This is a genomic window from Neorhizobium sp. LjRoot104 (assembly GCF_964253725.1).
In the GTDB taxonomy this organism is placed as follows: domain Bacteria; phylum Pseudomonadota; class Alphaproteobacteria; order Rhizobiales; family Rhizobiaceae; genus Neorhizobium.
Genome location: NZ_CAXURS020000001.1, coordinates 2,069,022 through 2,124,731, shown reverse-complemented (window position 1 = coordinate 2,124,731; position 55,710 = coordinate 2,069,022). Strand labels below are relative to the sequence as shown.

General features: G+C 62.7%; 54 protein-coding genes and 1 pseudogene (2 of these 55 running past the window's edge). 24 read left to right on the top strand and 31 right to left on the bottom strand.

Annotated features, from left to right (window positions below):
* The 3 genes from ACSQ8R_RS10640 to ACSQ8R_RS10630 form a co-directional block, all read right to left on the bottom strand.
* Positions 1–209, bottom strand: the beginning of a protein-coding gene (locus ACSQ8R_RS10640) for a mandelate racemase/muconate lactonizing enzyme family protein (RefSeq protein ID WP_436253311.1). 928 nt of this gene lie to the left of the window's left edge; only the first 209 of its 1,137 coding nucleotides appear in the window; the start codon lies at positions 207–209; its stop codon lies off the left edge, out of view.
* A 5-nt stretch (positions 210–214) separates the two neighbouring features.
* Positions 215–1,120 carry a 5-dehydro-4-deoxyglucarate dehydratase gene (kdgD, locus tag ACSQ8R_RS10635; protein WP_436255441.1) on the bottom strand — a complete coding sequence of 302 codons (906 nt, stop codon included), beginning with the start codon at positions 1,118–1,120 and terminating at the stop codon, positions 215–217.
* 75 nt (positions 1,121–1,195) lie between these two features.
* Complete coding sequence (locus tag ACSQ8R_RS10630; protein ID WP_436253310.1) at positions 1,196–1,948, bottom strand: FadR/GntR family transcriptional regulator; 753 nt, start codon at positions 1,946–1,948, stop codon at positions 1,196–1,198.
* A 221-nt stretch (positions 1,949–2,169) separates the two neighbouring features.
* Here ACSQ8R_RS10630 and ACSQ8R_RS10625 point away from each other — a divergent pair, with 221 nt between their 5' ends.
* Both ACSQ8R_RS10625 and ACSQ8R_RS10620 read left to right on the top strand, forming a co-directional pair.
* On the top strand, positions 2,170–2,964 hold the full coding sequence (locus ACSQ8R_RS10625; RefSeq protein WP_436253309.1) for an NAD-dependent epimerase/dehydratase family protein: 795 nt from the start codon (positions 2,170–2,172) through the stop codon (positions 2,962–2,964).
* 114 nt (positions 2,965–3,078) lie between these two features.
* Positions 3,079–4,050, top strand: coding sequence for a S1C family serine protease (locus tag ACSQ8R_RS10620; RefSeq protein WP_436253308.1), 972 nt, complete (start codon positions 3,079–3,081; stop codon positions 4,048–4,050).
* An 11-nt stretch (positions 4,051–4,061) separates the two neighbouring features.
* Here ACSQ8R_RS10620 and ACSQ8R_RS10615 read toward each other — a convergent pair whose 3' ends face one another.
* The 7 genes from ACSQ8R_RS10615 to ACSQ8R_RS10585 all read right to left on the bottom strand — a co-directional run bounded on the left by ACSQ8R_RS10615 (position 4,062) and on the right by ACSQ8R_RS10585 (position 9,964).
* Positions 4,062–4,802, bottom strand: coding sequence for a tyrosine-protein phosphatase (locus tag ACSQ8R_RS10615; protein WP_436253307.1), 741 nt, complete (start codon positions 4,800–4,802; stop codon positions 4,062–4,064).
* A 1-nt stretch (position 4,803) separates the two neighbouring features.
* Positions 4,804–5,667, bottom strand: a complete 864-nt coding sequence (locus ACSQ8R_RS10610) for a carbohydrate ABC transporter permease (protein ID WP_436253306.1) — start codon at positions 5,665–5,667, stop codon at positions 4,804–4,806.
* The gene (locus ACSQ8R_RS10605) at positions 5,657–6,607 is read right to left on the bottom strand and encodes a carbohydrate ABC transporter permease (RefSeq protein ID WP_436253305.1); all 951 of its coding nucleotides are present in this window, start codon (positions 6,605–6,607) and stop codon (positions 5,657–5,659) included. The genes ACSQ8R_RS10610 and ACSQ8R_RS10605 overlap by 11 nt, the downstream gene beginning before the upstream one ends.
* 79 nt (positions 6,608–6,686) lie before the next feature.
* Entirely contained in the window at positions 6,687–7,982 is a 1,296-nt protein-coding gene (locus tag ACSQ8R_RS10600; RefSeq protein WP_436253304.1) for an ABC transporter substrate-binding protein, read from the bottom strand.
* A gap of 22 nt (positions 7,983–8,004) precedes the next feature.
* Positions 8,005–8,847 carry a metallophosphoesterase family protein gene (locus ACSQ8R_RS10595; protein ID WP_436253303.1) on the bottom strand — a complete coding sequence of 281 codons (843 nt, stop codon included), beginning with the start codon at positions 8,845–8,847 and terminating at the stop codon, positions 8,005–8,007.
* 96 nt (positions 8,848–8,943) lie between these two features.
* Positions 8,944–9,579: a TetR family transcriptional regulator gene (locus tag ACSQ8R_RS10590; protein ID WP_436253302.1), complete on the bottom strand. Its 636-nt coding sequence runs from the start codon at positions 9,577–9,579 to the stop codon at positions 8,944–8,946.
* Positions 9,580–9,646: 67 nt separating this feature from the next.
* Complete coding sequence (locus ACSQ8R_RS10585) at positions 9,647–9,964, bottom strand: hypothetical protein (RefSeq protein ID WP_436253301.1); 318 nt, start codon at positions 9,962–9,964, stop codon at positions 9,647–9,649.
* Between the two features lie 179 nt (positions 9,965–10,143).
* Here ACSQ8R_RS10585 and ACSQ8R_RS10580 point away from each other — a divergent pair, with 179 nt between their 5' ends.
* Positions 10,144–10,758: a DUF922 domain-containing Zn-dependent protease gene (locus tag ACSQ8R_RS10580; RefSeq protein WP_436253300.1), complete on the top strand. Its 615-nt coding sequence runs from the start codon at positions 10,144–10,146 to the stop codon at positions 10,756–10,758.
* A gap of 68 nt (positions 10,759–10,826) precedes the next feature.
* Here ACSQ8R_RS10580 and ACSQ8R_RS10575 read toward each other — a convergent pair whose 3' ends face one another.
* Positions 10,827–11,732, bottom strand: a complete 906-nt coding sequence (locus ACSQ8R_RS10575; RefSeq protein ID WP_436253299.1) for a DMT family transporter — start codon at positions 11,730–11,732, stop codon at positions 10,827–10,829.
* A gap of 87 nt (positions 11,733–11,819) precedes the next feature.
* On the opposite strand from ACSQ8R_RS10575, the gene ACSQ8R_RS10570 reads away from it, so the two are divergent.
* Complete coding sequence (locus ACSQ8R_RS10570; RefSeq protein ID WP_436255440.1) at positions 11,820–12,749, top strand: LysR family transcriptional regulator; 930 nt, start codon at positions 11,820–11,822, stop codon at positions 12,747–12,749.
* Positions 12,750–12,817: 68 nt separating this feature from the next.
* The gene (locus ACSQ8R_RS10565) at positions 12,818–13,135 is read left to right on the top strand and encodes a hypothetical protein (RefSeq protein ID WP_436253298.1); all 318 of its coding nucleotides are present in this window, start codon (positions 12,818–12,820) and stop codon (positions 13,133–13,135) included.
* A gap of 60 nt (positions 13,136–13,195) precedes the next feature.
* Here the strand turns inward: ACSQ8R_RS10565 and ACSQ8R_RS10560 are convergent, their stop codons facing one another.
* The 5 genes from ACSQ8R_RS10560 to ACSQ8R_RS10540 all read right to left on the bottom strand — a co-directional run bounded on the left by ACSQ8R_RS10560 (position 13,196) and on the right by ACSQ8R_RS10540 (position 18,435).
* On the bottom strand, positions 13,196–14,080 hold the full coding sequence (locus ACSQ8R_RS10560) for a polysaccharide deacetylase family protein (RefSeq protein WP_436253297.1): 885 nt from the start codon (positions 14,078–14,080) through the stop codon (positions 13,196–13,198).
* Positions 14,081–14,098: 18 nt separating this feature from the next.
* Positions 14,099–15,814: a dipeptide ABC transporter ATP-binding protein gene (locus tag ACSQ8R_RS10555; protein WP_436253296.1), complete on the bottom strand. Its 1,716-nt coding sequence runs from the start codon at positions 15,812–15,814 to the stop codon at positions 14,099–14,101.
* Positions 15,811–16,686: an ABC transporter permease gene (locus tag ACSQ8R_RS10550; protein WP_037083410.1), complete on the bottom strand. Its 876-nt coding sequence runs from the start codon at positions 16,684–16,686 to the stop codon at positions 15,811–15,813. The genes ACSQ8R_RS10555 and ACSQ8R_RS10550 overlap by 4 nt, the downstream gene beginning before the upstream one ends.
* Positions 16,686–17,657: an ABC transporter permease gene (locus tag ACSQ8R_RS10545; RefSeq protein WP_436253295.1), complete on the bottom strand. Its 972-nt coding sequence runs from the start codon at positions 17,655–17,657 to the stop codon at positions 16,686–16,688. The genes ACSQ8R_RS10550 and ACSQ8R_RS10545 overlap by 1 nt, the downstream gene beginning before the upstream one ends.
* A gap of 76 nt (positions 17,658–17,733) precedes the next feature.
* Positions 17,734–18,435, bottom strand: a complete 702-nt coding sequence (locus tag ACSQ8R_RS10540) for a creatininase family protein (protein ID WP_436253294.1) — start codon at positions 18,433–18,435, stop codon at positions 17,734–17,736.
* Between the two features lie 209 nt (positions 18,436–18,644).
* On the opposite strand from ACSQ8R_RS10540, the gene ACSQ8R_RS10535 reads away from it, so the two are divergent.
* From ACSQ8R_RS10535 to ACSQ8R_RS10525, 3 genes are all read left to right on the top strand, one after another.
* Positions 18,645–19,199 (top strand): MarR family winged helix-turn-helix transcriptional regulator, encoded by a 555-nt coding sequence (locus tag ACSQ8R_RS10535; protein WP_436253293.1) that lies wholly within the window; start codon positions 18,645–18,647, stop codon positions 19,197–19,199.
* Complete coding sequence (locus tag ACSQ8R_RS10530; protein ID WP_436253292.1) at positions 19,196–20,788, top strand: ABC transporter substrate-binding protein; 1,593 nt, start codon at positions 19,196–19,198, stop codon at positions 20,786–20,788. Before ACSQ8R_RS10535 ends, ACSQ8R_RS10530 begins: the two co-directional genes overlap by 4 nt.
* 85 nt (positions 20,789–20,873) lie before the next feature.
* A complete protein-coding gene (locus ACSQ8R_RS10525; protein ID WP_436253291.1) occupies positions 20,874–21,824 on the top strand; it encodes an isoaspartyl peptidase/L-asparaginase family protein in 951 nt (316 codons plus the stop codon).
* 209 nt (positions 21,825–22,033) lie between these two features.
* On the opposite strand, the gene hppD is transcribed toward ACSQ8R_RS10525, so the two are convergent.
* Positions 22,034–23,149 carry a 4-hydroxyphenylpyruvate dioxygenase gene (gene hppD / locus ACSQ8R_RS10520; protein ID WP_436253290.1) on the bottom strand — a complete coding sequence of 372 codons (1,116 nt, stop codon included), beginning with the start codon at positions 23,147–23,149 and terminating at the stop codon, positions 22,034–22,036.
* Positions 23,150–23,274: 125 nt separating this feature from the next.
* Between hppD and ACSQ8R_RS10515 the strand changes: the two genes are divergently transcribed.
* Positions 23,275–23,754, top strand: a complete 480-nt coding sequence (locus ACSQ8R_RS10515; RefSeq protein WP_436255439.1) for an Lrp/AsnC family transcriptional regulator — start codon at positions 23,275–23,277, stop codon at positions 23,752–23,754.
* On the opposite strand, the gene ACSQ8R_RS10510 is transcribed toward ACSQ8R_RS10515, so the two are convergent.
* A complete protein-coding gene (locus ACSQ8R_RS10510; protein WP_436253289.1) occupies positions 23,733–24,227 on the bottom strand; it encodes a MarR family winged helix-turn-helix transcriptional regulator in 495 nt (164 codons plus the stop codon). The genes ACSQ8R_RS10515 and ACSQ8R_RS10510 overlap by 22 nt on opposite strands.
* A gap of 79 nt (positions 24,228–24,306) precedes the next feature.
* Between ACSQ8R_RS10510 and hmgA the strand changes: the two genes are divergently transcribed.
* The 3 genes from hmgA to maiA all read left to right on the top strand — a co-directional run bounded on the left by hmgA (position 24,307) and on the right by maiA (position 27,424).
* A complete protein-coding gene (hmgA, locus tag ACSQ8R_RS10505; protein ID WP_436253288.1) occupies positions 24,307–25,671 on the top strand; it encodes a homogentisate 1,2-dioxygenase in 1,365 nt (454 codons plus the stop codon).
* A gap of 86 nt (positions 25,672–25,757) precedes the next feature.
* Positions 25,758–26,777 carry a fumarylacetoacetate hydrolase family protein gene (locus tag ACSQ8R_RS10500; RefSeq protein ID WP_436253287.1) on the top strand — a complete coding sequence of 340 codons (1,020 nt, stop codon included), beginning with the start codon at positions 25,758–25,760 and terminating at the stop codon, positions 26,775–26,777.
* Entirely contained in the window at positions 26,774–27,424 is a 651-nt protein-coding gene (gene maiA, locus ACSQ8R_RS10495; protein WP_436253286.1) for a maleylacetoacetate isomerase, read from the top strand. The genes ACSQ8R_RS10500 and maiA overlap by 4 nt, the downstream gene beginning before the upstream one ends.
* On the opposite strand, the gene ACSQ8R_RS10490 is transcribed toward maiA, so the two are convergent.
* Positions 27,421–28,059, bottom strand: a complete 639-nt coding sequence (locus ACSQ8R_RS10490; RefSeq protein ID WP_436253285.1) for a TetR/AcrR family transcriptional regulator — start codon at positions 28,057–28,059, stop codon at positions 27,421–27,423. The genes maiA and ACSQ8R_RS10490 overlap by 4 nt on opposite strands.
* Before the next feature lie 296 nt (positions 28,060–28,355).
* Between ACSQ8R_RS10490 and ACSQ8R_RS10485 the strand changes: the two genes are divergently transcribed.
* The 4 genes from ACSQ8R_RS10485 (at position 28,356) to ACSQ8R_RS10470 (ending at position 32,221) form a co-directional block, all read left to right on the top strand.
* Positions 28,356–28,919, top strand: coding sequence for a TRAP transporter small permease (locus tag ACSQ8R_RS10485; RefSeq protein WP_436253284.1), 564 nt, complete (start codon positions 28,356–28,358; stop codon positions 28,917–28,919).
* A 10-nt stretch (positions 28,920–28,929) separates the two neighbouring features.
* Complete coding sequence (locus tag ACSQ8R_RS10480; RefSeq protein WP_436253283.1) at positions 28,930–30,210, top strand: TRAP transporter large permease; 1,281 nt, start codon at positions 28,930–28,932, stop codon at positions 30,208–30,210.
* 73 nt (positions 30,211–30,283) lie between these two features.
* Entirely contained in the window at positions 30,284–31,297 is a 1,014-nt protein-coding gene (locus ACSQ8R_RS10475) for a TRAP transporter substrate-binding protein (RefSeq protein ID WP_436253282.1), read from the top strand.
* A gap of 63 nt (positions 31,298–31,360) precedes the next feature.
* Positions 31,361–32,221, top strand: coding sequence for a shikimate dehydrogenase (locus tag ACSQ8R_RS10470; protein ID WP_436253281.1), 861 nt, complete (start codon positions 31,361–31,363; stop codon positions 32,219–32,221).
* A 10-nt stretch (positions 32,222–32,231) separates the two neighbouring features.
* Here the strand turns inward: ACSQ8R_RS10470 and ACSQ8R_RS10465 are convergent, their stop codons facing one another.
* A complete protein-coding gene (locus ACSQ8R_RS10465) occupies positions 32,232–32,435 on the bottom strand; it encodes a hypothetical protein (protein WP_436253280.1) in 204 nt (67 codons plus the stop codon).
* 37 nt (positions 32,436–32,472) lie between these two features.
* On the opposite strand from ACSQ8R_RS10465, the gene ACSQ8R_RS10460 reads away from it, so the two are divergent.
* Positions 32,473–33,621, top strand: a complete 1,149-nt coding sequence (locus ACSQ8R_RS10460) for a M20 family metallopeptidase (RefSeq protein WP_436253279.1) — start codon at positions 32,473–32,475, stop codon at positions 33,619–33,621.
* A 6-nt stretch (positions 33,622–33,627) separates the two neighbouring features.
* Here the strand turns inward: ACSQ8R_RS10460 and ACSQ8R_RS10455 are convergent, their stop codons facing one another.
* The 5 genes from ACSQ8R_RS10455 to ytfQ form a co-directional block, all read right to left on the bottom strand.
* The gene (locus tag ACSQ8R_RS10455; RefSeq protein ID WP_436253278.1) at positions 33,628–34,371 is read right to left on the bottom strand and encodes a FadR/GntR family transcriptional regulator; all 744 of its coding nucleotides are present in this window, start codon (positions 34,369–34,371) and stop codon (positions 33,628–33,630) included.
* Positions 34,372–35,358 (bottom strand): galactofuranose ABC transporter, permease protein YjfF, encoded by a 987-nt coding sequence (gene yjfF, locus ACSQ8R_RS10450; RefSeq protein ID WP_436253277.1) that lies wholly within the window; start codon positions 35,356–35,358, stop codon positions 34,372–34,374.
* Entirely contained in the window at positions 35,355–36,401 is a 1,047-nt protein-coding gene (locus ACSQ8R_RS10445) for an ABC transporter permease (protein WP_436253276.1), read from the bottom strand. The genes yjfF and ACSQ8R_RS10445 overlap by 4 nt, the downstream gene beginning before the upstream one ends.
* Positions 36,401–37,921: a sugar ABC transporter ATP-binding protein gene (locus tag ACSQ8R_RS10440; protein ID WP_436253275.1), complete on the bottom strand. Its 1,521-nt coding sequence runs from the start codon at positions 37,919–37,921 to the stop codon at positions 36,401–36,403. Before ACSQ8R_RS10440 ends, ACSQ8R_RS10445 begins: the two co-directional genes overlap by 1 nt.
* 108 nt (positions 37,922–38,029) lie before the next feature.
* Complete coding sequence (gene ytfQ / locus ACSQ8R_RS10435; RefSeq protein ID WP_436253274.1) at positions 38,030–38,989, bottom strand: galactofuranose ABC transporter, galactofuranose-binding protein YtfQ; 960 nt, start codon at positions 38,987–38,989, stop codon at positions 38,030–38,032.
* A 328-nt stretch (positions 38,990–39,317) separates the two neighbouring features.
* On the opposite strand from ytfQ, the gene araD1 reads away from it, so the two are divergent.
* The 6 genes and pseudogenes from araD1 to mmsB all read left to right on the top strand — a co-directional run bounded on the left by araD1 (position 39,318) and on the right by mmsB (position 47,045).
* Complete coding sequence (araD1, locus tag ACSQ8R_RS10430) at positions 39,318–40,310, top strand: AraD1 family protein (protein ID WP_436253273.1); 993 nt, start codon at positions 39,318–39,320, stop codon at positions 40,308–40,310.
* Positions 40,311–40,317: 7 nt separating this feature from the next.
* Entirely contained in the window at positions 40,318–41,244 is a 927-nt protein-coding gene (locus tag ACSQ8R_RS10425) for a Gfo/Idh/MocA family protein (protein ID WP_436253272.1), read from the top strand.
* Positions 41,245–41,302: 58 nt separating this feature from the next.
* A pseudogene (locus ACSQ8R_RS10420) lies at positions 41,303–43,091 on the top strand (IlvD/Edd family dehydratase); the annotation flags it as partial.
* A 117-nt stretch (positions 43,092–43,208) separates the two neighbouring features.
* On the top strand, positions 43,209–44,240 hold the full coding sequence (gene chvE / locus ACSQ8R_RS10415; RefSeq protein ID WP_436255438.1) for a multiple monosaccharide ABC transporter substrate-binding protein: 1,032 nt from the start codon (positions 43,209–43,211) through the stop codon (positions 44,238–44,240).
* 55 nt (positions 44,241–44,295) lie between these two features.
* The gene (mmsA, locus tag ACSQ8R_RS10410; RefSeq protein ID WP_436253271.1) at positions 44,296–45,855 is read left to right on the top strand and encodes a multiple monosaccharide ABC transporter ATP-binding protein; all 1,560 of its coding nucleotides are present in this window, start codon (positions 44,296–44,298) and stop codon (positions 45,853–45,855) included.
* Positions 45,855–47,045, top strand: a complete 1,191-nt coding sequence (gene mmsB, locus ACSQ8R_RS10405) for a multiple monosaccharide ABC transporter permease (protein WP_436255437.1) — start codon at positions 45,855–45,857, stop codon at positions 47,043–47,045. The genes mmsA and mmsB overlap by 1 nt, the downstream gene beginning before the upstream one ends.
* Positions 47,046–47,202: 157 nt before the next feature.
* On the opposite strand, the gene ACSQ8R_RS10400 is transcribed toward mmsB, so the two are convergent.
* Together ACSQ8R_RS10400 and ACSQ8R_RS10395 are read right to left on the bottom strand one after the other, a co-directional pair.
* The gene (locus ACSQ8R_RS10400; RefSeq protein ID WP_436253270.1) at positions 47,203–49,101 is read right to left on the bottom strand and encodes an ABC transporter ATP-binding protein; all 1,899 of its coding nucleotides are present in this window, start codon (positions 49,099–49,101) and stop codon (positions 47,203–47,205) included.
* Between the two features lie 10 nt (positions 49,102–49,111).
* Positions 49,112–50,965, bottom strand: a complete 1,854-nt coding sequence (locus ACSQ8R_RS10395; RefSeq protein ID WP_436253269.1) for an ABC transporter ATP-binding protein — start codon at positions 50,963–50,965, stop codon at positions 49,112–49,114.
* 364 nt (positions 50,966–51,329) lie between these two features.
* Between ACSQ8R_RS10395 and ACSQ8R_RS10390 the strand changes: the two genes are divergently transcribed.
* On the top strand, positions 51,330–52,886 hold the full coding sequence (locus tag ACSQ8R_RS10390; protein ID WP_436253268.1) for a VOC family protein: 1,557 nt from the start codon (positions 51,330–51,332) through the stop codon (positions 52,884–52,886).
* On the opposite strand, the gene ACSQ8R_RS10385 is transcribed toward ACSQ8R_RS10390, so the two are convergent.
* The 4 genes in view from ACSQ8R_RS10385 to ACSQ8R_RS10370 are tightly spaced (each overlapping or abutting the next) and all read right to left on the bottom strand, a layout consistent with a single transcriptional unit that may run on beyond the window.
* Positions 52,887–53,978, bottom strand: a complete 1,092-nt coding sequence (locus tag ACSQ8R_RS10385; RefSeq protein WP_436253267.1) for a pyridoxal-phosphate-dependent aminotransferase family protein — start codon at positions 53,976–53,978, stop codon at positions 52,887–52,889. It abuts the gene before it with no gap.
* On the bottom strand, positions 53,968–54,765 hold the full coding sequence (locus ACSQ8R_RS10380; protein ID WP_436253266.1) for an ABC transporter ATP-binding protein: 798 nt from the start codon (positions 54,763–54,765) through the stop codon (positions 53,968–53,970). Before ACSQ8R_RS10380 ends, ACSQ8R_RS10385 begins: the two co-directional genes overlap by 11 nt.
* Complete coding sequence (locus ACSQ8R_RS10375; RefSeq protein ID WP_436253265.1) at positions 54,762–55,544, bottom strand: ABC transporter ATP-binding protein; 783 nt, start codon at positions 55,542–55,544, stop codon at positions 54,762–54,764. The genes ACSQ8R_RS10380 and ACSQ8R_RS10375 overlap by 4 nt, the downstream gene beginning before the upstream one ends.
* Positions 55,541–55,710 carry the final stretch of an ABC transporter permease gene (locus tag ACSQ8R_RS10370; RefSeq protein ID WP_436253264.1) on the bottom strand. It continues 661 nt past the right edge of the window, so the window shows 170 of its 831 coding nt (coding positions 662–831); the start codon falls outside the window, past its right edge — the gene reads right to left on this strand; its stop codon occupies positions 55,541–55,543. The genes ACSQ8R_RS10375 and ACSQ8R_RS10370 overlap by 4 nt, the downstream gene beginning before the upstream one ends.

The following is a 55,710-nucleotide window of genomic DNA, read 5'->3' as shown; positions in this document are numbered from 1 at the left end:
TTTTCGCCGATCAGCCAGTTCGCGTAAGTCGCGACCACGGCCGCATTCGGGCGTGCCGGGCCGAGGCATTCGCCCCAGCCGATCGTGCCGTCATCACACTCGATCTCGACGAGCACATGGGCGCGGCGATCGAAGCGCATCGAGGCGCTTTCGAAGGCGACGTCAAGCCTGTGTTCGAGAAGATGGGTGCGAACGGAAGCGATCTTCATCGGGCTTACCGCTTCCAGGGCGCAATGAGCTTTGCAAGCATGTCTTCTTCGTCCGCCGTCAGATCATCGAGCGGCGGGCGCACCTTGCCGGCATCGAAACCCTGCAGGCGCACGCCGGCCTTGATGGCGGAGACGGCATAACCCTTGCGGCGGTTGCGGATCGCCATGAAGGGATAGAAGAAGTCCCGGAGGATCTCCTCGCAGCGGCTGCGGTTGCCGGCACGCAGCGCCTTGTAGAATTCGACAGCCAGACCCGGCACGAAGTTGAAGACCGCCGAGGAATAGGTGGTGAAACCGGCGCCGAGATAGGCTTCGGCGAACAATTCGGCGGTCGGCATGCCGCCGAGATACATCAGCCGGTCGCCCATCGTGGCGGTGATCTGCCGGACAAGCCCGATATCGCCGCTGCCGTCCTTGAAGCCAATCAGGTTCGGGCATTCGTCGCAGAGACGCTTCAGCGTATCGACGGAGAGGATAGAGTTGTCACGGTTATAGACCATGACGCCTATGCCAACCGACTGGCAGATGCGCTTCACATGCTGGTAAAGACCTTCCTGCGGCGCATCGATCATGTAATGCGGCAGCAAAAGGATGCCGTCGGCGCCGGCCTTTTCGACCGCGCGGGCCATTTCGACGCCGACATGGGTGCCGAAACCGCAGCCGGAGACGATCGCGGTCTTGCCGGCCGCTTCCTTGGCGGCGGAGACGATGCCGGGAACTTCATTGGGAGACAGCGAGAAGAATTCGCCCGTGCCGCCTGCGGCAAACAGGACCGGTGCGTCGAAGCCCGACAGCCATTCCACATGGCGGCGATAGCTTTCCGGCTGAAACTGGCCTTCCTTGTCGAAATGGGTGACGGGAAAGGACAGCAGGCCGGCACCAAGTGCGACCTTGATTTCTTCAGGCGTCATCATGTGGATTTCCTTTGTAAGCGTCTCCTCCAGACAAAAATTGTCGTACAGGTTGCGCTGACTTGTGTCAACAAGTCATCTTACAGATTCGCGGAGCTCCCGGAGAAGGGTGCGATAGCGCAGCTGCGCGCCCCGCAGATGCCGGCGCATGGCGTCTCGCGCACCTTCCTCGTCACCGTCGGAAATCGCCACGACGATGGCGTTGTGCTCCTGATCAAGCAGCTTGATATAGGTCGCCTGATCGGCCTCCGAATCATCCGGGCGCAGGGCTGCGCGCGGGATCAGGCTGCGGCCGATCATGGTCAGGAATTCGCGGAAGCGGGGATTGTTGGTGGCTTCGGCGATGGCAAGATGCAGCGCGAAATCCGCCTCGCTGGTTGGTTTTGCGGCCTCGAGACAGGCCCGGACCGCATAATGGCGATCGAGAATGACTTCTTCCTGTGCGGGGGAACGGCGAAGTGCGGCCAGCCCCGCAGCCTCGACTTCGACGGCGGTTCTAAGCTCCAGCAGCTCGATCATCGAGGATACGCGGGCGAGATCGATATTCGGGAGGGAAAGCATGATCGGCTGCGCGTTGCGCTGAGGCTCCAGCACGAAGACGCCGGCGCCCTGACGTGCTTCCACCAATCGGTCGGCGCGTAGCGATGCGATCGCCTCGCGCACCACGGTGCGGCTGACGCCGTGCGCCTCGGTCAGCTGAGCTTCGCTCGGCAGGCGTGAGCCTGGCGGAAACTGGCCTGCCGCAATCGCCTGGCGTAGCGTTTCTCCGAGGCGGGAAACAAGCGTCCTCGATCCCCTGCCGGTATCGAGTTTGGTTTCAACGCTCATTTCATTCCTCCCTGCTCGGCAGCACATCACACTATGGCGTCAACCCGTATGTCAAGTTGGGCGGGCGCGCCGAACCGACCCCGGCTTGTTGACCGAGCTTTCCCAACATGTATGATAAGTGTCGACGCTTGTCACGAACAAGTTGGCCGGCACGCCTGTCAGTGAACTGGCCAATGAACTGGATTGCCGCGGTCGACGGGCCGCTTTCGGAGGATGATTTCTTGAAAAGACTTTTGATCACCGGCGCCGGCGGCGGCCTCGGACGCGCCATGCGCTCGCGCCTTGCCGGTTTTGCCGAAACGCTTCGCCTCTCCGATATCGTCGATCTCGGCGCCGCCGGGCCGAATGAGGAAATGGTCGTCTGCGACCTCGGGGATGCCGATGCCGTCATGAAGCTGGTCGAGGGCTGCGACGGTATCCTGCATCTCGGCGGGGTCTCGGTCGAGGACAAGTTTTCAAAAATCCTCAACGCCAACCTGCTCGGCCTCTACAATCTCTACGAAGCCGCCCGGGCGCACGGCCATCCGCGGATCCTGTTCGCCAGCTCCAACCACGTCGTCGGTTTCTACCGGCAGGACGAACATATCGACGTCAAGGCTCCGATGAAACCGGACGGTCTCTACGGGGTTTCGAAATGTTTTGGCGAGGCTTTGGCGCGCATGTATTTCGAGAAGTTCGGGCAGGAGACGGCGCTCGTGCGGATCGGCAGCTGTTTCGAAAAGCCGATCAACCACCGCATGCTGTCGGGCTGGATGTCCTATGACGATTTCGCGTCGCTGATCGACTGCGTCTTCCGCGCGCCGATGCTCGGCTGCCCGATCATCTGGGGCATCTCCGACAATGACAGCAAGTGGTGGGACAATTCGCACGCGTCCTATCTCGGCTGGAAGCCGAAGGACAATGCCGAACGTTTCCGGGCCGAGCTCGATGCCAAGGGGCGCCCGGAGCCGACGTCCCCGGCCGCCGTCTACCAGGGCGGCATGTTCACCCAGGATCCGATCTTTTCGGAGAGCTGAGCCGGCCACTGCTGGGGTCTTGGCCGGGTTCTTGTTTCCGGCTTTCCAACCCACCACATCAGCTCCTTCAAGGACCTTCTCTTTTTTCAGAAGGTGTTTTCCGGAGTTCTTGTCATGGGATTTATCGATATCAATCCTCCCGTCCCCGAGGATAGCGTCCTGCTCGACGCCTATTCGGAGACGGTTGCCGGCGCGGTGGACCGCGTCGGTCCCGCCGTCAGCCGCATCGAGCGGCTCGGCGGCGTTGCCGGCCAGGGGGGCCACGGATCGGGTTTTGCGATTTCGCCCGACGGCCTGATCATCACCAACCATCATGTCGTGGCCGATGCCAAGACGGTGCGCATCCGCAGCGCCAACGGAGCGGTTGGGCAGGGTGCCGTTCTCGGCCGTGACGCCGATACCGATATCGCGCTGGTGCGTGCCGACATGGACGTGCAGGCCTGGGCACGGCTCGGCGATTCCCAGAAATTGCGGCGCGGCCATATCGCGATTGCGATCGGCAATCCGCTCGGCTTCGACTGGTCGGTGACATCAGGTGTCGTGTCGGCACTCGGCCGCTCGATGCGGTCTTCCACCGGGCGGCTGATCGACGATGTCGTGCAGACCGATGCGGCGCTCAATCCGGGCAATTCCGGTGGGCCGCTGGTATCCGCCTCCGGTGAAGTGGTCGGCGTCAATACCGCGGTCATCCGCGGCGCGCAGGGCATCGCCTTTGCGGTCGCCTCCAACACCGCCAATTTCGTCGTCTCGGAAATCCTGCGTTTCGGCCATGTGCGGCGCGCCTTCATCGGCATCGTCGTCGATACGACCGCGCTGCCGCGCCGCATCGCGGTGAAGGCAGGCATGACACAGGAAACGACCGTGCGCATCCGCCGTATCGATCCTGGCAGCCCGGCGGATCGCGCGGGCTTGAAGGAAGGCGATTTCATCCTGGCGATCGATGGCCAGCCAGTCGGCGGCGCGGATGACCTGATCCGCTTGCTCGACGGAACGCGGATCGGCAAGGACACGCCGATTTCCGTCTACGACCTCGACTCGCGGATCGTCGACCGCGTGCTTGTTCCTGCGGCACGCCCGCAGGGTTGATCGACCGGATATTACGAAAGGCGAGTTCTCAGCCGCTCAACGCCTGCACCGTCGAGCCCGAGCTTTGCCAGATAGTCCCGTACGCTGCCGTAGTTCTTGCTGATATGGTCGAGCGCCTGGCGCATGCTGCGCGGCTCGGAGGCGAGGACGATATCGACGAGATCAGCCGGCGTGCCGCGGCCAAGCGCGCGTTCCCGCAGCCTTGCAATCAGCGGGCCGGAGATCGTCGCGGTCAGTGCGTAGTCCTCGACAATGGTCGTCTCATCGACGCCGGCGTTCGCCAGCAGCAGGGCCGAGATCACGCCGGTCCGGTCCTTGCCGGCGCTGCAATGGAAGAGCACGGCCCCTTCAGGTGCGTCGGCGATGGTTTTCAGGACTTCGGCGATGGCTGGCTGGCAGTCGTCGATCGCCTGGCAATAACGGTCGCCCATGTCGAAGCTTACCCCGGCATTCGCCATCATCTCGACCGGTGCCAGCGCCGAAAACAGCGGCGTGTTGTGGTAGCGCACTTGTGCATGGTGAACGAAGGGATTGGCTTCGACGGCGATCTCGTGAGCGTTGCGGAGGTCGATAACGGTGGCCAGTCCGTTATCCAGCAGGGTGTCGATATCTGCCTCGCTCAGCCGGTGCAGCGCGTCGCCGCGCAGGATCGAACGCCAGCGGGTCAGGCCGCCGTTTGCGGTTCTGTAACCGCCGAGGTCGCGGACATTGTGGGCGCCTTCCAGCGCGATCAGGCGTTCATAGCTCAGCATATCAGCGGATTCCGGATTTCATGAAGGATTCGATAACGTGGCGCTGCAGGACCAGGTAGATGACCAGGATCGGCAGGCTGGCGAGTGCAGCGGCCGCCATCAGCGGCCCCCAGAGATTGCCCTCCTGGGTCATGAACATCTGCAGGCCGATCTGGACGACCGAGTTTTCCGGCTTGCGCGACAGGAGCAGCGGCCAGAAATATTCGTTCCAGGCGGAGATGAAGGCGATGATCGACAGCGAGGCGATCGGCGCGCCCATGTTCGGCACGACGATCTGCCAGAGGATCTTCCAGCTTCTGGCCCCGTCGATGCGCGCCGCTTCGAGGATCTCGGTCGGGAAGGAGCGCATCGCGTTGTAGAGCAGCAGGATCGCAAAGGCATGCGCCGCGTTGGGCACGATGAGACCGGTCAACGTGTCGAGGAGGCCGAGCCGCGAGGCGAGCACGTAGTTGGGGATCATGGTGACCTGGAACGGCACCAGCCAGGAGAGCGCGATGAGCCCGTGGATGACGCCGGACAGGCGCATGCGCCAGCGCACCAGCGCATAGGCCGCGAACAGGCCGGTCACCACCTGGAGAAGGGCCGTAGCGGCGGAGACGATCGTGGTGTTGATCAGCATTCCGATCATCGGAATGCGGGTCAGCACGAAGACATAGTTTTCCAGCGACGGGTTCGACGGCCAGAGCGAGGTGGAGAAGATCTCGTTCTCCGGCCGAAGCGACGTGACGATCATCCAGTAGATCGGAAAGATCGACAGGAAGGACAGGAGGATCATCACCGCATGCACCGCGAACCGTCGGGTCCTGCCGGACTTCGTTTCCGCTGAGGCGAGCGCGACCGAGGCATGGGAAGCGTCAATTGTCATAGACCGCGAACCTTTTCGTGAGCCACATGCAGCCCGCCGCGATGACCGCAAAACCGGCAAAGGCGATCATGCCGGCGGCCGAACTCCAGCCGGCCGACATGGTCTGGAAACCGTATTCCCAGAGCAGGTAGAAAATGTTGGTGGTCGATTTCAGCGGCCCGCCATTGGTGAGCACGTTGATATAGGCGAAGCTCCACTGGGCCCCGAACAGGATCGTCATCATCGACAGAAGCAGGATGGTCGGCGACAGCAGCGGCAGTCTTATATCGCGGATGATCCCCCAGCGGCTGGCGCCGTCGATGCGCGCGGCTTCGATGTAGGAGGGATTGATGCCGGCATTGGCGGCGGAAAACAAAAGGGTGGAAAAGCCGATCAGCTTCCAGCCGGTGATCCAGGTGAGCGTCGCGAGCGCATATTTCGGATCGGTCAGGAAGCCGATGCGGCCGAGACCGATCGTCTCCAGGCCGAGCGTGATCAGCCCCTGGTCCTCGTTGAGCAGCCAGCGCCACAGGATGGCGGCGACCACGGGCGCGACGATCATCGGCACGAAGATCAGCGCGCGGTAGATGGTCCGGGCGCGGCCTTCGAGATCCTGGGTCCAGATCGCCACGAAGAGCGGAATGATCACCGACATCGGGAAGAGGCCGAGAATGTAGAAAAGCGTGTTCCAGAGCGCGGCGCGCATCTCGGGCAAGGCGAACAGGCGCTGGTAGTTGGTCAGGCCCACGTAACGCTGCGGCGCGGTCGGCAGCATGTTCCACTGGTAGAAGGAAAGCTGGAACGCCTCGACCAGCGGCACATAGGTCCACATCATCAGAAGACACAGCGCCGGTGCGAGATAGAGCCAGGGCTGCACGGTGAAGGCGCCGCGCTGACGGGCAGCCGCGGGAACCCGGACAACGGAGAGCGGCCTTGCAAGATCGGCCTGGATATCGGTCATGAAATTTCCCCGAATGACCCCAAGGGGACAACGACGCCGGACGGGAAAGCGAGACCCGCCCGGCATCTCCTCGTGATGGTTACGGCATCAGCTCCTGGCCCTGGTCCTGGGCGGCTTTGAGCGTCGCGATCGGATCGCCCTTGCCGAAGACGGCCTCGCGCACCGAGTCCATCATCATCTTCTCGACCTGGCGGTAGTTCGGGCCGGGGAAGGCGACGTTGGCGGTCAGCCGGTTCAGCTGTTCCAGGTTGGCGCGGAACATCGGGTTTTCCTTGACCCAGGGGCCGAGGTAGTTCGGATCATCGACGATATCGAGGCGCAGCGGCAGGTAGCCGATCTTGCTGGTGATGATCGTGTAGGCTTCCTTGCTCGTCAGGTATTTCAGGAGTTCGTAGGCGGCGCGCTGCCTGGCCGGCTCCTTGCTGAAGACGAACAGGGCGCTGCCGGAATTGGTGGGGGCAGTCGCCTTTTCGCCGAAGGACGGCATTGGCGCGATGCGCAGGTCGAACTTGCCGGCCGAAGCCTTCTTGTAGGCGCCGAGAGTTGCGGTCGTGTAGACGAACATACCGAGATTGCCGGCGGCAAAGGTATCCGAGCCGCTGGCCGGGTCGATCTTGGCATGGGCGCCGCTATCGACCATATCGCGCAGCATCCTCACGGCTTCCGCCGCGTTGGAGTCGGCGTAGGTCAGCTTGTTGCCGTCGCGCACCTTGCCGCCGTTCGACATGACGATCGCCTGATAGACGAAGGTGCCGTCGCTCGGGCCGTAGGCGCCGGGGAAGAAGCCGTTCTTGCCGGTCTTTTCCTTGATCGCCTTGCCGGCGATGTTGACGTCGGCCCAGGTCTTCGGCGGATTGTTCGGGTCGAGGCCGGCCTGCTTGAAGAGGTCGCCGTTGTAATAAAGGACGGGCGTCGAGAAGGTGTAGGCGAGGCCATAGGTCTTGCCATCGACCTTGCCAAGTTCGAGCCCCTTGGGGATCATGCCCGCAAGATGCTCTTTCAGTTCCGCCGGGCTCACCATGTCCTCGAGCGCGTTGCCGCCGAGGTCGCTGGCGATGAAGATCAGGTCGCGGAAAGTCAGCTGGGCGACGTCCGGCTGCTTGCCGGCGACGATATCGGCCTGAACGCGGTTGATGATCTCGTTCGAGGGCACGGCGATCGTCTCGACCTTCACGTTCGGGAACTTCTTCTCGAAGCCGGCGATCAGTTCCTTGGTGGCCTCGGAGCCGATGCCGGCGGACGCGAGGTTGTAGTTGTAGAAGCTGATCGTCACCGGCTTGTCGATGGTCGCCGGCATTTCGGCAAGCGCCCCGAGCGGCGACAGGGAGGCGGCGGTGAGCGTCGCCATCAGCTTGAGCGTGGTTCTGCGCAGCATTTTGCGTGTCTCCGGATGAGGGTTATTCGGCGGCGACGGGCATTGCCCGGGCCATCAGAAGTTCGAGCGGATAGGTGTTGAGCTCGGCGCGGTCGGACGGCAACGGCACGAAGGCCATGGTGAGGCCGGACGGGCGGATAGTGCCGATGCCGAAGGAGGCGCCGCGCACCATGCGCAGGATGTCGGTGCGCAGGATGTCGGTCGCGGCATGCTGGCCGGTGCCGACGACGACCGGGATGCCGTGCCAGACGGAGACGCGGTCGTGATGGATGTGCCCGCTCAGAATGCCGATGATGTTGCGGCCCTTCAGCAGTTCGCGAAAACGTTCCGACTGCGGAAAATGGATCGTCCGCCAGTGAGCAGCATCGGCTTCCTCGCCGAGTGCCGGCGGGTGGTGGACGACGATCAGCTTCGGCAGGTCGGAATGACTGTCGAGCGTCGAGGCGAGCCAGTCGAACTGTTCGGGATCGATCGTGCCGCCGATCAGGCCGGGCGTCGTCGAGTCGATGGTGATGATGTGGATGCCATCGATGATGGTGTCGTGGTCGTAGGGTGCATCCGGATCATGGGCCTCGACGCCCATGCCTTCATAGAAACCGGGGCGAGTGTCGTGATTGCCGAGTGCATAGATGACCGGTACGTCGATCCTGGCGTCGATGATCTCCTTCAGCCGGCGAAAACTTTCGGCATCGCCCCGGTTGGTCAGGTCGCCGCTGGCGATCACGAATTGCGGCTTCGGCGTCACGGTGGCGACAAGGTCAAGCACCTGGTGCAGCGTCTCGGTGGTGTCGCTGTGCAGGTGGCTGTCGTCGGCGGTGCCGATATGCAGGTCGGTCAGATGGATGAATGTGGTTTCGCGTCGCACCGGATGCCTCCATGGATGACGGTTTCGTCAGAAGGACCGTTAGAAGGGGTTTATTTCCTGCGCGTGACGGATTTCGAATGCCGTTCGAAACCGGCTCTAGCGACGGAACATCGGCGCGATGACCTCGACCATGCGGGCGATGACGGTGTCGGGATCGTCAAGGTCGATGCTGTAATTGGTCAGTACTTCCGTGCGCGATCGTGAGCGGGTGACCTGGGAGCGGATGCCGAGCGCGCAATTGAGCCGCCAGCCGATATCGACCTCGTCGAGCCAGGGCGCGATCCGCTTCAGATGCGGGATGAAAGCCCGATGGTGTTCGACGTCGTCGATGATGCGGCGGTAGTGAGGCGCGCGTTCCCGATGGGTCTTCGCCATCGAGGTGAAATGCGACAGGACCGGATAACTGGAGGTCGGGTCGAGGCTCCAGCGGATCGACGGGCCGACAAGGGCCGCGATGACTTCATCGAGATCGGGCGGATCGGGCGCCCGGCGGTCGGCGGCCCTGCGCAGCAGGCTCAGCCGCTCGGCATTGAGCCGTCGATAGACCCGCTCTGCGACCGCTGCGACCAGTTCTTCCTGGGAGCCGAAATGGTAGCTGATGGCGGAGGGCGTCGCATGCGCCTCGATGGCGATCCGTCGTGCGGTCAGATCCTCCAGAGCCTCGGCTTCGCAAAGCAGATGCTCGCAGGCATCCATCAGCCTCATGGCTGTGAGATTGGTACGGCCGTGCATGAACTGACCCTCGATGAGGGCAGCCTAGACAGTTTCTGTGTAGGGTGGATGACAGCGCGGGAAACGCCTAGGGCAAATCCGGGCGGGCCGTTTCCTTGTCCAGCGGGCGGGCGAAAGGTGCCGGCCACGCCTCTCTTTCGTCGTTGCCATCCTCGCCATCCCGAAACTCGTCCATCCGGTGCTTGATCGCCAGCGCATAGATCGTGTCGAGAATGTTGCGGTCACGCAGGTGAGGATCGGTAAGGCCCAGCAAGGCAGCCCGGACGATCTTCTTGCTCGATGTTTTCGGGCAGCGCTTGTTGACGAATTTGAACAAGGCTTCGTCGGTGAGGCCATCCATGGCGCCATCGACCAATGCCTCGTAGACCTTACGCTTTTCCCCCATTCAACTCCCCACCAGGTCACAATGCTTTGTCACATAACTGTCATCATCCATTTTGAAGGAAATATGGCAAGGCCTGGAACAAAAGTCCTGATGGATAGCGTTCACGGAAACACATCTGGCCGATTGAAACTGCGACGCCGTCTTCGTAGTTTCCCGGCAATTGAAGCGGGAGGATTTGGGTGAGGATAGGTGCAGCAATTCTCCGGGTGGCGGTGTGTCTCTCGCTGATGCCGATCAATGCGTCGGCGCAGAGCCAGTGGCAGCCCGTCGAGCAGGTCCAGACCTATCCCGTCACGGGCGATTCCGGGGTCGATCTCTACGCTTCCATCGGCGAGCGCGGCCCGAAGATAGGCAAGGAAGTCCGCGCCATCGCCCATACCAATTTCAAGCTGACCTGGACCCGGGATTACCGGCCGCAGCTGGACGGCGCCTGCACGCTGGTTTCGGCGCGGCCGAAGCTGATCATCACCTACACGCTGCCAAAACCGGCATCGGCGCTTTCCCCTGAACTCAAGAGGAAATGGGATGTCTTCATCGAAGGCGTCCGCAAGCATGAACTGCTCCACGGGGTCATCATCACCGACATGGTCAAGGAGATCGAGCGGGTGAGCGTGGGTTTGAGCGTCGCCAACGATCCGAAATGCACAAAGATCCGGACTGAGCTGACGGCCAAGCTCGGCGAAATTTCGAAGGCGCAGCAGAAGCGCAGCAACGACTACGACCGGATGGAGATGAGCGAGGGCGGCAATGTCCACCAGCTCATCCTGCAGCTGGTGAACGGTACCGGAAAATAGGTCGCCGCAGACATTGATTCATCATTTGGCTGGAAGCCATTGCTTTTTTTGATGATTCTACGGATGCGCTATCGCCTGCGCATGACGTTGACGACGAGCACGCCGATGATCGCCATGATGCCGCCGATCGCGCCGATCAGGGTTGGCACCTCGCCGAGCCAGAGGAAGCCGATCAGGGTTGCGGTCGGAGGTACGCCGTAGAGGAAATTGGCAGCGCGGGCGGCGGACAGGCGCTTCAAGGCAATCGCCCAGGTGACGTAGCCGATCGCGGTCGGGAAGAGCACCAGATAGGCGATACCCCAGTTCACATCCGCCGGAGCGGCAACCAGCGCCTGTAGGGTGGCAGGGACGGCCGGCAGAAGCGGAATGGAGCCGATCAGCATCAGCCAGGCCGTGACGGCTAAGGCCGGCATGCGGCCGAGGATCGGCTTTTGCAGGACGCTGGCGACCGCGGAGCAGAGCGCAGCGCCGAGGATGAGGATGGCGTTCGGATCGAGATCGAAACCTTCATCGCCGGAGGCGGCGATCAGCGCCACACCTGCAAAGGAGATGGCCGTTCCGACCCATCCCCAGCGGCCGAACCGCTCGCCGAGCGCAAATGTGGCGATGAGGGCGGTGAAGACCGGCATGGTGTTGATGATGAAGCTCGCCGGTCCTGCCGCCACCGTTCGCTCGCCCATGTTGAGGAGAACGGCATAGGCTGCGATGAAGAGCACGGCTGCCACGACGAGGCGAAGCCCATCGCCCTTGGCCGGAAGCGCGGGCCGGGCGGCGGCGAGATAGATGGCCGCGATCAGGGCGGCCGGGACGTAACGCGCCGTGGCAAGTTCGATCGGCGTCAGCGGCCCAAGGCAGATGCGGATGACGACGAAGGACGAGGCCCAGAAAGCGATGGTCACCAGGATCGCCAGGAAGGCGATCACATCAAATCCCTGTCTCTCTTCCGTTCGAGTACTCATGGCGACCGTGCTCATCTCTTTTCTCCATCGAAGCATGGAAGATGGATTTAGACCTTCTCACCCGTGCTTGAAAAGCACCGCGATCGATGATCATATGTGCGTATGGTTCACAGCTCGCCCACTTTGCCACCGTTGGACACGCTCGAGACTTTCGCCCGTGCTGCCCGTCTCGGATCGTTTTCCGCAGCGGCAGAGGAGGGCGGCGTCACCCACGGCGCCGTCTCCCGGCAGATATCCCGGCTGGAGCGCTGGATGGGCGTTCGGCTTTTCGCGCGCGAGGCCCGCGGTGTGACGCTGACGCCGGAAGGCATGCGGTTTTTCTCCCGCGCAGAAGAGGCCTTGGCGCTGCTCGGCGACACCGACGAGCGGTGGCTGCCTCGCCGCAACAAGACGGTCGTCCGGCTTTCGGTGACGCCGTCGGTTGCCTCGCTCTGGCTGTTTTCGCGGCTTTCTAAGCTCGAAGCGGCCGACATCCATCTGGAACTGATCCTGGAACATCGGCTGGCGGATTTCAGCGAAGGCATCGATCTGGCGATCCGCTGCGGCAAGGGACCCTGGGCTGGCGTGCGCAGCCTGCCGCTCTGGCAGGAGAAGCTGATGCCGATCGCGGCGCCTGCCATCGCCGAGCGCCTGGCTGGGCGGTCGGATGCGAAATCCCTGCTGGAGCTTCCGATCCTGCACGATTCGAATGTCGAGGCCTGGCGACGCTGGCTGGCGGTCGAAAATATCGATTACGTGCCGCGCGGGCAGGACCGGCGGTTCGAGGATTATAACCTGGTGATCGATGCCTGCGCGCAGGGTCTCGGCATCGCGCTCGCCAGGCCCCCCCTCGCGGATGCGGCGCTTGCCTCTGGCCGAGTCATCGCCGTGTCGGAGAGGGCCATCGACCACCACGTCGCCTTCCACCTGATCCGCCCGAACGATGCGATGAAGGCGTCCGGTGCCGAGTTCGCACGGCGTTTCCTGCAGGAGGCAGGGCTCGACGAGGCGACCATCGCCGCCTTCATCGCGCCGGGGCGGGGGAAGGGTTAGCGCCTTCCCATTGGCAATCGCTCTTCCGGCTCTAGTTGCTCCGGCAAACCGGATGTGAGGAGCATTCCATGAGCACAAAGGCGACGATTGCGAGGATCTGGCGGGGACGGACACCGACCGCAATGGCCGACGAATACGAGGCTTACTTGCTGGAGACGGGCATTCCGCCGCTCGTCAAGACCGCGTTAGCGGTCCAGCTTTTCCGGGAAGAGCTCGGCGATGAAACGGAGTTCGTGACGACCTCCTACTGGCCGGATTTCCAATCCATGGCGGCTTTCATCGGCGGCGATCCGAACAAGGTGCATCACCTCGACCGCGATCCGCACTATCTGGTTGAGTTGCCCGAAAGGGTGGCGATCATGAAAATCCTGGTCGACCGGATCTGAGTGCCTACCGCACCCCGGATCCGATGACAGCCGGTGATCAGTGCGACCCTGCGGGACGTCTTACACTCCGCCATTGTCCCTGGCGAAGCGGGCGATATCCGCGTGGGTGCCGAACCAGACGCCCTCGTGGCCCTGGATATGCCGGATCAGCTCTTCGAGCACGAAGATGCGTGATCGGTAGCCCGACACATGCGGGTGCATGGTGAGCAGGAACAGTCCGCCTTCGATATAGGCGCGGTCGAACTCGCGCTTGAAGATGTCTAGCACGGAGGTCGGCGGCGTGTAGGGGCGAAGCGCGGTGAAACGGTTCATGTTGAAATAGACCGCATCGTCGCGGATCCATTCGACCGGCAGTTCGACCATGCCGGTCGGTTCGCCGTCCTCGAGCAGTTCGTAAGGGTCGTCGTCGGCCATCAGCGAGGAATCGTAGATGAGCCCGAGTTCGCGCTCGATCTTCAGCGTCTCCTGCGAAAAATCCCAGGAAGGCGTGCGCATGCCGACCGGGCGGATGCCGGTGATATTTTCGAGCGTATCGGCGGCGCGGAAATGCAGTTCGCGTTCCTTGTCCGGGGGTACTTTCGTGTTCACTTCGTGGATCCAGCCGTGCAGGCCGATTTCGTGACCCTCGGCGATGACGCGCCGCTGTTCGTCGGGATAGAGGAGGGCGGCGACCGCCGGCACGAAGAAGGTCGCCGGCACATCGGCATTCTTCAGCGTCTGAAGGATGCGCGGCACGCCCATGCGGTTGCCGTATTGCCCCTGGGACATGCGGCCGATCGATTCGCCGCCGTCGCGAAGCTCGTTGGTCTCATGGTCGCTGTCGAAGGAGAGTGCGACCGCGCAGCGCGCTCCATCCTTCCACTCCGTCGGCTTCAGCGAGCGGCCGGCGCGCACCTTGTTGACCTTGCCGCGCCAGGTGGCCTCGTCCCATTCCCATGGTTCCATGTCCCGTTCTCCCTTTTGTTATTCAGCCGCCTCAGGCAGGACCGGGACGGCTGCGAGCAGCCGCCTGGTGTAGTCATGCTGCGGGTCGGCGTAGATCGTCGATGCGTCGCCTTCTTCGACGATCCTGCCGCGATACATGATCGCGACGCGGTCGCAGAGATGCCGGACGACGGACAGGTCGTGGCTGATGAAGATCAGCGACAGGTCGAGTTCGGCGCGCAGGCGGATCAACAGGTTGATGATCTGCGCCTGGATCGACACGTCAAGCGAGGCGACCGGTTCGTCGCAGACAATCACATCCGGCTGCATGGCAAGCGCCCGGGCGATGGCGATGCGCTGGCGCTGACCACCGGAGAACTGATGCGGGAAACGGTTGGCGAATCCCGGATCGAGCCCGACCGCCGCCAGCCATTCCTTGACATAGGCGGGCGCTTCCGCGCGGGTGACAAGCTTATGGGCGAGCGGGCCTTCGGCGATGATGTCGCCGATCCGCATTCGGCCGTTCAGCGACGCGAACGGATCCTGGAAGATCGTCTGGATGCGGGTGGTGATTTTTCGCGCATTGCGGCCGCCGCTCATCACCGGCTTGCCGTTGAGACGGATCGTGCCTGCGGTGGGAACCGCGATGCCGGCCGCCATGCGGCCGAGCGTCGATTTTCCGGAGCCGGATTCGCCGACCAGGCCAAGCACTTCGCCGCGATTCAGCGTGATCGAGACACCGTCGACTGCCTGCACCACCGGCAGCGGCTGGGAAATTCCCGACTTGATCGCCAGGTTCCGGAACAGGCCCGCCGGCTTTTCGAAGCGCTTCATCGCATTGTCGATAACAAGGTAGGGGCTGCCGAGCGGCGGCAGATTGGCGGTTGCCGACTTGCGTGGCGGCGGAGCCGCGTCGGCGATGCCAATGCCGCGCAGCAGCAACTGGCCGGGCTTGGCGCGCGAGGGCAGCGCGTCGAGCAGCGCCTTGGTATAGTCGTGCTGCGGGCGGGTGAGCACGCCGAGCGCCGGGCCGATCTCGACGATATTGCCGGACCGCATCACCGCGACGCGGTCGGCGAGGGACGATACGACTGCGAGGTCATGACTGATCCAGATCAGCGCGGTGCCGAGTTCGGCTACCAGTTCCTTCATCTCGGCAAGGATTTCCGCCTGTATCGACACGTCGAGCGCCGTCGTCGGTTCGTCGCAGATGATCAGTTTCGGCCGGTGCAGCAGGGCGATGGCAATTGCCACGCGCTGGCGCATGCCGCCGGAAAACTGGTGCGGAAAGAAATCCACCTTGCGTTCCGGCTCGGTGATCCTGACCTGCGCCAGCGCCTTGATCGCTCTTTCGCGCGCGTCCGAGGCACTGATGTTTTCATGCGCTTCGAGGGCGAGCCTGATCTGGGTGCCGATGCTGAGAACCGGGTTCAGCGTCATCATCGGGTCCTGGAAGACCATCGAAATGGTCTTGCCACGGATGGCGCGCAGCTCATGGGCAGGGAGGCCGATCAGTTCGCAGCCTTCGAGCCTGATCGATCCCTCGACGATGCGGCCGGGCTCGTCGATCAGGCCGATGATCGAGAAGCCCGTGATCGACTTGCCGGAACCGGATTCGCCGACCAGGCCGAGCACTTCGCCCGGCGCCAGCGAAAAGGAGACGCCATCGACCGCCTTGATCTCGCCGCGGCCGCTCGGGAACCAGGTCTTGAGATTGGTGACTTCGAGAAGCGGGCCAATATACGACGGGGTCATCGGCGGAGCCTCGGGTTGAGCTGGTCGCGGATCTGGTCGCCGACGAGATTGAGCGAGACAATGAACAGGATCAGCGCGACGCCCGGATAGATCGAGATCCAGTAACGGCCGGAGAGCAGGTATTGAAAACCGTTGGCGATCAGCATGCCGAGCGACGGTTCGGTCGGCGGCAGGCCGACGCCCAGGAAGGAGAGAGTGGCTTCGAGCGAGATGGCGCTCGCCACCTGCACGGTCGCGACGACGATCAGCGGCGGCAGCGAGTTCGGCAGGATATGTTTCAACACGACGCGCCAGGGCGATAGCGGTATGGAAAGCGCCGCCTCGACATAATCCTTTTGCCGTTCGGCGGACGCCGCGCCATGGGCGGTGCGGGCGAAATAGGCGTATTGCGCGAAGATCAGCGCCATGATCAGCTGGTAACGCCCTTGTCCGAGAAGGGCGGCGATGACGAAGGCGAGCAGGATGGCCGGGAAGGACAGCTGCAGGTCGACGATGCGCATCGCGAGGCTTTCGAAGCGGCCGCCGATATAGGCCGCCGAGCAGCCGACCACCGCGCCGATGACGAAGGCGATGCCGCCGGCAATCACGCCCATTTGCAGCGAGATGCGCAGGCCGTAGATGATCGCCGACAGCAGGTCGCGGCCTTGCGAGTCCGTGCCGAGCCAATGGGTGTAGCCGCCGGTGCCGACATAACCCGGCGCCCGCCGCGCATCGCGCAAGACCAGGCTGGTGAGGTCATAGGGGTCCTGCGGCGTGACCAGCGGCGCGATGATCGCGGTCAGCACGATCAGGAAAACGACGATCGCGGCACCGGTTGCGACCTTGTTGCGGAAGAATTCCTCGAGGAAGCGGCCAAGCAGAGTGTCGCGCATCAGGCACGTCCCTTTCGCAGGCGCGGATCGAGCAGCGCGTAGGTCAGATCGACGATCAGGTTGATGACGATGAACAGGAAGGCGACGAGCATCAGGTAGGCGACCATGACCGGCCGGTCGAGTGAGGTGATGCTGTCGATGATCAGCTTGCCGAGGCCCGGCCAGGAAAAGATGGTTTCGGTGACGACCGCAAAAGCGAGCGTCGAGCCGAGTTCCAGGCCAAAGACGGTAACCAGCGGGATGGAAATCAGCCGCAGAACGTGCCGGCTCAGCACCGTGAATTCCGAGAGGCCAGCGGCGCGGGCGAATTTCACCGTGTCGCTCAGCATCAGTTCACGGGTGCCGGCGCGCGCCAAGCGGATCATCAGCGAGAACTTGAAGAGTGCGAGGTTCAGCGCCGGCAGGACGAGGTGGGAAATCCCGTCGCCGGTCAGGAAACTGAAATCGACGCCGAACAGGCTGACCGTCTCGCCGCGTCCGCCGGCCGGCATGCAGCCGCATTGGACGGCAAAAACCATGATCAGCATCAGGCCGAACCAGAAGGTCGGCACCGAGAAGCCGAGGATCGAGATCGCCATGGTGGCACGCGAAACCAGGCTGTGCGGCCGGTAACCGGCATACATGCCGATCGGGATGCCGACGAGGCTGGCGAAGAGGACGGCGGCGAGCGTCAATTCCAGCGTTGCCGGCAGGCGGGTGAGGATCAGCTCGCTGACCGGCATGCTATAGACGAGCGAGCGGCCGAAATCGCCTTCGACCAGCCTGCCGAGAAAGGCGAAATATTGCCGCCAGAGCGGCTGATCGAGCCCGTATTGGGCGATCACCGCGGCACGGATGTCCTGCGTCGCATCCGGGGAGATCAGCACGTCGATGGGATTGCCGACGGCATAGACGCCGCAGAAGACAAGCGCCGACATGGCGATGACCACGATCGCCGCCTGCCACAGGCGTTGCAAGATGAAACCTAACATATGTTCCCCTGTTCTTGTCCCCAGGCCCGTCTTCTGCGGGTTTCTTAGGGTGAGGTGCCCGAAGGCTGCCTCGCCGTCAGTGCCAGTCGTTTTCGAGAAGTTCTCGCGTTTCCGCGACGGCCACGTCCCAGATCGCCAGCATGTCCTCGTCGGGGCGCTGGTAGAGGCCGTGATAGTTTCCGTCGCCCAGCAGTTCGCGTTTGCGGGCTGCATCGACGCGAGCAAGGCCGGCGAAATCCACCTTCGGCTTGGCGCTTGTCGGCTGGCGCTGATCGGTGGTGCGCGTCCAGGGGAAGTTTTCCATCCAGGAGGCGTGCGATGCCGCCGGATCGGTGTCCTGCACCTTTGCCCAGGTCTTTGGCGCGCGCCACCAGTCGTGGAATTTCACCGACGCGTCCGGATGAGCATTCAGCCATTCGGAGATGACCGCTGTCGCCGGCGTATTGCCGCCGTGGCCGTTGACGATCAGGATGCGGCGGAAGCCGGAACGGTGGATGCTGTCCATCAGGTCGCGGATCACCCCGATATAGGTGGACAACGTCAGCGTCAGCGTGCCGGGAAAAGTCGCGAACGATGAGGCGAGGCCGTAGGGCACGACCGGGAAAACCGGAATGCCGAGCGGCTCTGCTGCGTCAAGCGAGACCTTCTCGGCAAGGATCATGTCGGTCGCGAGGCTCAGATAGGCGTGCTGTTCGACGCTGCCGATCGGGAGCACGCAGCGGTCGTCCTCCGCCGCCCGTTCCTCCACCTGCATCCAGTTCATATCCGCGATCTTCATGAAATCTCCAAGCGATGCCCGTTCCGCGCAAAAACTAATCAGAACTTCGCGAAAAGCACAAAAAATGTGCCTTGACAGGCGCTGCGCCAATCAAGTGCAAGGTTCCATACGGAACTAAAAAAAGAGATTGACAGCCAAATAACCTACCGTCAAGTTCCATACGGAACAAAATCCGGACGGGATTTCTGCGGGAGATGACGGCGTTGCAATTGGAAATCTCATCCCTCGACGCGCTCCTGAGGCAAGGCGGCAAGGCCGCGGCCGGCAGTCACGGCGTCGATGATCTGGTCTCCGTGAAGCTTTGGCAGAACCCGTGCTGGCTTTCCTTTCGCATCAATTTCCTGGCGCTGCAGTTCAACGAACCGATCTATCGCTGGATCGAAAAAGAGTATGGGCTGGCCCGGCCGGAATTCGTAGTGCTCTATTCGCTCGGCCTTTCCGACGGGCTGACGGCCAGTGCGATCAGCAGCTCCTCGGGCTTCCCGAAGAATACGATGAGCCGGGCGATCCAGAAGCTGATCGACAAGAACATCATCCGGCGCGAGGTCGATGCGGCGGATCTTCGAAGCTTCGTCCTCTACATCACGGACGAGGGAAAGCGCATCGTCGACCAGGCCATGCATCCGATGGTGGAGCGCGAAAAGGTCATGCTGTCGGGGCTGACCCCTGCCGAAAAGCTGATGCTCTCCGAACTGCTGGCCAAAGTCGTCGTGGACTCACCCAACTGGCCCCCAATGATAAATATAGAGGAGAACGAAGAATGACGATTTCGAAGACATTCCGCACCGCGGCTCTCGCCGCCGTATTGCTCGGCAGCGTTTCGGGTGCTGCACTTGCCGCCGACCTGACGATCGGCGTGCGCGCCGGCCCGCTGTCTGTAGACCCGCATTTCACCGCGGCCGGCACCCATGCCGAAGCGGTCAAGCATATCTATGACTCGCTGGTGAAATCCGGCAACAATCTCGAACTCGAGCCAGGCCTTGCGACGAGCTGGAAGGCCATCGACAACACGACCTGGGAGTTCAAGCTCCGCCCGGGTGTGAAGTTCCATGACGGCTCCGACTTCACTGCCGAGGACGTGAAGTTCTCGATCGAACGCATCCCCGCGGTGACCGGCCCGAACCCGACCACCATCTATGTCCGCCGCGTGCGGGGCATCGAGATCGTCGATCCGCTGACGATCCGCATCAAGACCGATGGTCCGGCACCGAACCTGCCGAACGATTTCATCCGTCTCTTCGTCGTGTCGCACACGGCCGCCAAGGATTTTTCCGCGAATGCCGACAAGGCGTCGGAAGGTTTCAATTCCGGCAAGGCGGCGATCGGCACCGGCCCCTACAAGTTCGTCTCCTGGACGCCGAAGGAACAGCTCGTGCTGCAGAAGTTCGACGGCTACTGGGGCGAGAAGGAACCCTGGGACAAGGTCACCCGCAAGGAGATCCCGAACGATGCGGCCCGCGTCGCACAGCTGAAAGCCGGCCAGGTCGACCTGATCTCGCGCATTCCGGCCTCCGACGTCCCGACGCTCGAGAAGGATGCCAAGCTCACCGTCGTGCGCCAGGATAGCGTCTATCTCTTCAACGTCGCCTTCGATTTCCGTGATAAGCCGCCGCAGGTGAGCGCCAAGGATGGTTCGCCGTTGCCGAAGAACCCATTCCAGGATCCCAAGGTGCGCGAAGCCTTCGATCTGGCGATCGACCGCGAGACGATCACCGAGATCGCCATGGAAGGCATGGGCAGCGTCCAGTCGCAGCTCGTGACACCGAATATCTTCGGCTGGAACCCGGCCGTCAAATCCACGAAGGCCGATCCGGCAAAGGCCAAGAAGCTGCTTGCCGAAGCGGGTTATCCGAACGGCTTCAAGGTGACCTTCTCCTTCACCAACGACCGCCTGCCGGGCGACAAGGATGTCGGCACGACGATCGCCCAGATGCTGACGGCCGTCGGCATCCAGGCGGAGGCGAACGCTCAGCCGGGCGCCGTCTTCTTCCCGGCCAACACCCGCGGCGACTACTCGATGACCATGTCGGGATGGGGCACGCTGACGGGCGAGTCGAATTACACCCTGTCATCGCTCGCCCACAGCAATGACCCGGCGAGCAAGCTCGGTGCGTTCAACCTGCGCGGCTATGCCAACAAGACGATGGACAAGCTGATCGAGGACGCCGCCGTCGAGATGGACGCCAAGAAGCGCGAAAAGTTCCTGATGGACGCCAATGCGCTGGTTTCGACCGATCGACCCTATCTCGCGATCGCCTCGACGGTCTCGGCCTGGGGCATGAAGAAGAGCATTACCATCGTTCCCCGTTCCGACGAGGACACGCTGGCGATGAACATCCGCCCGGCGAAATAAGGCTTGCCAACGGGGGAGCGACCGGCCGGGCGTCTTGCCCGGCCTTTTTTCTGAAAAGACCTTAAATTCAGAGGGGGAAGGACCGATGGGAAAGATTGCGCTGGCGATCCATGGCGGCTGCGGCGTCATGGCGAAGCTCGACCTGACGGATGAGGAATGGGCGGCTGCCCGCGTCGATCTCGGCCGGGCGCTGAAAGCCGGCTGGGAAGTTCTGACGGCAGGCGGTGCGGCGCTCGACGCGGTGCAGGCAGCCGTGGTCGTCATGGAAGATTCGCCGCATTTCAACGCCGGTTACGGTGCGGCCCTCAACACCAACGGCAAGCATGAGCTCGACGCCTCGATCATGGATGGCCGCACGCTCGAAGCCGGCGCCGTGACGCTGGTGCGGCGCATCCGTAATCCGATCAAGGCGGCCCGCAAGATCATGGAAAAGGGCGATGCGATCCTGCTCGGCGGGGACGCCGCCGACGAGTTCGCCCGCGAGGCCGGGCTCGACATGGTCGAGCCGGATTATTTCACCACCGAGCGCCGCATCAAGGCGCTGGCGGCGATGAAGGCCCATGCGGCGGCCGGCACGGCTGCGAAAGCGAGCGAGTCGGAAAAACATGGCACGGTCGGCGCGGTGGCGCTTGATGCTGCCGGACATCTGGCCGCCGCGACCTCGACCGGCGGCTACAACAACAAGCCGGAAGGCCGGATCGGCGACACGCCGATCATCGGCGCCGGCACCTATGCGCGCGACGGCGCCTGCGCCGTCTCGGGCACCGGCAAGGGCGAATATTTCATGCGCTATGCGGTCGGCCACGAAGTGGGCGCCCGCGTCTCCTATCTCGGCGAGAGCCTCGAGAAGGCGGCCGCCAAGGTCATCCATGAGGACCTGAAGCAGCATGATATCGGGGCAGGGCTGGTGGCGGTCGGCGCCGACGGCTCGATCACCGCGCCCTACAATACCGACGGCATGTTCCGCGGCTGGGTGACGCCGGAGGGCGAATTCCACGTTGCCACCCATGGCGAGGTTTTCCAGATCAAGCCCTGAGACGGCGGGGGGGCTAAAATGACCCGACGCCACATTGGGATCGCCGTCATGATCGGTCTGTCCCGGGTATCCGCAACGGTCCGATTTCATCGAGGGACGGCGGATCCTCGGCACAAGGCCGAGGATGACGGTTGTGGGTTTTGTCGGCCTTAAAAAGATCAGCCCGGCGGAACGACCGCCGGGCTTTCTACCCGCTGGAGCTGCTCTTGTTATTCGGCGGCTTCCTGCGGTTTCAGCACGCCGCGGCGGATCTGGTCTTCCTCGATGGATTCGAACAGGGCGCGGAAATTGCCCTCGCCAAAGCCTTCGTCGCCCTTGCGCTGGATGAATTCGAAGAAGATCGGGCCGATCACGGTTTTCGAGAAGATCTGCAGCAGGATCTTGGTCATGCCGCCATCGACCACGCCTTCGCCGTCGATCAGGATGCCGTGTTTCTTCATCCGCTCGATCGGCTCGTCATGGCCGTGCACGCGGGTTCCCGACATTTCGTAATAGGTATCCGGCGGGCCGGGCATGAATTTCAGCCCGTTGTCAGCGAGCTTGTCGGTCGCCTCGTAGATGCCGTCGGTGCCGACCGCGATATGCTGGATGCCTTCGCCCTTGTACTTCTTCAGGAATTCCTCGATCTGGCTGGTCTCGTCCTTGGACTCGTTCAGCGGAATGCGGATCTTGCCGCAAGGGGAGGTGATCGCCCGGCTCACCAGGCCGGTGATGCGGCCGTCGATGTTGAAGAAGTGGATCTGCTTGAAGTTGAAGAGTTCGCGGTAAAAATCCCACCACTTGTCCATATTGCCGCGATAGACGTTGTGGGTCAGGTGGTCGAGATAATAGAAGCCGACCCCCTCCGGCTTCGGGTTCTTTTCGCCGAGCCATTCGAACTCCGCGTCATAGGCCGAGCCCTTCTCGCCATAGGTCTCGATGAAATAGAGAAGCGAACCGCCGATGCCGACGATGGCCGGCACATCGAGCGTCTTGTCGGTGCCTTCATAGGGCGTTGCGCCCTTGGCCACCGCGTGATCGAAAGCGTGTTGGGCATCGACCACACGCCAGGCCATGGCCGGCGCACAGGGGCCGTGTTCTCCGACGAAGCGCATGGCATGGCTGCCCGGTTCGGCATTGAGGATGTAGTTGATGTCGCCCTGGCGCCAGACGGTGATGTTCTTCGTCCTGTGCCGCGCCACCGGTCTGTAACCCATGCGGGTGAACAGCTCTTCCAGCTTCTGGGGCTCGGGATGGGCGAATTCGACGAATTCGAAACCGTCGGTTCCGGCCGGATTGTCTTTGGTGATTTCGGAAACCGGCGCGTCGTGCGGGAAAGGACCCATGGCAAACTCCTCCTGATGAGTTGGCTGACATGATGATGCAAGCGAGGCGCATTGTGCTTGCAATCTTGGCGAGGTTCTGCTGGATTCGTGCATGAAGTGTGCGGAATTTACGAGCTGGATGCATGATGGACGCGCTTGACGGCTATGACCTGAAAATATTGAGCCACCTGCAGACCGATGGGCGGCTGACCAATAACGAACTGTCGGAGCTGATCGCGCTTTCGCCGTCGCAATGTTCACGCCGCCGGGCGCGGCTTGAAGGCGAGGGGTTCATCCAGACCTATCGGGCGCATCTCAACCGACAAAAACTCGGCCTCGACCTTTTGGTGGTGATCGCCGTGACGCTCGCCACGCACAATCGCGACAATGCCAAGCGGTTCGCGCGCCTCGTCGAGGACCTGCCGGAAGTGCTCGAATGTTTCTCGCTGACCGGCGAGATGGATTATCACCTGAAGGTGGTGACGCGGGATCTCGCGGGTCTGTCGCACTTCGTCAACGACGTATTGCTGCCGCACGAGAGCGTGCAGCATGTCAAAACCTCGATCGTTCTCAACGTATTGAAGGATTTTGGTGGGATTCCGATTCAAAAGCCCGCCAAGGGCTGAAGATCGTCTGGCTCCGGCAGTTTCCCTTTGCCCGAGCGGCGGATCACCTGCTCGATTGCAGCAAGACCGCTCGACAGCGCCTTGATGCCACTCTCGCCGATTTCCGCCTCCAGTTCGGCCTGGTAGCGGCGAGCGAGTTCGATCAGTTCCCGGTAGGCCTGATGCCCGGCGCTCGTGAGTTCCAGATGCTCGACCCGGCGGTCCGCCTCGTCCTGGCTGCGTTTCAGCCAGCGGCGCTGTTCGAGCGCAAACACGGCGCGGCTGACCTTGGTCTTGTGCATGCTGGAATGAATGCCGACCGACTTCGACGTCATGCGTCCCGAACTGCCAAGCGCCGCAAGCGCGCGCCATTCCGGCCGGGTCAGGCCGTATTTCGCCTTGTAATGGGCGGCAAACCGCAGGCCGACGAATTCGGCGGCGCGATTGAGCCTGTAGGGGAGGAACTGTTCAAGCTGGAAGATATCTGTCGGCATGGCATTGATGGGGCGTTGATGGTTACAAAATTGATGGTTACATTTGCAACCATATCGTCATCATGGGAGGAAACAAGCCATGCTGGACAAGGTCGATCCGAACGCCGCGCAATTTACCGGGGCGAATGCCGAGACGCTCGCCTACATGCCGGGTTTCGGCAATGATTTCGAAACCGAGAGCCTGCCCGGCGCCCTGCCGCAGGGGCAGAACAGCCCCCAGAAGTGCAATTACGGGCTTTATGCCGAACAGCTTTCCGGCTCGCCGTTCACCGCACCGCGCGGCACCAACGAGCGGTCCTGGCTCTATCGCATCCGCCCGAGCGTGCGGCATACGGGAAGGTTCAGGAAGATCGACTATCCGTTGTGGAAGACCGCGCCTCACATCGCCGAACATTCGCTGGCGCTCGGCCAGCTCCGCTGGAGCCCGCTGCCGGCGCCGACGGAAAAGCTGAATTTCCTCGAAGGCATCCGCACGATGACGACGGCGGGCGATGCGCTCTCTCAGAGCGGCATGGCGGCGCATGTCTATGCCTTCAACACCGACATGGTGGACGACTATTTCTTCAATGCCGATGGCGAGATGATGATCGTGCCGGAGGTCGGGTCGATCCGCGTCTTCACCGAGCTCGGCAAGATGGATCTCGAACCGTCGGAAATCTGCGTCATCCCGCGCGGAACGATGCTCAAGGTTATCCGGCTCGGCGAGGAAAAGGTCTGGCGCGGTTATGTCTGCGAGAATTACGGCGCCAAGTTCACGCTGCCGGATCGCGGGCCGATCGGGGCCAACTGCCTTGCCAACCCCCGCGACTTCAAGACGCCGGTGGCGGCCTACGAGGACAAGGAGACGCCCTGCCGCGTGCAGGTCAAATGGTGCGGTTCCTTCCATCTGACCGAGATCGGCCATTCGCCGCTCGACGTGGTGGCCTGGCACGGCAATTACGCGCCCTACAAATACGACCTGCGCACTTTCTCGCCGGTCGGCGCAATCCTCTTCGACCACCCGGATCCATCGATCTTCACGGTGCTGACCGCGCCCTCCGGCGAGGAGGGAACCGCCAACGTCGATTTCGTGATCTTCCCGCCGCGCTGGCTGGTTGCCGAGCATACGTTCCGGCCGCCCTGGTATCATCGCAACATCATGAGCGAGTTCATGGGCCTGATCTATGGCCGCTACGACGCCAAGGAGGAGGGTTTCGTACCGGGCGGCATGAGCCTGCACAACATGATGCTGCCGCATGGGCCCGACTTCACAGGCTTCGAAAAGGCCTCGAACGGCGAGCTGAAACCCGTCAAGCTCGACAATACGATGGCCTTCATGTTCGAGACCCGTTTCCCGCAGCAGCTCACCAAATTCGCGGCCGAGCTGGAGACCCTGCAGGACAGTTACGTGGATTGCTGGTCCGGGCTGGAGCGAAAGTTCGACGGCACACCCGGCATCAAGTGAGGCGGTGCCACATTCCGGTTGCCTTCTTGCGCGATCTCCACACATTCTGTGGGCAATACCAACGATAAAACGGGAAACACTCATTCATGAAGCTCGCGACACTGAAGGATTCCACTCGCGACGGCCGACTGGTCGTCGTCTCGAAGGACCTGACCCAATGCTCGGAGGTCGGCCATATCGCCCGCACGCTGCAGGCAGCGCTCGACGACTGGGCGTATGTGGGGCCGCGGCTCGAACGGGTCGCGGAGGGTATCGAGACCGGTTCGCAGCCGACCATCCGTTTCCACGAGCATGACGCGGCATCGCCGCTGCCGCGCGCCTACCAGTGGGCGGATGGATCGGCCTACGTCAATCACGTCGAACTGGTGCGCCGAGCCCGCAATGCGGAGATGCCGGAGAGCTTCTGGACCGATCCGCTGATCTACCAGGGGGGGTCCGACAGTTTCCTCGGGCCGCGCGATCCGATCCTGCTCGAAAACGAAGCCTGGGGCGCCGATATGGAGGGCGAGATCGCCGTGATCCTCGGCGACGTGCCGATGGGGGCTTCGGTGGATGAGGCACGCGAGGCGATCCGGCTCGTACTTCTCGTCAACGACGTGTCCTTGCGCGGGCTGATCCCTTCCGAACTGGCCAAGGGGTTCGGCTTCTTCCAGTCGAAACCATCCTCCGCTTTTTCTCCGGTCGCGGTAACGCCCGATGAGCTGGGTTCGGCCTGGGACGGCGGCAAGCTTTCGCTGCCGCTGAAGGTCGACCTGAACGGCAAGCCCTTCGGTAGGGCCAATGCCGGCATCGACATGACCTTCGATTTCCCGCAGTTGATCGCCCATGCGGCAAAGACCCGGCCGCTCGTCGCCGGCACGATCATCGGTTCGGGCACGGTCTCCAACAAGCTCGACGGCGGTCCCGGCAAGCCGGTTGCCGATGGCGGCGCCGGTTATTCCTGCATCGCCGAGATCCGCACGATAGAGACGATCAATCTCGGGGTGCCGAAGACGCCGTTCCTGCATTTCGGGGATACCGTCAGAATCGAAATGAAGGACGACAAGGGGCACTCGATCTTCGGTGCGATCGAGCAGACCGTGACGCAATACGAGAAGGCAGGATGAGCGATACGGTTCTCTACGACTACTGGCGATCCTCGGCGAGCTATCGGCTGAGGATCGCCCTCAACATGGCGGCTGAAACATTCCGTACGGTTCCGGTCGACATTCTCGCCAGGGAGCACAGGTCGCAGGAGCATCTCGCCCGCAACCCGCAGGGGCTGGTGCCGGTGCTGGAAATCGACGGCCACAGCTTCGCTCAGTCGCTAGCCGTGATCGAATATCTCGACGAGACGCGCGGCGGCGCCTTCCTGCCGGGTGATTCCGTCGGGCGGCAGCGGGTGAGGGCGCTCTCCTATGTCATCGCCATGGAAATCCACCCGGTCTGCAATACCCATGTTGCCGCGCATGTCATGTCGATCACCGGTGGCGGCGACGATGCCCGGCTCGCCTGGATGCAGAAGTTCATCGGGGAAGGGCTCGCTGCCTTCGAGATGCTGCTCGCTTCCCCCTCGACCGGCACATTCTGCCATGGCGACAGGCCCGGCATGGCGGATATCTGTCTCGTGCCGCAGGTCTACAATGCGCGGCGATGGAGCGTCGATCTTTCGGCCTGCCCGAAACTTGTCGAGATCGCCGACCGCTGCGCCGAACTGAAACCGTTTGCCAACGCCCACCCCGACAACGCCCACCCCGGCAAGGCGCTTCGCTAAGTCTTCAGGTAGCTGATCACCGCGTCGGCGATCATGCCCTTGTGACGCTCCATGATCGCTGGTTCCGAAAGGTCACGGCGGAAGATCGTGCCGAACGTATAGCGGTTGGAGACACGGAAGAAGCAGAAGGCGCTGATCAGCATGTGAATGTCGATCGGGTCGGCGGTGCGGGCAAATATGCCGGCCGCGACACCGCGATCAAGGATCGCGGCAATGGTCTCGATGACCGAGACGTTCAGGTCGCGGATCGCCTCGGAGCGCAGCATATGGGCGGCGTGGTGGATGTTCTCGATGCTGACCAGCCGAACGAATTCCGGATTGGCCTCGTCATGTTCGAACGTCGACGAGATCAGCACCCGCAGCGCCTGTTCAGGGGGCAGGTTGGAAAGCTGCAGGTCCTCTTCCAGCGTGCGGATCTTACGGTAGGCGCGTTCGAGGACGGCGAGATAGAGCCCTTCCTTGCTGCCGAAATAATAGTAGATCATCCGCTTCGAAGTGCGGGTCTTCTCCGCGATCGCATCGACACGGCCACCGGCGAGGCCATGGGTCGTGAACTCCTCCGTCGCCACATCCAGGATGTCTTCCTGGGTGCGTTGCGGATCGTTTTTCCTGCCGTTTTCGCGCTTCGCCGCCATCCTCGAATCCGCCTTCACTGTTTCGTCCCGCCATGCTCACAGAAACAGGCCCTGTGGACAACCGATTGTCCACATCGAATTTTCGTATTTGTTCCAAAGTCATAATGGGTCTGGGCAAGGCTTTCAATAGATGGCGCTTGACATACGCACTAGTTCGTACATTTTATCCGAATTGCCGGTCGACCCCTGAGGAGGCGGTCCCGGTGGAGGTTATCTTGTCAAAGGATCGAGCAGGTAGCCGTATCAGCGGCTGCCGTTGACGACATCCGATGGCGGGCGCCTTGGGAGGACTGGAAGTGACACGAATCATCGATTTATATTTCTTTGCACTGAAGGTCGTCATCGCCCTGCTTCTGGCGGGCATGGTCGTGCTGGTCTTCGGCAACGTCGTACTACGTTATGCCTTCAACCAGGGGATCACCGTTTCAGAAGAGGTGTCGCGCGTCTTCTTCATATGGCTGACTTTCCTCGGTGGTGTCGTCGCAATGCGCGAACATGGACACCTCGGAGTCGATTCGCTTCTGAAGCGGCTGCCGCCGGCGGCCGCCAGGATCGCGGTGCTGACGGGGCAGGGGCTGATGCTCGTCGCCATCTGGCTGATGATCAGCGGAAGCTGGACACAGACGCTGATCAACCTGTCCGCCACCATGCCTGCCACCGGCATTTCCATGGGCTGGTTCTATGGCGCCGGCCTCGCCTTCGGGATCCCGACTTTCCTCATCGTCCTCTGGGACGCCTTCCAGGTGGCTACCGGCCGCATCGATATCGCGACTGCCCAATTGGTGCGCGACAGCGAGGAGGAAGTGGCTCTCGACAACCATCCGGAAGCCGCGGTCACCGCCGGCATCACCAAGGCCTGAGGAGAGACCGATGACGCTCACGATTTTCCTCGGCGCCCTTCTCGGTCCCATGGCACTCGGCGTGCCGATCGCATTCGCGCTCATCCTCAGCGGCGTTGCGCTGATGATGTACATGGACATCTTCGACGCCCAGATCGTCGCGCAGAACGTGCTGAACGGCGCCGACAGCTTTCCGCTGATGGCGGTGCCTTTCTTCCTGCTGGCCGGCGAGGTGATGAATACCGGCGGCCTGTCGAAGCGCATCGTCAATCTTGCCATGGCGCTGGTCGGCCATGTGCGCGGCGGTCTCGGTTTCGTGGCGATCTTCGCCGCCTGCGTGCTGTCGAGCCTTTCGGGTTCGGCTGTGGCGGATGCGGCGGCTCTCGGCGCGCTTCTCTATCCGATGATGATCAAGTCCGGCCACGACCCGGCCCGCACCGGCGGCCTGCTGGCGTCGGCTTCGGTCATCGGCCCGATCATCCCGCCTTCGATCGGCTTCATCCTCTATGGCGTCATCGGCGGCGTCTCGATCACCAAGCTCTTCCTCGCCGGCATCGTTCCCGGCCTGCTGATCGCGCTCGCACTCTGCGCCACCTGGCTGATCGTCGCCCGCAAGGAGCAGTTCGAACTGCCAAAGCGTCAGAGCCGCGAGGTGCGCATCAAGGCCTTCGTCGATAGTATCTGGGCGCTGATGCTGCCTGTCATCATCATCTTCGGACTGAAATTCGGCGTGTTCACACCGACCGAAGCGGGCGTCGTCGCCGCCGTCTATTCGCTTTTTGTCTCGATGGTCGTTTATCGTGAACTGGCTCCGTCCGAACTCCTCAACGTCTTCGTGGCGGCAGCAAAGATCACGGCGGTCGTGATGTTCCTGGTCGCCTGTGCCGCGGTTTCCGCCTGGCTGATCACGGTTGCCGACGTACCTGGCGATCTCGTCGCGCTGCTGGAGCCGCTGATGGACAACCAGACGCTGCTGCTGCTGGCGATCATGGCGCTGATCGTCGTGGTCGGCACGGCCATGGACATGACGCCGACCATTCTGGTGATGACGCCGGTGCTGATGCCGATCATCAAGCAGGCGGGCATCGATCCGGTCTATTTCGGCGTGCTTTTTATCATCAACAATTCGATCGGCCTGATCACGCCTCCGGTCGGCACGGTGCTCAACGTCATCTGCGGCGTCTCCAAGCTGTCGATGGAAGACCTCATGAAGGGCGTGATGCCCTTCCTGATCGCCGAGCTGATCGTCCTCATCCTTCTCGTTCTCTTCCCGCAACTGGTGACCGTGCCGGTCGCCTGGTTCGGGCGGTGAGGCCGGGAATCTTCTGCCAACCAAATGCATTTCAACCGGCCGTGGGGGACCCCGGCCATCAGTGGAGGAAAGAATGTTCAACACGATGATGAAACTGGCGCTCGGGATCGCCTTGCCGGTGATGCTGTTTGCCGGCACTGCTTCGGCCGAAGTCCGCGCGCATACGCTGAAATTCGCGGCCGCCAACAACAAGGGCCATCCGCAGGTCACCGGCATGGAAAAGTTCGCCGAGATCGTCAAGGCGAAGAGCGGCGGCAAGATCGAGATCAAGCTCTTTCCGGGAGGCGTGCTCGGGGGTGACGTACAGACCGTGTCGGCCCTGCAGGGCGGCGTGGTCGAGATGCTGGTGCTGAATGCCGGCATCCTGTCCAGCAACGTCAAGGCGTTCGGCGCGGTCGACCTACCGTTCCTGTTCAACAGCGGCGAGGAAGCCGACAAGGTGATGGACGGCGCCTTCGGCAAGAGCCTTTCCGACAAGCTGCCTGCAACCGGCCTCGTCGGTCTCGCCTATTGGGAACTCGGCTTCCGCAACCTCACCAACAATCGCCGCGCGGTCACCAAGCTCGAAGATATCAAGGGCCTGAAGATCCGCACGCTGCAGTCGCCGATCCCGATCGAACTGTTCAACAGCCTCGGCGCCAATGCAGTGCCGCTGCCCTACACGGAACTCTACACCGCGCTTGAAACCGGCACGGTCGATGGCCAGGAAAACCCTTTCGCGAACATCCTCAACGCCAAGTTCTACGAAGTGCAGAAGTACCTGACGGTCACCCGTCACCAGTACAACCCGCAGATCGTGCTGATCAGCAAGAAGTTCTGGGACGGCCTCAACGACGAGGAGAAGGGCATTCTCCAGGCGGCCGCGACCGAAGCCCGTGACTTCCAGCGCAAGGTCTCCCGCGAAGCGGACGCCAAGGCGCTCGACGAGATCAAGAAGACCGGCATGCAGGTCACCGAACTTAGCCCGGCGGAAACCCAGAAGATCAGAGATGCGGTGAAGCCGCTGATCGACAAGTTCAGCACCGACGTGGGCGCCGATACCGTTTCGCTGCTCTTCAAGGAACTGGACGCCGTCCGCAAGAAGTAACATTCCAGCGCCGGTCCGTCTCCGGACGGGCCGGCTCTTCCACCGAAACGAGGCAGTATACCCATGGCCGAGACATTGTTGAAACCCTTGAAGGCCGGGCTGATCGGCGCCGGCATCCAAGCCTCGCTGACGCCGGCCATGCATATGAAGGAAGGCGCAGCGCAAGGCTTTCGCTACGAATACGAGCTGATCGATCTCAATCTGCTCGGCCTGACGCCCAGCAGCCTGCCCGAACTCCTGGACGACGCGGAAGCACGCGGGCTGATCGGCCTCAACATCACGCACCCCTGCAAGCAGCTGGTCATTCCCTATCTCGACGAACTCTCCGACGAGGCGAGGGCGCTCGGCGCCGTCAACACGGTGGTGCTCGAGGACGGCAAGCGTCTTGGCCACAATACCGACTGGTGGGGGTTTGCCGAAAGTTTCCGGCGCGGCCTGCCGGGCGCCGATCTGAGCGCGGCGGTCCAGATCGGCGCCGGTGGCGCAGGCGTTGCGACGGCCTATGCTATCCTGTCCCTCGGTCTGAAGACGCTCACGGTGTTCGATCGCGAGCCTGATCGGGCCGAGCAGCTTGCTCGAACAATGTCGGCACTCTTTCCGGACGCCTCTATTCAAGCGTCATCCGATGTCGTTTCGGCAATGCGGGACGTCTCGGGCATCATCCATGCAACGCCGACCGGCATGGCAAAATATCCGGGCCTGCCGCTGCCGCCGGAACTTCTAAAGCCGCATCACTGGGTGGCGGAGATCGTCTATTTCCCGCTCGAAACCGAGCTGCTGAGCGTTGCCAGGCAGCGCGGCTGTCAGGTGCTGAACGGGGGCGGCATGGCCGTCTTCCAGGCGGTCGGCGCATTTCAGCTGTTCACCGGCCGGGAGCCGGATGCCGCTCGCATGCTCCAGCATTTCGCGGCACTGACAGTCTGAAGGAAGACTTTCACGCCTTGCGCGTCACATCGCCGCGCGTCGGTGGAACGGCCGGCGCGGTCGATGCGGCGAAGGTCGGGCCAGTCAAGGTCAGGCCAGTCAAGCTCAGGCCAGTCATGGAAACCTGGTTCAGGATGCGGCGGTTATCCGGGCAACGGGTCTGGCGATCCTGCCTCGGCCAACTATAGTGGCCGGGCCGCGTCTTCTGCGGCATCACCCTTCGCTCGCTGAATAACGCCCAAGGTATTCCCATGACACTTGCCATTTCCGCCAAAGATGTTGACGACAACGCGCTTATCGAAGAGCTGAAACGCTGGGTCGAGATCGAGACGCCGACGCTTGATGCCGCTGCTGTCAATCAACTGGCAGATCGGGTCGAGGCGATCGGCAAGGCGGCCGGTCTGGAGACGGAGCGGCTTACGGGCACGCTCGGTTTCGGCGATATCCTCGCGATCCGTTCGCCGCGACCGGCCGGCAACAACGAAAAGACGGTCTTGATCCTGGCGCATCTCGACACCGTTCATGCGGTCGGCGTGATCGACAACCAGCTGCAGCTGCGGCAGGAGGGGGACAAACTTTACGGCCCCGGTATCTACGACATGAAGTCCGGCGCGCTGATGGCGCTCGAGGCGATGAAACTCGCAGTCAGGCACGGGAGCAGGATGCCGATCGACCTGATTTTCGTGCCCGACGAAGAGATGGGAAGCCTGTCGTCACGCTCCTTCATGGAAGAGGCGGCGAAGAATGCGGGTTACACGCTGGTGGTCGAGCCCGCCCGCGATGGCGGCAAGATCGTCGTCGCCCGTAAGGGCGTCGCCATGTACGATGTCACCGTGCGGGGGCGTGCCGCTCACGCCGGCACAAGGCCACAGGATGGCCGGAATGCCATCCGCGCGGCCGCACGGCTTGTTCTGGAACTCGAAGCGCTCAACGATGCCGAACGCGGCGTTACCGTCACGGTCGGGACGATCCAGGGCGGCACCGGCCGCAACACGGTGCCGGCGGAATGCCGTCTGCAGGTTGACGTTCGTGTTCCCGACGATGCGATCGCCCGGGAGATCACCGGCAGGATCGAGGCGATGAAGCCGGTCGATCCGGATATCACCTTCGAAATCGACGGTCAGATGAACCGTCCGCCGTTCGCTCAGTCGGATGAAGGCAGGCGCCTTTTCGATGTGGCGGCAGAGATCGCGGGCGGCCTCGCGATCAAGCTCGAAGGAGCGGCGACGGGCGGCGGCTCGGATGGCAATTTCACGGCAGCGCTCGGAGTGCCGACGCTCGACGGGCTCGGTGCCGACGGTGCCGGCGCGCATACGTTCAACGAGCATATCTTCGTCAGCAGCGTTGCGCCGCGCACCGCCCTTCTCGCCAACCTGATGATCTCGCTCGAAGCGAGATAACACGTCTCAGGTCGGCAGGGTCACTTCGAACGAGTTGGCAATGCGGATTTTGCCGACCTCGATGACGTGGCGCATGGCGGCGATCGCCCTGTCTGGATCGCGCGAGGCAACCGCATGCGCGATCCTCAGGTGGTTGGTGGCGACCTCGTCGATCTTTTCCGGCGAGGCAGCCGGCGAGGAGAGCTGGAAGGAGATGGCGAGAGCCGCCTCGATCAGCGCGCTCGCCGAGCGCATGAACGGATTGCCCGACATCCGGGCGATGGCAAGGTGGAATTCCAGGTCTACCTTGGCGATGGTTTCCGGCGTGTGGGAAAGGTCGTCGAACTTCGCGGCAATCGCGTAGAGCGCGACGATGTCGTCGCTGGAGGCGCGCAGCGCTGCGGCGGCGGCGGCCGCCGGTTCCAGCGCCATGCGCATCTCCGCGAGGTGCTCGATGAATTCGAAGTCCAGCCCGGATTCGAAGCGCCAGCCGAGTACGTCCGAATCGAAGAAATTCCAGCTGGCCTTGTCGAGCACGCGGGTGCCGACCTTGGCCTTGGCTTCGACCAGCCTTTTGGCGGCGAGCGTCTTCATGGATTCGCGCAACACCGTGCGGGACACGCCGAAACGGGCGGAAAGCTCGGTGTCGCCGGGCAGCAGAGAGCCTTCCGGGATCTTGCCGGAAACGATCCCCCGGCCGAGCTCCGCCACCACATGGGCGTGGTTGCTGCGGCGCTTTCGTCCACTGATCGTCGTTTCCAGAAGTCCCACTCAGATCTCCTTCAGCCGGCCCTCGGCCAGTCGCCGGTTTGAATACCAGATGATTCCGCGCTGCAATACAATGAAGACGAAGAGAAGGATGCCAATGACGATTTTCGTCCACCAGGACGAGAGCGTCCCGTCGAAGACGATGTATGTCTGGATCAAGCCCTGGATCAAAATCCCGATGAATGTTCCCGCGACCAGGCCGACGCCGCCGGTCAGAAGCGTGCCGCCGATGACCACGGCCGCGATCGCATCGAGTTCGACGCCGACCGTCGCCAGCGAATAGCCGGACGAGGTGTAGAGCGTGTAGGCGATCCCCGCGAGGCCGGACAGGAAGCCGGACAGCGCATAGATGCCGACCGTCGTGGAGCCGACGGGAACCCCCATCAGCTCGGCCGATTGCTGGTTGCCGCCGATCGCATAGACATTGGCGCCAAAGCGTGTGCGCGCCGCGACGAAGGCGCCGACGATGAACACCAGCAGCATCAGCATGGCGAGTGTGGTCAGCCGGCCGCCGCCCGGAAAGCGGAAGTAGAAGCCCTGGATCGCGTCGATCATACCGTGCGAGATCGGCACGGATTCGGTCGAGATCAGATAGGCCGCACCGCGGGCCAAAAACATGCCGGCGAGTGTCACGACGAAAGGCGGTATGCCGAGATAGCGGATCATCCCGCCCATCAGGCTGCCGAAAAGGGTCGAGATGACCAGGACCGCCGCAAAGGCGATCAGCGGATGGACGCCGAGGGAGCCGACCATGACGGCCACGAAAACGCTGGTGAACGCAATCACCGAACCGATCGACAGATCGATGCCGCCCGACAGGATGACGAATGTCATGCCGACCGCGGCGATGCCCAGAAAGGCGTTGTCGGTCAGAAGATTGCCGATGACGCGCGTCGACATCATGTTCGGGAACTGCAGCACGCAGAGGGCATAGGCGATGACGAAGATGCCGAGCGTGGTGACGAAGGGCAGGTTGCGGGTGTGGATCATCGAACCGTTCCTTCCGCCTTGTGGGATGTGTCGCGGGATACCGTCTCGGCCTTGCGCCGCGGGGTCTTGAGGAAGCCGAACAGCGCCATGATCGCCGGCGACTGCAGGGTGAGGACGACGATGATGATGCCGGCCTTGATGATCAGGTTGAATTCCGGCGGGAAGCCGGAGACGAGGATGCCCGTGTTGATGGACTGGATGATCAGCGCGCCGATCAGAGATGCGGTGATCGAGAACCGTCCGCCGTTCAGCGACGTGCCGCCGATGACGACGGCGAGGATGGCGTCGAGCTCCAGCCAGAGACCGGCATTGTTGGCATCGGCGCCGCGGATGTCGGCGGTGACGATCAGGCCGGCGATGGCGGCGCAGATGCCGGAGATCGCATAGACGAAGAACAGCAGGAAGCGGGCGCGCACCCCGGCAAGCGTCGCGGCGCGGCGATTGATGCCGGTCGCCTCGATCAGGAAACCGAGCGCGGAGCGGCGCACCAGCAGGCCGATGATCAGTGCGGCGCAGATCCAGATGAGGATCGGGATCGGGATGCCGCCGAGCGAACCGGAGCCCAGCGCCGCGAAGCTGTCGTTGTTGAAGGTGAGGATGACGCCTTCGGTGATGAGCTGCGCGATGCCGCGGCCGGCCACCATCAGGATCAGGGTCGCGATGATCGGCTGGATGTCGAGGAGGGCGACCAGCACGCCGTTCCACAGCCCGCAGACGAGGCCAACGCCCAGCGAGATCAGGATCACGGCGGGCAACGGGTAGTCCTTGCTGATCAGCGTCGCGGCGACGGCGCCGCAGATTGCGATCACCGCGCCGATCGAGAGGTCGATGCCGCGGGTGGCAATCACCAGTGTCATGCCGATCGTCAGCAGCGCCACAGGGGCGGCGCGCACCAGAATATCGATCAGGCTGCCGTAGAGGCGGCCGTTCTGGAACGAGACGTTGAGGAAACCGGGTGCGACCGCCGTGATCAGGGCGAGGATGACCACAAGCGCGATGATCTGAGGGGCCAGCCGTTTCAGCCGGCGGGTGAGACGGTTCATCACGCGGCCTCCGTGCGGGTGGCGATCGCCTGCATGATGTTGTCGGCGGTCACCTGATCGCCCTTGAGTTCGGCGATATGCTTGCGGTCGGACAGCACGACGACGCGGTGGGCGATGGCGGTCAGTTCCTCCAGTTCCGAGGAGATGACGACCAACGACATGCCGTCGGCGCAGAGTTTTTCGATCATCTTCAGGATTTCCGCATGCGCGCCGATATCGATGCCGCGGGTCGGTTCGTCGAGAATCAGCAGACGGGGTTCGGTTGCCAGCCAACGGGCGAGGATCGCCTTCTGCTGGTTGCCGCCCGAAAGGAATTTCATCTGTCTATTGGGATCAGCAGGCCGGATATCCAGCGACTTGATGAAGCTTTCGGCAAGAGCTGCCTTTTCCCGCGACGAGATCGGTTTTGCCCAGCCCTGGCGGGCCTGCACCGCGAGCGCGATATTATCGGCGACTGAAAAATCGCCGATGATGCCGTCCGTCTTGCGCTCTTCCGGGCAGAAACCGAAGCCGCTGGCGATTGCCGCCTCCGGGGAGGAGAGGATTATCTGTTGATTGTCGATGGTCGCGGTGCCGCTGTCGGCGCGGTCGATGCCGAAGAGCAGGAAGGCGGTCTCGGTGCGGCCGGAGCCGAGCAGGCCCGCGACGCCGACCACTTCGCCGGGGCGAATATCCAGATCGAAAGGTGCGACGCTGCCGCGCTTGCCGTAACCCGAGAAGCGGATAGGCGCGTCCGCCGTCGAGGCGATGTTTTCTTCCTGCGCCTGATGTTCGCGGGTGATGTGCTGCAGTTCGCGGCCGAGCATCATCGAGATCAGCTCAAGCCGCGACAGTTCGGCGAGCTTGCGGGAGCCGACGAGCCGGCCGTTGCGCAGGACCGTGATGCGGTCGGCGACTGCATAAACCTGGTTCAAGAAATGGGTGATGATGATGATGCCGAGACCTTCCTCGCGCAGCCGGCGCAGGACCGTAAACAGCATCTCCACCTCGTGGGCGTCGAGGCTGGCGGTCGGTTCGTCGAGCACCAGAACCTTGCCGGAAAGATCGACGGCGCGGGCGATGGCGACAAGCTGGCGGACGGCAACCGAATAGGACGAGAGCAGGGCGTCGACGTCGATATCGAGGCCGTAGCGTTCGAGAAGCGCCTTCGAGCGGCGGCGCATTTCGCGGCGGTCGATCAGGCCGAAACGGCGTGGCTGGCGGCCCAGGAAAAGGTTCTCCGCGACCGTGAGGTTTTCGAGGAGATTGACCTCCTGGTAAACGGTGCCGATGCCGAGGCTTTGCGCTTCCGCGACGCTTCCCGGCGTTACCTCGGCGCCGTCGAGACGCATGGTGCCGTGATCGCGGCTGTAGACCCCGGTGAGGATCTTGATCAGCGTCGATTTGCCGGCGCCGTTTTCGCCGAGCAGCGCATGAATCTCTCCGCGTTCGAGCGTGAAGTCCACGCCGTCGAGCGCAGTGATGCCGAGGAAGGCCTTGCCGATGCCCCGGGCTTCCAGAAGTGAGTTCTTGTCCGACATGCCTAAAGTCCCGCGTCTATCGAAGAACCGGAGCGGCGTGATGCACCGCTCCGGTTGCTGGAGGCGCCCGGCCCGAGGAGAAAGGAAGCGGAGCCGGGCGGCGGGAGGTCAGTAACCGAGGCCCTTCTTGGCTTCGTAGACCTTCATCGGGTCATCCTTGGCGGTGTAGAGCTTGGATTCGGTCTGGATCCACTTCGGCGGGGCCTTCTTGTCCTTGAGATAGGCATTGAGGGCTTCGAAGGCGGGGCCGGCCATGTTCGGTGTCAGCTCCACTGTCGCGTTGGCTTCGCCCTTGGCCATCGCCTGGAAGATATCCGGCACCGCGTCGATCGAGACGATCTTGATGTCGGTGCCAGGCTTCAGGCCGGCTTCCTTGATCGCCTGGATGGCGCCGACCGCCATGTCGTCGTTATGGGCATAGACCGCGCAGATGTCCTTGCCGCCGCCTTCCGCCTTGATGAAGCTTTCCATGACTTCCTTGCCCTTGGTACGGGTGAAGTCACCGGTCTGCGAGCGGGCGATCTTGATGTTGGAATGCGCGGCGATCGCCTGTTCGAAACCCTTCTTGCGGTTGATGGCGGGCGAGGAACCGGTTGTCCCCTGAAGTTCCATGACCTTGCAGTTCTTGGAACCGATTTCCTTGACCAGCCAGTCGCCGGCGACCTTGCCTTCGAACACCTGGTCGGAGGTCACGGCGGTCAGATAGAGGTCCTTCGGCGATTCGATTTCGCGGTCGAGCAGGATGACCGGGATCTTTTCCTCCTTGGCTTCCTTCAGAACCGCATCCCAGCCGGTCGCGACGACCGGAGCGATGAAGATCGCATCGACGCCCTGAGCGATGAAGCCGCGGATCGCCTTGATCTGGTTTTCCTGCTTCTGCTGAGCATCGGCAAATTTCAGGGTAACGCCGCGTTTTTCGGCCTCCTGCTTGGTGACCGTGGTTTCGGCCGCACGCCAGCCGGATTCGGATCCGATCTGCGAGAAGCCGACGGTGAGGGATGCGGCGGAAACGCCGGATGCCAACGATAGGGTAAGAGCGGCCACAGCTGCCGCGAGAGCTCTTTTCATCTTAAATCCTCCCAGAGATGAGAAAGCGAACTGACGGCCCAAGGATTGGCATATAATATTACTTTTTCAAGCGCTAATTTCGAAACGGTTGTGAGAAAGGCCTCCTTCCACCGCTTTTGATGGGAACAATCGATTGAATCTTTGAGATAAATAGCATTCTTAAAAAGATCGGCACTGCCGGAAGCGGTTTTTCTTCTCCTTGACAAGCCCGATGTCGATCCAATAGTCGTATTAATGACTACATCGGGCCGAATGGTTCTGATGGGAGGAGTGGCATGGCGGCAGGAGACGTCATGTTGGTATTGGAAGCATTTGGGTGATAAAATCGATGTTGCGGGTTCTTCAGGTCGTGAATGGCGCTGGTGCGTCTATTGTCGTCGCGTGGGATGGCGAAGGTGCTGCCCGCGCCGTGAACGGCGTTTCGTCCACCTATGACCTCGCCTCTCAGGCGATTGCCGCCGGCCAGACATTGGCTCAACGGATCGAAGCGGCCGGTCTCGGCGATGTCGTGGACCTCGAAAAGGCCACGAGCGAAGGGCGCCTTGGCCTGCCGATCACCCATCCGGACCCGGCGCATTTCATCGTCGCTGGCACCGGTTTGACGCATCTCGGCTCGGCCGACGGTCGCGACAAGATGCACAAGGCGGCGCAGGCGACGGAAAAGCCGACCGATTCGATGCGCATGTTCCTGATGGGCGTCGAAGGCGGCAAGCCGAAGCCCGGCGTGGCCGGCGTGCAGCCGGAATGGTTCTACAAGGGCAATGGCTCCCAGCTTCGCGCCACCGGCAGCGATCTCGTGTCGCCGGCCTTCGCGCTCGATGGCGGCGAGGAGCCGGAGCTGGCGGGGATCTACCTGATCGGTCCGGACGGCACGCCTTTCCGGCTCGGCTTCTGTCTCGCAAACGAATTTTCGGACCATGTGACGGAGAAGGGCAACTATCTCTGGCTCGCTCATTCCAAGCTGCGCCAGGCGGCGCTCGGCGCGGAACTCCTGGTCGGTGACCTGCCGGACCATGTGGAGGGTACTTCCCGCGTGCTGCGCGGCGACGAGGTGATCTTCGAAAAGCCTTTCCTGTCCGGCGAGGCGAACATGTCGCATACGATCGCCAACCTCGAACATCACAATTTCAAATACGACATCTTCCGCCAGCCGGGCGATCTGCATGTACATTTCTTCGGAACGGCGACGCTGTCGTTCTCCGAGGGCATCAAGACTGAGCCCGGCGACGTCTTCGAGATCTCCGCCGCACCCTTCAAGCTGCCGCTCGTCAACCGGCTGGCCGTCGCGGCGGACACGCCCGTGACGATCAAGAAGCTCTGAGGCGGCCATGGCTCCCATCCGTATCGCCATCGTCGGGCTTGGAAAGATCGCAAGGGATCAGCATCTCGGCGCGATCGAAGCGACCGACGGCATCGATCTCGTGGCCGTCGCCAGCCGGCACGCCAGGCTCGATCAGATTGCCTGTTTCCACGAGATCGGCGATCTGCTCGCCTCGGACGTCGAGTTCGATGCGGTCTCTCTCTGCACGCCGCCCGTGGGACGTTTCGAACAGGCAAAGGCGGCGCTCGATGCCGGCAAGCACGTGATGCTCGAAAAGCCGCCGGGTGCGACGCTTTCGGAAGTCTATGCTCTGGAAAAGCTTGCCAAGGCGAAGGGCGTTTCGCTGTTTTCGACCTGGCATTCACGGGCTGCCGCCGCTGTCGAGCCGGCGCGGGCGCTGCTCGCAAAGCGGAAGATCCGTAGCGTAGCGGTTGAATGGAAGGAAGATGTCCGCCACTGGCATCCGGGCCAGGCCTGGATCTGGGAGCCCGGTGGCCTCGGCGTCTTCGATCCCGGCATCAACGCGCTGTCGATCGTTACTCGCATCCTGCCCGAGAGCTTTCATCTCACTCGCTCGGAACTGACCTTCCCGGCCAACCGGGCGGCGCCGATTGCCGCAAGCCTTTCGTTCGAAACTGATGGCGGCGTTCCTGTCTCGGCCGAATTCGACTGGCGCCAGACCGGTCCGCAGACCTGGGATATCCGCGTCGAGACCGACGAGGGCCCGATCGTCCTGACCCATGGCGGCAGCCGCCTGTTCGTCGATGGCAAAAGCGCGATCGTCGAGGAAGACAGGGAATACCGCAATCTCTATCGTGATTTCGTGACGCTTGTGACCGAGGGTCGCAGCGATACCGATTTCTCGCCGCTGGTGCATGTCGCCGATGCCTTCATGCTGGGCCGGCGCATTCAAACAGACGTATTTGAGGACTGATGATGACCAATTCCGAAAACGTAACCTCGAACGAGATTGCCGAAACCGACCAGCGTCGCCAGGAGGTCCGCAAGCTCCGTTCTCGCGCGTGGTTCGACAACCCGTCGAATGTCGACATGACGGCGCTTTATCTCGAGCGCTACATGAATTTCGGTCTCAGCCAGGCCGAACTGCAGTCCGACCGGCCGATCATCGGCATCGCCCAGACGGGTTCCGATCTTTCGCCGTGCAACCGGCATCATCTGGAACTGGCGCATCGTCTGCGCGAGGGTATCCGCGAAGCCGGCGGCATTGCCATCGAATTCCCGGTCCATCCTATCCAGGAAACCGGCAAGCGTCCGACCGCCGGCCTTGACCGCAACCTCGCCTATCTCGGCCTGGTCGAGGTGCTCTACGGCTATCCGCTCGACGGCGTCGTTTTGACGATCGGCTGCGACAAGACCACGCCGGCCTGTCTGATGGCGGCGGCGACGGTCAATATTCCAGCGATCGCGCTGTCCGTCGGTCCGATGCTGAACGGCTGGTTCCGCGGCGAGCGTACCGGTTCCGGCACGATCGTCTGGAAGGCCCGTGAGCTGCTCGCCAAGGGCGAGATCGATTATGCCGGCTTCGTCAAGCTGGTCGCCTCCTCGGCGCCTTCCACCGGCTACTGCAACACGATGGGCACGGCGACGACGATGAATTCGCTCGCCGAAGCGCTCGGCATGCAGCTTCCCGGTTCTGCGGCGATCCCGGCGCCTTATCGCGATCGGCAGGAGGTCTCCTACCTGACCGGCCTTCGCATCGTCGAAATGGTCAAGGAAGACCTGAAGCCCTCCGACATCCTGACCAAGGAAGCCTTCATCAACGCGATCCGCGTCAATTCGGCGATCGGTGGCTCGACCAATGCGCCGATCCATCTGAACGCGCTCGCCCGCCATATCGGCGTCGAACTCACCGTCGACGACTGGCAGGCCTATGGCGAGGAAGTGCCGCTGCTCGTCAACCTGCAGCCGGCCGGCGAATATCTCGGCGAAGACTACTATCATGCGGGCGGTGTCCCTGCCGTCGTCAACCAGCTGATGACCCAGGGCCTCATCCATGAGGACGCCATGACGGTCAACGGCAAGACGATCGGCGAGAACTGCCGTGGCGCGATCATCGAGGACGAGAAAGTCATCCGCCGTTATGACGAGCCTCTGAAGCCGGCGGCCGGTTTCCGCGTCTTGCGAGGCAATCTCTTCTCGTCGGCGATCATGAAGACCAGCGTCATCTCGCCGGAATTCCGTCAGCGTTATCTCTCCAACCCGAACGATCCGGAAGCCTTCGAGGGCAGGGCGGTCGTGTTCGACGGGCCGGAAGACTATCATCACCGGATCGACGACCCGTCGCTCGAAATCGATGCGCATACGGTCCTGTTCATGCGCGGCGCCGGTCCGATCGGGTATCCGGGCGCTGCCGAAGTCGTCAACATGCGCGCGCCGGACTATCTGCTGAAGCAGGGTATCTCGTCGCTCGCCTGCATCGGCGACGGCCGCCAGTCGGGAACATCCGGCAGCCCGTCGATCCTCAATGCCTCGCCGGAAGCGGCAGCCGGTGGTGGTCTTGCCATCCTGCGCACCGGCGACCGCGTGCGCATCGACGTCGGTCGCGGCACGGCGGACATCCTGATCTCCGACGAGGAGATGGCGGAGCGCCGCAAGGCCCTGGAAGCTGACGGAGGCTACCAGTACCCGAAGCATCAGACGCCCTGGCAGGAAATCCAGCGCAACTATGTCGGTCAGCTCGAAACCGGCGCAGTGCTGGAGCCGGCCGTCAAATACCAGCGGATTGCCCAGACCAACGGCATCCCGCGCGACAATCACTGACCGTTTCGGTCCCCAGGGCGGCGGGGGCCGCCCTTAGACAAGATTGGCGGCTCGAAGGGAGCCGCTCCAAAGGAGGAGTAATCCATGCGAATGTTCAAATATCTCGCGACCGCAGCCATGCTGGCTGGTATGGTCATCGCGGCTCCGGCCAGCGCCCAGGAAAAGGGCCTCGTCGGCGTCGCCATGCCGACCAAGTCCTCCGCCCGCTGGATCGCGGACGGCGACAACATGGTCAAGGTTCTGAAAGAGCGCGGTTACAAGACCGATCTCCAGTACGCCGAAGACGATATCCCGAACCAGCTCGCGCAGATCGAAAACATGATCACCAAGGGCGCCAAGGTTCTCGTCATCGCCTCGATCGACGGGACGACGCTTTCCGACGTGCTGCAGCAGGCCGCCGACCAGAAAATCAAGGTCATCGCCTATGACCGCCTGATCCGCGATACCCCGAACGTCAGCTACTACGCCACCTTTGACAACTTCCAGGTCGGCGTCCAGCAGGCCACCTCGCTGGTGAAGGGCCTCAAGGCCGACACCGAGAAGGGCCCGTTCAACATCGAACTCTTCGGCGGCTCGCCGGACGACAACAACGCCTTCTTCTTCTACAACGGCGCAATGAGCGTGCTTCAGCCGCTGATCGACAAGGGCGTGCTGAAGGTCGGCTCCGGCCAGGTCGGCATGGACAAGGTCGCGACGCTGCGCTGGGACCCGGCAACCGCCCAGTCCCGCATGGACGCGATCCTCTCCTCGACCTATTCCGGCAAGAAGCTCGACGGCGTTCTGTCTCCCTATGACGGCATCTCGATTGGTATTCTGTCGTCGCTGAAGGGCGTCGGTTACGGTTCGGGCGGTCAGGCCATGCCGATCGTTACCGGCCAGGATGCCGAAGTTCCGTCCGTCAAGTCGATCATCGCCGGCGAACAGTATTCGACGATCTTCAAGGACACCCGCGATCTTGCCAAGGTCACCGTCGACATGGTCGATGCCGCGATGAGCGGCAAGGAGCCTGTCGTCAACGACACCAAGACCTATGACAACGGCAAGAAGGTCGTTCCGTCCTACCTCCTGAAGCCGGTCGTGGTTGACAAGACCAACTGGAAGCAGGTTCTGGTGGATGGCGGTTACTACAAAGAATCGCAGCTGAAGTAAGCCTTTTAATCCGCGCGGTGGTATTCTGCCGCGCGGACCTTTTTTCGGAGTGATCATGCTCGATCCCGTTCCGCTCGCCGAAAAGCCACCCATCCTCGAGATGCGGGCGATTTCGAAGAGCTTTGGCGCCGTGAAGGCGCTTTCCGATGTCAGCTTCGCCGTCCAGGAGGGGGAGATCCATGCCCTCGTCGGTGAAAACGGCGCTGGCAAATCGACCCTCATGAAAGTCCTTTCCGGCGTTTATCCGCACGGCTCCTACGAGGGTTCCATCTTTTTCGGCGGCGAGGAGCGGCACTTCCGCGACATCAACGATTCCGAAAAGCTCGGCATCATCATCATCCATCAGGAACTGGCGCTCATTCCGTTGATGTCGATCGCGGAAAACATATTCCTGACCAACCCGCCGGCGAGCCGCGGGGTGATCGACCGAAGCGAACGGCATAAGCGCACCCAGGCATTGCTTGCAAAGGTGGGGCTTACCGAACAGCCGGACACGCTGATCACCAATATCGGCGTCGGCAAGCAGCAGCTGGTCGAGATCGCCAAGGCGCTGTCCAAGGACGTGCGGCTTTTGATCCTCGACGAGCCGACCGCCTCCCTCAACGAGACGGACAGCGCTGCGCTTCTGGAACTCCTCAAGGAATTCCGCCGCAACGGTATTACCTCGATCATGATCTCCCACAAGCTCAACGAGATCACCGAAGTCGCCGACCGTATCACGGTGCTTCGTGACGGCCGCACGGTCGGCACCATGGATTGCCATGCCGGTCCCGTCGACGAGGACGAGATCGTGCGACGCATGGTCGACCGCGATCTGGAAAGCCGCTATCCGAAGCGCGACCCAAAGATCGGTGATGTGATCTTCGAAGTCGAGAACTGGTCCGCCTATCATCCGATGCATTCGGACCGGCAGGTCGTGAAAAACGTCTCGCTGAAGGTGCGGGCCGGTGAGATCGTCGGCATTTCCGGCCTGATGGGAGCCGGGCGCACCGAATTCGCCATGAGCCTGTTCGGCAGGTCCTGGGGGCGCCATGTCACCGGCACCGCCAGGCTGCACGGCAAGGAACTCGACCTTTCCGATGTCCACAAGGCGATCAAGGCGGGCCTCGCCTATGTGACCGAGGACCGCAAGCAGCTCGGCCTCATCCTGCCGGAAGACATCCGCAAGAACGTCTCGCTCGCCCATCTCGGCGGCGTGTCTTCGCGCGGCGTCATCGACGACATCGCCGAGATGAAGGTGGCGCAGGAATTCCGCACCCGCATGCGGATCCGCAGCCACAACGTCTATCAGGAAACAGGCAAGCTCTCGGGCGGCAACCAGCAGAAAGTGGTATTGTCGAAATGGCTGTTCACCGGTCCCGACGTGCTCATTCTCGATGAGCCGACGCGCGGTATCGATGTCGGCGCGAAATACGAAATCTATACGATCATCAACGAACTCGCCGATGCCGGCAAGGCGGTGATCGTCATCTCGTCGGAAATGCCCGAGCTGATCGGCATTTGCGACCGTATCGTGGTCATGCACGAAGGTGCTTTTGTCGGGGAAGTGTCCGGCGAAGAGGCCACGCAGGAAAATATCATGCGCGCCATCATGCGGCGCAAAGGGAGAGAATGATGAGTACTCCGCAGGAAACGATATCGGCGCCTCAGAGCGTGGGCGGTTTTCTGAAGGACAATCTGCGCGATTTCGGCATGCTGATCTCGTTGGTCGTGATCGTCGTCTTCTTCCAGATCGCCACCGACGGCGTTCTCCTGAAGCCGCTCAACGTCACCAACATCGTGCTGCAGAACTCCTATATCGTCATCATGGCGCTCGGCATGCTGATGGTGATCGTCACCGGCCATATCGACCTGTCGGTCGGTTCGGTCGCGGGTTTCATCGGCGGTTTTGCCGGGCTCCTGATGGTTCAGTGGGGCCTCAATTTCGCTGTCGTCATCGTCATCAGCCTTGCTGTCGGCGGCGTGATCGGGGCGATCCAGGGCTATTTTGTCGCCTATTTCAAGATACCGTCCTTCATCGTGACGCTCGCGGGCATGCTGGTCTTCCGCGGCCTGATGATCGCCATCCTCGGCAGCCAGGCGATCGGGCCTTTCCCGCCGATTTTCCAGAAGCTGTCGTCCGGTTACGTCGTCGAACTGATCTCGTCGGCCAACGGCCTCTACATCACCTCGTTCCTGCTCGGGCTGGTGCTTGCGGTCGTCCTCATCGTGCAGAATTTCGCGGGCCGCAAGCGGCGCGTTTCGCATGGCGTCGAGACGGAGCCGTTCGGCTTCTTCGTCGCCAAGAACCTGCTGATCCTTGCCGGCGTCGGATACATCGCCTTCCTGATCTCGTCGCATCGCGGCATGCCGAACGTGCTGATCATCATGGCGGTGCTGATCGCCGGCTATAGCTTCCTGACTACCCGCACCGTGATCGGCCGGCAGATCTATGCGGTCGGCGGCAACGCCCGTGCCGCCGAGCTTTCCGGCATCAAGACGACCCGGCTGGTGTTCCTCACATTCGTCAACATGGGCGTCCTTGCGGCTCTCGGCGGGCTCGTCGTCGCGGCACGCCTGAACAGCGCCACGCCAAAGGCCGGTACCGGCTTCGAGCTGGACGTCATCGCGGCCTGCTTCATCGGTGGCGCCTCCGCCTATGGCGGCGTCGGCAAGGTGACGGGCGCTGTCATCGGGGCGTTCCTGATGGGCGTGATGAACAACGGCATGTCGATCCTCGGCATCGGCATCGACTACCAGCAGGTGATCAAGGGCCTTGTCCTGCTCGGCGCCGTCTGCGTCGACGTCTACAACCAGCGGCGCTGAGGCCTCTCCTCACCTCATCCCTGTGCTCGTCACAGGGATCCAGCAGCGCCGCGTCTGCGGCGCGGAAGAGCCCTTCAGCCCAAGGACTTGGGCTGGCTGGATTCCTGTGACGAGCACAGGAATGAGGAGATAAGGGAGCAGCTTCCCTGGCTTCCCGTCAGGTCGCCTGTTCGGTCACGGCCTCTTCGATGACATCTTCCGGGATGTCGTCGAAGGACGAATAGTTGAGGTTGTAGAGCTTGGAATAGAGCTTTTCGTTCCTCATCAGCTCGCGGTGATTGCCGCTTTCGATCAGCTCGCCGTTCTGCAACACGATGATCCTGTCGGCCTCGCGGATGGTGGCGAGGCGATGGGCGATGACGAGGCCGGTGCGGCCTTCGAGCAGCTTGACCAGCGCCTTCTGGATCAGCATTTCCGTATAGCTGTCGATATTGGCCGTCGCCTCGTCGAGCACCAGGATTTTGGCGTCCGCCACGAGCGCGCGGGCAAAGCTCAAAAGCTGGCGCTGGCCGAGCGAGAGATTGCCGCCGCGCTGGCCGAGAATGCTCTCGTAACCGTCCGGCATGCGCATGATGAAGTCGTGGGCGCCGACCGCCTTGGCGGCCTCGACCACCTGTTCGCGGGTCGCGTCCGTCTTGTGGTAGCGGATGTTCTCGAACACCGTCCCGGTGAACAGGAACGGTTCCTGCAGCACCATGGCGATCTGCCGGCCGAGCGATTCCTGCGTCAGGTCGCGCACGTCGTGGCCGCCGACCAGGACCTGGCCCTGCTGCACGTCGTAGAAACGGTGGATCAGCGACATGCAGCTCGACTTGCCCGAACCTGTCGGGCCGACCAGCGCCACCGTTTCGCCCGGGTTCACCTTGAAGCTCACATGTTTCAGGACCGGGTGCTTGGGATTGTAGCCGAAGACCACGTCCTTGAACTCCACCGACCCGTCCATCTCCGCCGACAGGATCTTGGCATTCGGCGCATCCTTGATGTCGACCGGCACATCCAGCACCTCCGTCAGGCGCTGGCCGGACGCCATGGCGCGCTGCATCACCGAATATTGCAGGGTGAGCGAACGGATCGGGTCGAAGAAGCGCTGGATGTAGAAGAGGAAGGCGACCATGACGCCGACGTCGAGGGCCTGGTTGAGCACGCGGGCGCCGCCGACCACGACGACCAGCGCCATCGCAAGGCCGGTCAGCGAATCGACGATCGGCACCATGACCTGGGCGTATTTGGCGGCGTTCAGATGGGTATCGAGATTGGCGCGGGCCTTGTCGTCATAGAGCATGAAGTTGACGCTCTGGCGGTCCATGCTCTGGACGGCGCGCACGCCGTGGATGGCTTCGGCAAGCGCGCCGTTGGCGATCGAATTGGTCTCATGCGCGGCCATGAACGATTTGCGGGCGCGCGGCAGCCAGAACAGGCGCACGACGAAGAGGACGGGGAGGGCGCAGAGCGTCAGCAGGCCCAGCTTGAAATCGAGCGTCAGCATGACGAAGACGATGCCGAACAGAAGCGTGATATCGCCGACCGAGAGAACAGAAGTTTCGAGGAATTCCTGCATGGAATTGACGTCGCCCTGCAGGCGCGACATCAGCCGGCCGACTTCCGTCTTGTCCATCCAGGAGAGCGAAACGCGCTGCAGATGCGTGAACATCGCCTTGCGGATGTCGAAGAGCACATCTTCCGCCACGCCGCCGACCAGCGTCTCCTGCGCATAGCTTGCGCCGAAATTGATGAGGATGGCGACCAGGAAAGCGACGATCGACCAGATCAGCACCGACTGGCTGTCGCTGCCCGCCTGCATGCCGTGGTCGATCGCGTAACGAATGATCAGCGGGATGAGGAGCTGCATCGCCGTGAAGGTGAGAACCGCAAGCACGGCCCAATAGATCTTGGTGCGGTAGGGGCGCACGAAGGCCCAGATGCGCTTGACGATATCGCCGTCGAAGACCTTGCCGAAGATCTCCTCCTCGATGCGGTGCGAGCCGACCACCGCGCGGGGCGGGCGCCTTCCGTCGTCACGAACGTCGGAGCGTTCGGTTTCCAGTTCCTCGGCCATAAATCCTCCCTCAGGCGCTGAGCGCGTCGTCGCCCGGACGTACCTGCAGATCGTAGAGCGCCTTGTAGCGGCCGCCGAGCGCCAAGAGCTCGTCATGCGTTCCGCTCTCGACGATGCGGCCTTCTTCCATGAACAGGATCCGGTCGGCATGCATCAGCGAGCTCAGCCGGTGGGCGACGATGATCGTCACCCGGTCGGCTGCGTATCTGCGCATCGCGCTGCGGATGCGCTGTTCCGTGCCGGCATCGATCGCCGCGGTCGAATCGTCGAACACCATCACCGCCGGGCGCAGCATCAGCGCGCGGGCGATCGACAGGCGCTGCCGCTGGCCGCCGGAGAGCGATACGCCGCGTTCGCCGACGACGGTGCCGTAACCGGTCGGCAGCCCGAGCACGTAGTTGTGGAGCTGGGCGCTTTCGCTGGCGCGCTCGATGCGGCCTTCCTTCGCCCAGGGATCGCCATAGGCGATATTGTTCTCGATCGTCGTCGTGAACAGGAAACTGTCCTGCTGGACGACGGCCACCGAGCGGCGCAGCGATTGCAGCGTCGCGTGGCGGATGTCCTGACCGTCGATGGTGATCCTGCCGCCCGTCACATCGTAGAAACGCGGGATGAGGTGGGCCATGGTGGACTTGCCGCTGCCGGGCGGGCCGACGATGCCTATCGTCTCGCCGCGCTTCGCCTCGAAGGAAACCCCGGTCAGGACCTGGTGTTTCTCGGCGTTCGGATAAGCGAAATCGACATTCTCGAACCGCAGCGTGCCGTCCGTGACCCTCAGTTCCTTGGCGCCCTTCTCGTCCTTGATGGCGATATCGAGGTCGAGCAGTTCGAACAGGCGTGCGCCGCAGGTGGAGGCGCGGGCAAAGGCGTTGACCATCAGGCCGAGCTGGCGCACCGGCATCTGCAGGATGGTCATGAAGGTGAGGAAGGAGGTGAGCGTGCCGACGGTCATCTCGCCGGCCATCACCTTGGTGCCGCCGACCCAGAGAACCAGGCCCATGGCGGCGAAGAAGGACAGCGTCATGGCGCTGGTATTGGCGACCCGGATGCCGACGCGCTGGTGGGCGAGCGTGACCGCGCTCTTCGATGCGGCCTCGAACTTGTCGAGCTCGTGATCCTGGGCGGCGAATGCGCGCACGACGCGGATACCGCCGAGGTTTTCTTCCATGACGCGGGTGAGCACCGAGAGCCGCTCCTGGAGGTCGAGCCAGGTGGCGCGCAGCCGCAGCTGGGTCACCGACGACCGCCAGCCGACAAACGGCACGAAGCTCAAGGCCAGCAGGCCGAGCACGACGTCGGTGGATAGAAGAAGGTAGGCGCCGAAACCGATCAGCACGGTCAAAAGAACCATGCGCACCAGCGCGGTCGAGAAATACATGCGCACGCCTTCTAGATCGAGAAGCCCGACGGTGATCAGGTCACCCGAATGCATGCTGTCATGGAAGCTGAAGGAAAGCCGCTGGATCTTCTCGTAACAGGCGAGCCTGAGGCGATAGCCCATATGATGGCCGACCGCCTCGCTGAAATAGTTCTGGAACAGGGTGAAGATGCCGCGCAGCACGCTGGCGCCGAGCAGCAGAAGCGCGGTGGTCAACAGCGCGTCCTGAGCCGCCTGGCCGGCATCGCCGCCGGTCAACGCCACCTGCGTGTGGTCCACCGCTTGCCCAAGCAGCCGCGGGATCATCAGCTGGAACGCGGAGGCGATCAGGGTCGCGCCGATCGCGAAGCTCGATTGCCACGGATGACGGAAGGCCATGACGGTAATGCGGGTCAGTATCGAGAAGCCTTTACCCCAACCTGCCGCATTCACCAGCGCCAACGAAGCCGACGGCTTCGCGGCGCGAACTGTTGCATCGCTGCTCACGGTTATATTCCAAAAATGAATCACAGAGCCGGACAAAATTATCCGGGAAGACGGCCATTATGAGATGAAGATTCGGACCGGGACCTAGCCTGCATAATGACGCTGATCAGTCAATCGAATTGGGCTGAAAACCGGGCGCCCGGTGGTGATTTTTTGACCTGTGTGGCGCCCGAATTTTGGGCATGGAGCCTTTCGGTATTCCAGTGCCTGGTCGGTGCGGTTAGGGGAGTGAAAAGCCCCCCGGTCACTCTTCGAAACTCCATCAGGACATTTCCACGGGTTCTTTTCCGCCCCGCATATCGCTAGGTCAGCTTCGGGCTGATATCGTTGCGCCATGTTCAGCATAAAAGGGTTCGACACTCGCATGACCAGCGGCCTGCATCACATCACCGCCATCACCCGCAAGATCCAGGCGAATGTCGATTTCTATGTGGGCTTCCTTGGCCTCAGGCTCGTCAAGCGGACGGCCGGTTTCGAGGACGCCCGTCAGCTTCATCTGTTCTACGGAGACGGGGCGGCGACGCCTGGTTCGCTCGTCACCTTTCTGGCCTGGGAGGATGGCTCGCTTGGGCGCGTCGGGCATGGGGCGCCGAGCGAGATCAGTTTTGCGATTGCGCCCGAGGCGATCGGTTTCTGGCTGACACGGGCGCTGCAGTTCAACGTCAAGCTTTCCGGCCCGGCCCAGGAGTTCGGCGAACCGGTGCTGCGGCTGACCGACCCGGACGGGATCATCGTCAAGCTGGTCGGCGTCGAGGAGACGACGCCCTGGGTCTGGTGGAGCGGTGGTGGCATTGCGGAGGCGGATGCGATCCGCAGGCTCTATGGCGCGACTATCCTTTCCGACAAACCGGAGCAGACGGCGGCTTTCTTGACGCGCCACATGGGGCTTCGGCTCGGCCCGAAGGACGGCAATATCCAGCGGCTGGTGTCGGATGCGCAGGATATCGTCGATGTCCGCGACGCCGGCGGTTTCTGGACCGCGGCACCCGGCACCGGCACGATCGACCATATCGCCTTCCGCGCTGTCGATCGGACGAAGGTCGAGGCGGTGCATGCTGGGTTGCTGGCGGAAGACGCCGGCGAGATGAACATGCACGACCGGCACTATTTCTACTCGCTGTATGTCCGCGAGCCGTCCGGCACGCTGATCGAGTTGGCATCCGATGGGCCGGGTTTCACCGCCGACGAGCCGGTTGAAACGCTCGGGTCCGAACTTTTCATCCCGGCGCATTTCAACGAAGACCACGACGTCCTGCGGGTCATGCTGCCGCAGTTCGGCTTGCCGGGCGAGGAGCGCATCATCTATCGCGACCTGCCCTTCGTGCACCGCATCCACATGCCGGAGAACTGGGACGGCTCGACGCTGGTGCTGCTGCACGGCACCGGCGGCAATGAAACGACCATGCTGCCTTTCGGACGCAAGGCTGCGCCGAACTCCATGCTGATCGGGGTGCGCGGACGCTCATTGGACGAGGGGCATCCGCGATATTTCCGCCGCTTCACGGAGACGACCTTCGACCAGAAGGAAATTGCGTCCGAAGCGGAGGCCTTCGTCGCCTTCGTGGAGGATCTCGGCCCCGCCTATGGCGCCGATCCGGCGCGGACGGCCTTTGCCGGCTGGTCGAATGGCGGCAACATGATCGGCGCGGTGATGCAGCTTCATCCGGGCCTGATCCGCAAAGCGGTCCTGCTGCGGTCGATGAACTGCCTGGAGGCCCGGCCGGCCGTCGATCTTTCCGGCACGCATGTCCTGTCGCTCAGCGCGACCGACGATTTCTACGGGTCGCTGGCTGAGGAACTCGAAGAACGGCTTCGCACTGCGGGCGCGGAACTCACCGCCAGAACGCTTGACGCCAATCACGGCATAGGCGCCGAGGACGAGATGATCGCCCAGGACTGGCTGATCGAAAAAGGCTTCTGATCAATCGCCGTAATGCAGGGCGATCGCATCGACGGCGGCGGATATGTCCGCTTTGAACCCCCGTCTTCGGAGCGCCATGCCATAGGCCGTCAGATTGCCGAGCACGATATCGAAACGGGCGCGCTGGCCGGTATGGTTCAGCCGGATCAGGCGCTCGGCGCCGGGGCCGACGCCGGCGGAAAGCTCGATGCCCTGAGGCGCGACGGAAAGCACGGCGGCCGGATCGGCTGAAGCCGGAAGCCGGGCTGTGGTCACCAGGTTCGAGCCATGCAGGGCATCGACCCAGAGTTCGCCGCCCATGGCCGTAAGTGCTGCTCGGGTCGCGCGGGCGGCGCGGACATGGCGGGCGACGATGGCATCGACGCCCTCCGCCTCGACGCGATCGAGGGCTGCTTCCAGTGCGAAAAATTCAAGCGGCGCGGTCGTGCCGGGAAGCGCGCCGCGGCCGGCCTCGAGCCAGGCCTTCTGGTCGAGAAGCGAGAGGATCGAATCCTTCGGGCCGCCATCGCGGGTGATGAGTTTCCAGGCGGCGGGACTGACTGACAGCGCCGAAAGCCCGGCCGGCCCCGCCAGCGCCTTCTGCGGTCCGATGACGGCGATGTCGATGCCGAGTTCGTCGATATCAAGCGCGTGGCCACCGATCGAGGCGACCGCATCCACGACCGTCACGATACCGCGGGACCGGGCGAGCGCTACGATCTCCTCCAGCGGGTTGCGGATGCCGCTTGCCGATTCCGCATGGACCAGCGCCAGGACCTTGATGTCCGGATGGGCATTCAGCGCCGCCTCGACCGCTTCCAGCCCGATGGGGCGGGCTGCTTCGGCCAAGAGATCAACGACCTCGGCGCCGCCGCGCCGAAGCCAGGCGCCGAACCATCCGCCATACATGCTGGTGACGATATTGATCGCCTTCAGGCCGGGACGGGAGAGGCTCAGCGCCACCGCCTCCAGCGCGACGACGGCTTCCGCCTGGATCAGCAGCACGTCGTTGCGGGTCTTCAGGATCCTGCCGATCCGGTCGGCGATCCTGGCGTAGCGCGCGGCGGGGAAGGACGGTGCGTCGTTCAGCGGGTTCCAGCGGTCAAACGTCATGCGATGGTGCTTCCGTTGGTTCTGTCACAAGGCGGGGTACGGCATCGACCAAGGCCTTGGTCGCTGGCGATTGCGGATTTTCGATCACCTGCCGCATCGGCCCGGTCTCGGTGAGCCGTCCGGCATCCATGACGGCGATCCGGTGGGAGACGGCGCGCAGGACGGCAAGATCGTGCGATATGAAAAGATAGCTGATGCCACGCTCTTCTTGTAGCTCGACCAGCAGTTCGAGGATCCTGCCGCGGATCGAGACATCGAGCGCCGATACCGCCTCGTCGAGTACGATCAGTGACGGCTTCGTGGCGATGGCGCGGGCAATCGCGATGCGCTGCCGCTGGCCGCCGGAAACCTCGCGGATCGAGCGCTCCGCATAGTTGGCGGGCAGGCCGACGCGGTTGAGCAGCGCCGCGATTTCTTGTGCGCGCCCGGCTTTCGGCACGATGTCGTGGATGCGCAGCGGATCGTCGAGGACCGAAGCGACCGTCGCACGCGGATTGAAGGCGCCGAGCACATCCTGAAACACCATCTGCATTCTGGCCCGGCGGCGGCGCAGGTCAGGGCCGGATAGCGATAGCCAGTCCTCGCCCTCGAAGCGGATCGAGCCGGCATCGGCCGGCAGCAGCCGCATCAGGATGCGGGCGAGGGTGGATTTGCCGCTGCCCGAAGCGCCGACGAGGCCGAGCGTCTCGCCGGGTTCGAGCGTCAACGAGACATCGCTGATTGCCGCAACCTCGCGGCTGCCAGAGGAAAAACGCTTCGAGAGGTTTTCGATCGCCAGCAGGGTCAAACGCTGGCCTCCCGGATGAGCGGAGGTGTCGTGAGATCGCGATGGCTGGCGATCAGGGTTCTCGTATAGGCGTCCTTGGGCGAAGCAAGGACATTTCCGGTCGGACCCGATTCTATGAGATTGCCATCCTTGAAGATCGCCAGGCGGTCGGCAAAGCCCGAAGCGAGCGCGATGTCGTGGGTGATGAAGATGAGCGTCATGCCGGCTTCGCGGACCAGTTCGTCGAGCAATGAGACGATCTGAGCCTGCACGACCATATCGAGCGCGCTGGTCGCCTCGTCGGCGATCAGCATGCCGGGCCTGGCGACGAGGGCCGCTGCAATCGCGACGCGCTGCCTCTGGCCGCCGGACAGCTGGTGCGGGAAGGCCTTCATCGCATTTTCCGGCTCTGGGATGCGGACACGCTCCAGCATTTTTAGCGCGAGAGTATAAGCCGGTCTCCAAGACAGACCGAGATGCCGGCGGCCGCCCTCTGCCACCTGTTCGCCGATCGTCAATACGGGGTTGAGGCTGGAGGACGGGTCCTGGAAAACGAAACCGAGATCGCGGCCGGGCAAGGGCGGCTGGCCCGAGCGCCATTGCATCTTGCCCTCCAGCCGGGCACCGGGCGGCAAGAGACCGGCGATGGCGCGGGCAAGCGTGCTTTTGCCGGAGCCGCTCTCGCCGATAATCGCCAGCCGTTCGCCGGCGACGATATCGAGATCCACATGATCCAGCGCCGGCTCCGTCTGGCCGCGATAGGTGACCGAGAGGCCCCTGATCTCGCAAAGCGTGCTCATGGCTCCAGCCTCCGGCCGGCGAGCGCCTTGGTCAGGCCTTCGCTGAACAGGTAGACGCCGACGACGGTCACGACCAGCGCGATGCCTGGAAAGATCGACAGCGACGGGGAGGAGCGGAGGATGTTGCGGCCCTCGGCGATCATCGAACCCCAGGTGACGACGTTCG

Bases quoted from the DNA above. Each gene is read 5' to 3' on its own strand.
- kdgD (WP_436255441.1), bottom strand. From the start codon at position 1,120: ATGACGCCTGAAGAAATCAAGGTCGCACTTGGTGCCGGCCTGCTGTCC.
- ACSQ8R_RS10630 (WP_436253310.1), bottom strand. From the start codon at position 1,948: ATGAGCGTTGAAACCAAACTCGATACCGGCAGGGGATCGAGGACGCTT.
- ACSQ8R_RS10620 (WP_436253308.1), top strand. From the start codon at position 3,079: ATGGGATTTATCGATATCAATCCTCCCGTCCCCGAGGATAGCGTCCTG.
- ACSQ8R_RS10615 (WP_436253307.1), bottom strand. From the start codon at position 4,802: ATGCTGAGCTATGAACGCCTGATCGCGCTGGAAGGCGCCCACAATGTC.
- ACSQ8R_RS10610 (WP_436253306.1), bottom strand. From the start codon at position 5,667: ATGACAATTGACGCTTCCCATGCCTCGGTCGCGCTCGCCTCAGCGGAA.
- ACSQ8R_RS10605 (WP_436253305.1), bottom strand. From the start codon at position 6,607: ATGACCGATATCCAGGCCGATCTTGCAAGGCCGCTCTCCGTTGTCCGG.
- ACSQ8R_RS10600 (WP_436253304.1), bottom strand. From the start codon at position 7,982: ATGCTGCGCAGAACCACGCTCAAGCTGATGGCGACGCTCACCGCCGCC.
- ACSQ8R_RS10590 (WP_436253302.1), bottom strand. From the start codon at position 9,579: ATGCACGGCCGTACCAATCTCACAGCCATGAGGCTGATGGATGCCTGC.
- ACSQ8R_RS10585 (WP_436253301.1), bottom strand. From the start codon at position 9,964: ATGGGGGAAAAGCGTAAGGTCTACGAGGCATTGGTCGATGGCGCCATG.
- ACSQ8R_RS10575 (WP_436253299.1), bottom strand. From the start codon at position 11,732: ATGAGCACGGTCGCCATGAGTACTCGAACGGAAGAGAGACAGGGATTT.
- ACSQ8R_RS10570 (WP_436255440.1), top strand. From the start codon at position 11,820: ATGGTTCACAGCTCGCCCACTTTGCCACCGTTGGACACGCTCGAGACT.
- ACSQ8R_RS10565 (WP_436253298.1), top strand. From the start codon at position 12,818: ATGAGCACAAAGGCGACGATTGCGAGGATCTGGCGGGGACGGACACCG.
- ACSQ8R_RS10560 (WP_436253297.1), bottom strand. From the start codon at position 14,080: ATGGAACCATGGGAATGGGACGAGGCCACCTGGCGCGGCAAGGTCAAC.
- ACSQ8R_RS10555 (WP_436253296.1), bottom strand. From the start codon at position 15,814: ATGACCCCGTCGTATATTGGCCCGCTTCTCGAAGTCACCAATCTCAAG.
- ACSQ8R_RS10550 (WP_037083410.1), bottom strand. From the start codon at position 16,686: ATGCGCGACACTCTGCTTGGCCGCTTCCTCGAGGAATTCTTCCGCAAC.
- ACSQ8R_RS10545 (WP_436253295.1), bottom strand. From the start codon at position 17,657: ATGTTAGGTTTCATCTTGCAACGCCTGTGGCAGGCGGCGATCGTGGTC.
- ACSQ8R_RS10540 (WP_436253294.1), bottom strand. From the start codon at position 18,435: ATGAAGATCGCGGATATGAACTGGATGCAGGTGGAGGAACGGGCGGCG.
- ACSQ8R_RS10530 (WP_436253292.1), top strand. From the start codon at position 19,196: ATGACGATTTCGAAGACATTCCGCACCGCGGCTCTCGCCGCCGTATTG.
- ACSQ8R_RS10525 (WP_436253291.1), top strand. From the start codon at position 20,874: ATGGGAAAGATTGCGCTGGCGATCCATGGCGGCTGCGGCGTCATGGCG.
- hppD (WP_436253290.1), bottom strand. From the start codon at position 23,149: ATGGGTCCTTTCCCGCACGACGCGCCGGTTTCCGAAATCACCAAAGAC.
- ACSQ8R_RS10515 (WP_436255439.1), top strand. From the start codon at position 23,275: ATGGACGCGCTTGACGGCTATGACCTGAAAATATTGAGCCACCTGCAG.
- ACSQ8R_RS10510 (WP_436253289.1), bottom strand. From the start codon at position 24,227: ATGCCGACAGATATCTTCCAGCTTGAACAGTTCCTCCCCTACAGGCTC.
- hmgA (WP_436253288.1), top strand. From the start codon at position 24,307: ATGCTGGACAAGGTCGATCCGAACGCCGCGCAATTTACCGGGGCGAAT.
- ACSQ8R_RS10500 (WP_436253287.1), top strand. From the start codon at position 25,758: ATGAAGCTCGCGACACTGAAGGATTCCACTCGCGACGGCCGACTGGTC.
- maiA (WP_436253286.1), top strand. From the start codon at position 26,774: ATGAGCGATACGGTTCTCTACGACTACTGGCGATCCTCGGCGAGCTAT.
- ACSQ8R_RS10490 (WP_436253285.1), bottom strand. From the start codon at position 28,059: ATGGCGGCGAAGCGCGAAAACGGCAGGAAAAACGATCCGCAACGCACC.
- ACSQ8R_RS10480 (WP_436253283.1), top strand. From the start codon at position 28,930: ATGACGCTCACGATTTTCCTCGGCGCCCTTCTCGGTCCCATGGCACTC.
- ACSQ8R_RS10475 (WP_436253282.1), top strand. From the start codon at position 30,284: ATGTTCAACACGATGATGAAACTGGCGCTCGGGATCGCCTTGCCGGTG.
- ACSQ8R_RS10470 (WP_436253281.1), top strand. From the start codon at position 31,361: ATGGCCGAGACATTGTTGAAACCCTTGAAGGCCGGGCTGATCGGCGCC.
- ACSQ8R_RS10465 (WP_436253280.1), bottom strand. From the start codon at position 32,435: ATGCCGCAGAAGACGCGGCCCGGCCACTATAGTTGGCCGAGGCAGGAT.
- ACSQ8R_RS10460 (WP_436253279.1), top strand. From the start codon at position 32,473: ATGACACTTGCCATTTCCGCCAAAGATGTTGACGACAACGCGCTTATC.
- yjfF (WP_436253277.1), bottom strand. From the start codon at position 35,358: ATGATCCACACCCGCAACCTGCCCTTCGTCACCACGCTCGGCATCTTC.
- ACSQ8R_RS10445 (WP_436253276.1), bottom strand. From the start codon at position 36,401: ATGAACCGTCTCACCCGCCGGCTGAAACGGCTGGCCCCTCAGATCATC.
- ACSQ8R_RS10440 (WP_436253275.1), bottom strand. From the start codon at position 37,921: ATGTCGGACAAGAACTCACTTCTGGAAGCCCGGGGCATCGGCAAGGCC.
- ytfQ (WP_436253274.1), bottom strand. From the start codon at position 38,989: ATGAAAAGAGCTCTCGCGGCAGCTGTGGCCGCTCTTACCCTATCGTTG.
- araD1 (WP_436253273.1), top strand. From the start codon at position 39,318: ATGTTGCGGGTTCTTCAGGTCGTGAATGGCGCTGGTGCGTCTATTGTC.
- ACSQ8R_RS10425 (WP_436253272.1), top strand. From the start codon at position 40,318: ATGGCTCCCATCCGTATCGCCATCGTCGGGCTTGGAAAGATCGCAAGG.
- chvE (WP_436255438.1), top strand. From the start codon at position 43,209: ATGCTGGCTGGTATGGTCATCGCGGCTCCGGCCAGCGCCCAGGAAAAG.
- mmsA (WP_436253271.1), top strand. From the start codon at position 44,296: ATGCTCGATCCCGTTCCGCTCGCCGAAAAGCCACCCATCCTCGAGATG.
- mmsB (WP_436255437.1), top strand. From the start codon at position 45,855: ATGAGTACTCCGCAGGAAACGATATCGGCGCCTCAGAGCGTGGGCGGT.
- ACSQ8R_RS10400 (WP_436253270.1), bottom strand. From the start codon at position 49,101: ATGGCCGAGGAACTGGAAACCGAACGCTCCGACGTTCGTGACGACGGA.
- ACSQ8R_RS10390 (WP_436253268.1), top strand. From the start codon at position 51,330: ATGACCAGCGGCCTGCATCACATCACCGCCATCACCCGCAAGATCCAG.
- ACSQ8R_RS10385 (WP_436253267.1), bottom strand. From the start codon at position 53,978: ATGACGTTTGACCGCTGGAACCCGCTGAACGACGCACCGTCCTTCCCC.
- ACSQ8R_RS10375 (WP_436253265.1), bottom strand. From the start codon at position 55,544: ATGAGCACGCTTTGCGAGATCAGGGGCCTCTCGGTCACCTATCGCGGC.